Here is a 56,380-nt window from a genome sequence, read left to right as displayed (position 1 = left end):
ACGTGAGTTTGCGCCCGTACGCGGCGCCGAAATAAACCCTTCCGAATTCCAGCATCCCGAAGGGGGAATGGCTGCAGTGGCGAGTGGCGCCGCCGAGAGCCGGCTCGCGGTCGAGCAGCATGACGCGTTTCGCGCCTCGCCTGCGCAGCTCGATGGCTGCTGCCACGCCGGACGGCCCCCCGCCAATGACGAGAACATCGGTGTCGAAAACACTCATCGATCCGCCTCCGGACCGACCGCCAGCGGCGAGGAAAGTCGGCCCTTCGTCATCTCCGCCAGACGCGCATTGCAGTAAAATCCCTGACAGCGGCCCATGCCGGCGCGGGTACGACGGCGAAGGCCGCCAAAATCGCCGGGCGGTACGGCGCTTTCGAACGTTGCCTCGACTTCGCGGCGCGTGACGAGTTCGCAGTGACAGACGATTTCGCCGTGATCGGCGCGTTGCCAGTCGCGTTCGCGGCATTCGGCGAGATTTGGCATCGCGATCGTCGGTACAGTTTCCGGTGGCGGGTAACCCGTGGCAAAGTCGGCGTGAAGCTTCAATGCGTGCCGTGCAAGGCCAAGTGCCGAGCTCAGGCCGGTGGAGCGGATGCCGCCAAGCGTGATCGCGCGTCGGTCGGGTCGAACGAAAACGCGGTAGGCCTTTTCTTCGCTTGCAGGACGAAGCCCCGCATAGACAGCGGTAACCGGAATGCCGGCAAGGGCGGGAACGATCTCCGCTGCCCGATTGACGAGAGCTTCGAGCGTCTCGGTCTCGACAGTGGCACGCACCCTGTCTTCCTGTTCTTCCGCCGTCGGGCCGACAAGCACATTGCCGAACGCGGTCGGGCAGACGACGATGCCCTTGGTGATCTCCGTCGGCACGGGCAGGATGATGCGGGGAACATGACGGTAGGCCGCCTTGTCGAGGACGACGAACTGCCCCTTGCGCGGCTTGATGCGAAATTCGGAGCCGAGTCCGAGACGGTCGTCGACGACATCACCATAAAGTCCGGCCGTATTTATCACCGTGTCGGCAATGATTTGGCCCGCAGATGTCTCCAGTCGCCAGGTGCCATCGAAGCTGCCTGTCATCAGTTCGCAACCGCGCAGGAAGGTCGCTCCGAGCGCGACTGCCTGGGTAAGATAGGCAAGCGGGGCCGACCACGGATCAATGACATGTTCGCCAGGAACCTCCAGCGCGGCTGCGAGGCTTTCCGACAGCGACGGCATCACGCCGCGCGCCTTCACTCCGGTCATCAGCTTGATATCGGTCGTGCCGTTGTCGCGTGCCTGTCTGGCGATTGCCTCCAGCTTGTCAGCCTCGAGCGTGTTCCAGGCGCAGACAAAGGCGCCCGTCGTCACCAGCGGCAGGTTCAGGCTGTCCTTGATTTCGAGATACTCCTGCCGGCCGGCGCGAACCAGTTCCAACTCCAGGCTGCCGGGAGGTGCGTCGAAGCCGGTGTGCAGAATGGCGCTGTTGGCCTTGGACGCTCCCGACAGGATGTCGTGACCCTTTTCCAGTAGCACGACCCTTGCCCCTGCAAGCGCAAACCGACGGGCAACTGCGCAGCCGACGACGCCTGCCCCGATGACGGCGACGTCGAAAGCGCGATCGTTCGGCGGCTGGGTGGGCAAGATGCATTCTCCCGTTCGGTCAATCATTGACTGAACGGTATAAAGTAAATGCCCGAATGTAAAGCGTGTCGGCTCGGCAGGTCAGCAGCCAACCGGATTATACAGCCATCGTTTCAGCGCCGACCGTCGATCAAGGCGTGCACCAATATGACTGAACGGGCAAATATCAGTCATTGACTTGACCGAATGTCGCGTTACAACGGAAGAATATCTGGAAATCGACTGGATTTCTGCGCGAAATCGTCAGTGTAAGGAGGCGTCGTGAGGCCCGCGGATCGCCACGAAAAAATTGTGAAACTCGTCCATAAGGCGGGCGAGGTCAGCGTCGACGACCTCGCACAGACGCTTGGGGCCTCTCGCGAAACGATCCGGCGCGACCTTGCAAACCTCGATGCGATGGGGCGGCTGAAGAAGTTTCATGGCGGGGCGAGGGTGCGCTCCAACACCTCCGTCGAGCCGGCGGTGGAGGGGCCGTTTGCGTTGCGTATGGCGGAAAATCTGCCGGTGAAGCGCAAAATCGCCCATGCAGCGGCGAGCCTGCTTGCGCCGGGCGATGCGGTCTTCATCGACACTGGAACGACGACCCTGATCCTTGCCGAGGCTCTGGTGGATCTTCCGGCCCTCGTCGTCGTGACCAACTCCTGGCGTATCGCTGCCACGCTGTCGGCGAACCCCGATCACAAGATCTTCCTGATCGGAGGCTCCTACGGCGCCGATGCCGGCGAATCCCTTGGCCAGTTTGCAGTCGAGCAGATCCGCAAGTTTCGTGCCCGCCATGCCTTTCTCACCGTCGGCGCGATTGACGCGAATGCGGTCATGGATTTCGACGCGCAGGTAACCGAGGTGGCGCAGGCGATGATCGAGCGGGTCGAGTCCGTCACGGTTTTGGCGGACTCTTCGAAGTTCGACAAGCGCGGGATTTTCGAGGTGGCGCCGTTGAGCAAGATCGACAGGCTTGTCACGGATGCGGTTCCCCCGGCGGCCATCGAAGAGGCGCTAAAAGCCGCCGGTACCGAAATCGTCATCGCCTAGGCGCGCCGTCCCCGTGGGGCGCAGCGCTCCTATCCTGGCGGCCTTCGCCGCCACAATCCACTGCTTAGCTATGGCTTCGCGACAATATGCGGCTTCCGCACCCTGCTGTGGTAGGTTTGTCTCTGTGCATCCAAGGGCTCTTTGGGGCAGATGCAGGCGGCTTTCTTGGCTGGCGTAAAGCCACCTGCCTCCTTCGCGTGTACTTGGTGGATGCGAAAGCTTGAGCTGGTCTTTGCTACCGGTGTTGGTCTTCGCGGTGAATGTGGAAGCAGGAGAAATTTGACCGAACAGTCATTTCGTGTTGACCGATCGATCATGTCGTGCTTATTTGTGCATACGAATGCAAAGTGAGGAGAAGGCGATGAACGAGCAATCCGCAAAGGTTGTCGGAAAACAGGTTGCTGCCAACGAGGAGGCACCGGCGGCCAAGGGGAAAGCGGAGATGAAGCAGGGCCGGTCGCGCTTCCGTCCGCTGTCGGCCGAGCATATGCCGCGAGACTATTCGATCTCGCTCGACGCCTATCGTCGCGGTGGGACGGATGCCTTTATCGGCCGTTCCCCCGATCACTTAGTCAAGCAGCGATTGACGGGCTTCGAGCCGCAATATGTCAACATCATCGACTACATCATCCGCATTACGCACCAGATCTGGGAAGAGAAGGATATCGGCTATATCTACGACACCTATAGCCATGACTGCCTGGTCTGGGATGACCTTGCGCTGCAGGTCGGTCGTGACAAGATTGTCGCCGACACAACCTCGCTGAACAACGCCTTTCCTGACATCCGTATCGTCGCGGAGGACGTGGTCTGGGCGGGCGACGACGCGATCGGTTTTCACACGTCGCATCGTTCGCAGATCATCGGCACCAATACCGGTTTCAGCCGCTACGGTGCGCCGACCGGGCGCCGGGTGCAGTTTCTTTGCATGGCCAATTGCGTCGCGCGCGATAACGAGATCTTCTACGAACATGTCGTCTACGACACCGCAGAAGTCGTCAAGCAGCTTGGCTTCGATGTGGTCGAGACCGCCAGACGCGCTGCCTCGGCCGGCGTGAGTGCCGGCCTTCCGCGCGATTTCCTCGGCGGCGAGCCGAAGCGCACCGTTGGCCAGGGCAAGCCGGAGAAGGTGGCGATCCCGACGGAAATTCGCGACAATCCGGAGGAATTCGTCCGCGCTGCACTCCAGACGATGTGGAACCGGCGAAACCTCGGTGCGCTCGATCAGGTCTATCATCCCGGCATCGTCTCGCAGCAGACCGGCAGCCGCATTTTCCGGGGAACCGGGCAGTTGCGCTCCTTCATGCTGTCGCAGCTCGCGATGTTCCCCGATGTCCTTTACTCGGTCGATGATCTCTATTGGATGGGCAACGCCCAGGAGGGCTTTGTCGCAGCCTTCCGCTGGTCGATGACCGGTACGCATCGCGGCCTTGGTCGTTACGGTGAACCCACGGGCCGCGAGGTCAACATCTGGGGCATCACCCACTGGCTGATCGAGGGCAATCGCGTCACCAAGGAATGGACGACGTTCAACGAATTCGGCGTCCTCATTCAGGTCCTGAGATAAGGGGCTATTTCCAGAAATTTGCATACGTTTGCGAAAGCTACTTGCATACGTATGCAAATTGCCTATGCTGTCTGCAAAATGACGCCGCAGTCAAGCGGCGCGGGAGCAAATGCGGCGCCCTGTCTTGCGGGGCCCGCCAACGAAGAAAGTGGGAACATGAGAAAATCGACACTCTACGCATCCACCGCTGCGCTCATGCTGGCGAGCTTCGTCGCGGCGCCGGCCCTCGCCGAATGCGGCATTGAGAAGGGCTCCGTGCGCCTTCTGTCCAACGACTTCGAAGCCTTGCGTGTGGTCGGCGCCGAAGTGGACAAATGCGCATCGCCGACAGTGAAGGTCACGAAGAACCAGACGACCGAGCACAAAAACCTCCAGGTACCGGCACTCAAGGTCAATCCGGCGCAATATACGGTCGCCGTTATCGCCAACAATTCGATCGTTCCGTTGCTGAACGAGGGCCTGGTGCGGCCGCTGGATGATCTCGTCGCCAAATACGGGCAGGATCTCCAGCCGACCCAGCTCATCAAGCTCGACGGAAAGATCATGGCGATCGCCTTCATGGGCAATTCGCAGCATCTCTTCTTCCGCAAGGATATTCTGGAAAAGGCCGGGGTCACACAGCCGAAGACCTATGAGGATGTTCTGGCCGCGGCCAAGGCCATCAAGGAGAAGGGGCTCATGGCCTATCCGCTGGCCGCCGCCGACAAGGCCGGCTGGGATCTCGCCGCCGAGTTCGTCAACATGTATCTCGGTTATGGCGGCGAACTCTTTGCCGCCGGTACGGCCGAGCCGGCCATTAACAACGAAAAGGGTCTCGCCACCCTCAAGACCATGAAGGCGATGACCGAATATATGAACCCTGACTACATGACCTACAATGCCGACGAGGTCATCAAGGTCTACGTTGCCGGCAAGGCTGCCATCGTCAACGGCTGGGGTTCGCTTGCTGCCAGTGCGATTGACCCGAAAAAGGCGCCTGCAGAGGTTGCTGGCAATACGGTTCTTGCCGCTGCACCCGCCGTTGGCGGCGGCACGACACCTGCAGCTGCGTTGTGGTGGGACGGCTTTACCATCGCCAAGAACATTTCCGACGAGGACGCCGAGGCGTCCTTCCGGGCCATGGTCTACGGCATCCGCCCGCAGGTCGGCCAGGAGAACCCGGATCTCGCGACCTGGCTGACCAAGGGCTATCAGCCCGGCCCGGTTGCCGTCGGTGTGCTCGATACGGCCAATGGAGGTGCAAAGCCCTATCCGATGCTGCCTTACATGGGTCTGTTGCATTCTGCGCTCGGTTCGGAGCTGGCGGAATTCATGCAGGGACGGGAAAGCGCCGAGGAGGCGTTGAAAGATGTCGAGGCATCTTACGTCGCGGCTGCCAAAGAGGGCGGCTTTCTGAACTGAGCACGATGAGAGCGCCGGTGGTGCGGCGCTCTCATCGACCGGTATTCAATGTCTGTGCCTTTGGCGAGACGAACGAACATCCAATCTCAAGCAAGGAGGAGGGGGCATGCCCCACAGGGCTTTCTTTGCCTTCATCATGCCGTCGCTGTTGGCGATGCTGCTCTTCATCGCCTTGCCGATCATTTCGGTCGCGGTGCAGTCGCTCTACGTCCAGCATGAACGGGTCGTGACGGAGGTCGAGACCTGCGTGCCCTTTGGTGGCTGCACCAAGGAAATGCGGGTCGATGCGGAGGCGACGACCAAGTTGCGCCATGATGAGCCGCTCGGTCGTTTCAATGGCTTGGGGACCTATCTTGATCGCAATCACCTCGCTATCAGCGAAGTCGGTGCGATCCTGTCTGACAATGCAGGTTTTACCGACGCCGTCTCGCGCATCTACAACCTGCCATTCTATAGAGCGCTGGCCTTCACGCTGACCTACACCTTCGTGGTCACGCCGCTCGCGATGATGCTCGGCTTCTGCATTGCACTCGGCGTGAACGCTATCCCCCCATTCTACAAGGGTCCGGTCATCTTCTTCTCGCTGCTGCCCATGATCGTAACACCCCTCGTCGGGGCGCTCATCGTCTACTGGATGGCGTCTTCGCAAGGGATCCTCGGGGCGACGCTTCAGTCGATCTTCAACGATCCAACCCTGTCGCTGAAATCATCGGCCGTGCTCACCTGGATCACGCTTCTGGTCTACGGCATCTGGCACAATGCGCCGTTTTCGTTCGTCGTCTTTTACGCGGGACTTCAGACGGTGCCGCATGACACCATCGAGTCCGCCATGATCGACGGCGCCAACCGCTGGGAGAGGATCCGTTTCGTCGTCATCCCGCATCTGATGCCGCTCGCCACCTTCGTCGGGCTGGTGCAGCTCATGGACAATTTCCGCGTCTTCGAGCCCATCGTCGGGTTCAGCGCCGAGGCCAACGCGACCTCGCTCTCCTGGTCGATCTTCAACGACCTGCGCGGCCAGGTCGATCAGCTCTTCGGCTCCGCAGCCGCCACCTCGATGCTGACCATTGCCGGCGTCGTCATCCTGCTGTCGCCGGTGCTGGTACGCACCTGGCGCGAATTCAACCGTCGATGAGGGGCGTCCACGATGATTGAGACAAAACGCAGACTTCCGCTCGCGCTCACGCTCCTGTCGACCGGCTTTGTCCTGTTGTGGGTCTTCATGGCCGCCTTCCCGTTCATCTGGACTGTCTGGGGGTCGTTCAAGGTCGAGCAGGACTTCTTCTCGCGGGAAAGCTGGTGGTTTGCCATCGAGGGTACGCGCACCATCGCGCAGACCGGATCGGCTTTCACCGGTGATGGCTATTACGGCGCCTGGGTCCTTCGCGACTTCTTCTCCTCGGTCGTCAACACGATGATCGTCACGGTTTCGGTGGTCGTCGTCTCGCTGACCTTCGGCACGCTCGGCGGTTACGCGTTGGCGCGCTCCGGTCACCGCTACACCTTCTGGCTGCTCATGCTCGCGCTGGTGTTCCGCGCCATGCCGCACATCACGCTGGTTTCGGGCTACCTGCTGCCGTTCTTCCAGTTGAACATCTGGGGCTACATGCCAACCGCGATCATTGTCCTGGTCGCGATCAATCAGCCCTTCACTTTGTGGATGCTGCATTCGTTCTTCCTTTCGATCCCCAAGGATCTGGACGAAAGCGCGATGGTCGACGGCTGCTCGCGGTTCCAGGCGTTCCGAATGGTGGTCATCCCGGTGATGTGGCCAGGCGTCATCACCACCGGCCTGTTTTCGTTTTTGCTCGCCTACAACGACTTTGCCGTAACCGCGATGCTGCTGACCCAGGAAAACCAGACCATGGTGCCGAAGATCGCGAGCTTCCTCGGCACCATCCAGCAGGAGGGCAACGTCATGTTTGCCGTCGCCGCCGTCGTCTCAGCGACCGCACCGCTATTCGTGCTGGTCATGTTCTTCCAACGCCAGATCGTCAGCGGGCTTACCGCCGGCGCAGTCAAGGGATAATCGTAATGGCTGAAATCCGTCTGAAGAACGTGTCGAAGCGTTGGCACAATTTTATCGGAGTCGACAACTTCAACCTCGACATCGCAGACCAGGAGTTTCTCGTCCTGCTTGGGCCGTCCGGGTGCGGCAAGACGACGACCATGCGCATGATCGCAGGTCTCGAGGACATCAGCGAAGGCGAAATTTGGCTCGGCGACCGCATGGTCAACAGGCTGGAGCCTAAGGACCGCGATATCTCGATGGTCTTTCAGAGCTACGGCCTTTATCCCAACATGACGGTCTACGAAAACATCCGTTTTCCGCTGCGCGTGCGAAAGGTCCCGAAGGAGCTGCATCACGACAAGGTCATGCAGGCCGCGCGAATGGTAGAACTCGTCGATTTTCTCGATCGCCGACCCGCAGCGCTGTCGGGTGGCCAGCGCCAGCGCGTCGCGCTCGGCCGTGCGATCGTGCGCCAGCCCTCCGTCTTCCTGATGGACGAGCCGCTGTCCAACCTCGATGCGAAACTTCGCGTGTCGACCCGCGCCCAGATCAAGAACCTCCAGCACACGCTCAAGGTCACGACGATCTATGTGACCCACGATCAGATCGAGGCGATGACGCTCGCCGATCGCGTCGTGGTCATGAACAAGGGCGTCATTCAGCAGGTCGGAACGCCGACCGAGATCTACGACAATCCGGCCAACACTTTCGTTGCCTCCTTCATCGGTTCGCCTGCCATGAATCTTGTTTCCGGCGACATTGAAAACGGTGTCTTTCGCGGTCCGGGCATAACGATCGGCGGCCTGCAAACCAATGTGAAGGGGCCGGTAACCCTCGGGTTTCGGGCCGAAGACGCAACGCTTATTTCCGAAGGGGGTGAGCTCGGCGCTGAAATCTACTCGATGGAGCTCCTTGGCGAAGCGACCATGGCGAGCTTCAAGATTGGGGATCAGCTCGTCTCCATCAAGTCAGGCAAGGAATACCGCGCTGAAATCGGCAACGTCGTTCACGCATCGATCCCGGCTTCGATCTGTCATCTGTTCGATGCCGGCACCGGTGGCCGGATCGCCCGGACACCGGGCAACTGAAAACGCAAGATCGGCGGCGACTTTGCCTGCCAATAGGCTTTAAGGGAAGGAACACCATGACCGTCACCTATCTCAAGCGCGGCAAGCCCGAGGCGGCGCGATCCGAAGACGATGCGAAGGTCCGGGCGATCGTCGAAACCACGCTGAAGGATATCGAGACACGCGGCGATGCGGCGGTGCGCGAGCTTTCGGAGAAGTTCGACAAGTTCTCGCCACCGTCCTTCAGGCTTAGCCAGTCCGAGATCGACGCCGCGATATCGAAGGTGTCGGCACGCGATATGGCCGACATCGATTTTGCCCAGACTCAGATCCGCCGCTTTGCCGAAGCGCAACGCGCATCGATGACCGATATAGAGATCGAGACCATTCCCGGCGTCGTTCTCGGGCACAAGAATATCCCGGTCCAATCCGTCGGCTGCTATGTGCCGGGCGGCAAGTTTCCGATGGTCGCCTCCGCCCACATGTCGGTGCTGACGGCGTCTGTCGCCGGCGTGCCGCGCATCGTCGCGTCGGCGCCGCCGCAAAAGGGTGAGCCGCATCCGGCGATCGTCGCCGCCATGCACAAGGCGGGTGCCCACGAGATCTATGTGCTCGGCGGCATGCAGGCCGTCGGTGCGATGGCGCTCGGCACCGAAACGATCAAGCCGGTCGACATGCTGGTCGGGCCAGGCAACGCCTTCGTCGCAGAAGCCAAGCGCCAACTTTACGGTCGCGTCGGGATTGATCTGTTTGCCGGTCCGACCGAGACGATGGTGATCGCTGATGAGACGGTTGACGCCGAAATGTGTGCGACAGACCTGATCGGCCAGGCGGAGCACGGCTACAATTCGCCGGCCGTTCTGGTCACCAACTCGCACAGGCTCGCAAATGAAACGCTCGCCGAGATCGATCGTCTGCTGGCGATCATCCCGACCACCGAAACCGCCACGGCCTCCTGGCGCGACTACGGCGAGGTCATTGTCTGCGACACCTATGAGGAAATGCTGGATGTCGCCAATGACATCGCCTCCGAGCATGTCCAGGTCATGACCGACCGCGACGACTGGTTCCTGGACAACATGCACTCCTACGGCGCCCTGTTCCTTGGCCCGCGCACCAATGTGGCCAATGGCGACAAGGTAATCGGCACGAACCATACGCTCCCGACGAAGAAGGCAGGTCGCTACACTGGAGGGCTCTGGGTCGGCAAGTTTCTGAAGACCCATTCCTATCAAAAGGTGTTGACCGACAAGGCTGCGGCCGAGATCGGCGCCTATTGCTCGCGTCTGTGCCTTCTGGAGGGTTTCGTCGGTCATGCAGAGCAGGCCAATGTCCGGGTGCGGCGCTATGGCGGGCTAAACGTTCCCTATGGCGAGGCGGCCGAGTGATGGCCCTTCCGCGCACGCCCTCCTTCCGCCTTGACGGCAAGCGCGCACTGGTCGCGGGCGCCTCCTCGGGCATCGGCTTCGGCTGTGCCGTTGCATTGGCGGAAGCGGGCGCGCATGTGGTGCTTTCGGCGCGCTCTGCAGAAAAGCTTGCAGAAGCGGTGGACGCGATTTGCGCCGAGGGTTTGTCTGCCGAGGCGATGGTCCTCGATGTCGCCGATGTTGCTGCGACAGAGGTTGCGTTGTCTTGCCGGGAACCGTTCCAGATCCTGGTCAATAGCGCCGGCCTCGCCCGACACGCACCCGCCCTCGACACGACCCTTGAGGATTTCGACGCCGTCTTTGCCCTCAACGTGCGCGGCGCCTATTTCCTCACCCGCGCGGTCGCCAATGGCCTGATCAAATCGGGGCAGCCCGGCTCGCTCATCAACCTTTCGTCCCAGATGGCCCATGTGGGCGGGGTCGACCGTGCGGTCTACAGCGCCACGAAACATGCGGTAGAAGGGTTTACCAAGTCGATGGCGATCGAATGGGGACCAAAAGGCATCCGTGTCAACACGATCTGCCCGACCTTCATCCGTACGCCTTTGACCGAGCAGACGTTCTCGCAACCAGAGCGGGTCCAGTGGATAACGGAGAAAATCAAGCTTGGTCGTATCGGTCGCGTGGAAGACATTATGGCCGCCGTCGCCTATCTTGCCGGCGATGCCTCGGCGATGGTGACGGGAACCGCGCTGATGGTTGACGGGGGTTGGACGGCGGACTGATGGCAAACGAGAAGATCACTTCGAACGATGTTGCGCGCCTTGCAGGCGTGAGCCAATCGGCGGTCTCGCGCTACTTTACGCCGGGGACGTCGGTCTCCAAGAAGACGGCGGAGAAGATCCGTGAAGCCGCCGAACAGCTTGGTTACCGGCCGAACGTGCTTGCCCGCTCGCTGATCACCGGGCGCAGTCGCATCATCGGGCTCGTCGTTGCCTATCTCGAAAACTACTTCTATCCGGAAGTGGTAGAGCGTCTTTCGAAGTCGTTGCAGGACCAGGGTTACCATGTGCTGGTCTTCATCTCGTCGATCGCGTCGGAGAATGTCGACCAGATCACGCAAGAGATCCTCGACTACCAGGTGGATGGCATCGTGCTTGCTTCGGCAAACATGTCGTCGGAACTTGCAGCACGCTGCCATGCCTCGGGCGTACCGATCGTTCTCTTCAACCGCCTCCAGGACGACATGCGGCTTTCCGCGGTTACTTCCGACAACCGCGCCGGGGGACGCCAACTCGCCGAACTGCTCGTGTCGCTCGGTCACAGGCGGTGCGGCTACATCGCCGGCTTCGAGGGTGCATCTACCCAACGCGACCGCGAGCAGGGTTTTCGCGATGGGCTGGAGGCCGCAGGCCTGACGCTGTTTGCCCGTGAGGTCGGCAACTTTCGGTATGACGAGGCGCAGGATGCCGCTAGGCGCATGTTCGGCAAGCCGGATCGCCCCGACGCCGTCTTCGTTTGCAACGACCACATGGCTTTTGCGGTCATGGACGTGCTGCGCTTCGAACTCAACCTGCGCATCCCGGATGACGTCTCGGTTGTCGGTTTCGACGACGTGCCGCCCGCACGCTGGCCTTCCTACAATCTGACGACGATTCGCCAGAACGTCGACGACATGGTCGCCGAGACGGTCGCCACGCTCATGCACAGTATCAGGCAAGGAGAGGGGGCCGCGCGTCGCATTATCCTCGACGGTGCCCTCGTTCAGCGGGGATCAACCCGCAAAGCAGCTCCGACAGAAGAGACACGCTAGCCACGACGACGTTCCCATCGGGAGCGGCGAAGCCATAACCGCAATTCATTTTGCATACGTATGAAAGGCACGAAAATGCAGATCTCTCAGACGGAAATGGAAAAAAGGATCGTTCGCTACGGCGATCTAAAACCCTGCAGGACGGCGTTCATCGACGCCCACACGCCGGGCTCGAACCAAAAGGAAAATTTCACGATCATCGGAGGCGGCGTTTCCGAAAGTGCAGACCAGCACGTCCACATCAAGGATACGCCTGGCTTTAACATCGGTGCTGCCGGCCAGCCGCCGAAGTGCCGCAACTCGCTGCACTCGCACCGCACCGCCGAGGTCTTCTTCGTGCTCAAGGGCCGGTGGCGCTTCTTCTGGGGCCGGCATGGCAAGGCCGGCGAGGTTGTTCTCGAAGAGGGTGACATCTTCAACATACCGACCGGCATCTTCCGTGGCTTCGAGAACATCGGCACGGACTATGGAATGATCATGGCAATCCTCGGCGGCGACGATGCCGGGGGCGGCGTGATCTGGGCACCGCAGGTCATCGAGGACGCGAGGGAACACGGTCTCGTTCTCGGCGAAAACGGCAAGCTTTACGACGGCAAGAAGGGCCAGTCGCTGCCTGCGGGCATCAAGCCGATGCCGCTCTTGACGGACGAGGAGCTGAAAGCCTTTCCGGAAACGCCGGTGACCGAGGTCGTGCGCGACTACGTCGCCCGTTACTGGGACCTGATGGCGCTGGCGCAGAAGGCGCCGGCAAAAGTGATCGGCGAAAAAGCGTTGCTTCGTGACAAGCCGGGCTTCGAGGTCGAGCTTCTGACCCGAGGATCCGTTGGCGAAGAAGCCTATGTCAACGAGCGCCATGAAGTCCTGATGGTGATGCGCGGGCACTGGAAGCTCGCTTGGGACGGTGGCGAGGCCGTGCTCGCGCCGGGCGATACCTGCGCCGTACCGCCGGGCCTGAAGCACAGCCTGGTGCCTTCGATGACCGGAGAGGCCAGCCTCTACCGTGTCGTCTCCACCGGCGAAAAGGCCGGTCTCACCTGGCGCAATTGACGCCGCCACGCGCGGCGGCAAAGGCGCCGCCGCCTCCACTTTGATTGAGCGAGGTCGCTGACGCTATGCCGTTGAGACCTGCCGCTTCGGAGGACAAGATTTGAACGACGCACTGCTCGCCCTGTTGCTGAAGGTCGATACACCCACTGTCTGCAACGCCATCGAGGTGGCGCAGGGCAAGCGCGGTTTCGACGCCTTTACCCGTGGCACCGTGATCGCTTCCGCGCCGTCGGCGCCACCATTGGTCGGCTATGCGCGTACGGCAAAGATTGCCGCGGCGGTGCCGTCGACCGAGGATCCTGACGTGATCAGGACGCGGCGCCGCGATTATTATCGCCATATGGCGGGTGGAGGCTCGCCCGCGATCGCCGTGATTGAGGATCTGGATTTCCCCCACTGCGTGGGGGCCTTCTGGGGCGAAATCAACGCGACCGTGCATCGCGGGCTCGGTCTCAAGGGCGTCTTGACCAACGGTGTCATGCGCGATCTTGGTGATGTTCCGGCGGACTTTCCGATGATTGCGGGCTCGGTCGGCCCAAGCCACGCCTTCGTGCATGTCGAGGCGATCGACGTTCCCGTCACGATCTTCGGCATGCCCGTGATGCCGGGCGACCTTGTGCACGCGGATCGTCATGGCGCAGTCGTCGTACCGCCTGAGGTGATCCCCGTGCTGGCCGCTTCGATAGCGAAGCTGCAAACAACCGAGCGGTTGATCCTGGAGCCTGCTCGACAGGAGGGGTTCGATCTTGCCAAATTTGAAGAAGCCTGGGCGTTGTTCGAGGCTGCGCGTACCTGACTGGAGCACGCCATGGCCGATCCCAAGATTACGCCTATGCCTGAGAAGGTCCGGGCACGAGCACGTGCCTGTGGCATCGAGGTGGCTATCGAGCGGGAGGACGCGATCGTCGTAGGCGCGCAGTATCTTGCCGATGCCGCTCGCCGTCTCGACACCATCGCGGCAAACAACGACGACCTGGCGGAGCCCAAGCGGTCATGAGCGGGCATCTGGCCGACCTGTCCATTCAGGAGGCTGCCGCGCGACTTCGCGACGGCAGCCTTTCCTCCCTTGACCTGACGCGGGCCCATCTCGAGCGGATTGCCGAGCGGGATCAAGCCTACCATGCCTTTGTGTATGTCGATATCGATGGCGCGCTGGCAGAGGCCGCGCGCGCAGACGACGCGCTCCGGCGCGGCGATGATTTCGGGCCACTTCACGGTATTCCGGTTGCGGTCAAGGATCTCGTCGACACCGCTCGGATGCCGACGGCCTATGGTTCGGATGTTCATGCGGGCCATAGGCCGAGTGAGGACGCAGACGTGGTCCTTCGCTTGAAGGCCGCCGGAGCGGTGCTGATCGGCAAGCTTGAAACCTATGAGTTCGCCATGGTCGGGCCGGTGTTCGACCGTTCGTTTCCTCCCGCCGCCAACCCCTGGAACGTCAATTGTGCGACCGGAGGTTCGTCCTCGGGTTCTGCAGCGGCGGTGGCGGGTGGGCTGGTGCGAACGACCATCGGATCGGATACGGGCGGGTCCGTGCGTAGCCCCGCATCCTATTGCGGCGCCATCGGACTAAAGCCAAGTTTTGCAAGCATCTCCACACGCGGCGTCTTCCCGCTGTCGCCCAGTCTGGATCACGTGGGCGTCATCAGTGCATCCGTGGCCGAAGCGGCAATCACCCACGACATAATTGCCGACGCGGCCTCTGGAAAAGCAAGGCCGGCCGCTGCCTCCAGGCTCGGACAATCTTTGCTCGGTTTGCGCATCGGTTACGCGCGCGAGTGGTTTGCGCATGACGCGGCAACCCTGCCGGCGGTACTTGAAGCCGTCGATGCGGCCGCTTCCGTGCTCTCGCTTCTCGGAGCCAGGATCGAAGAGGTGGCATTGCCGCAGGCGGCTGATTTCGAGGCCGTAGGCGCCGTGATCATCCATGCCGAGGCATTTAAGGGGCATCGCCAACAGCTCAAGGCTTCGGGCGAGCGCTATAGCCGCAAGGTCTTTCAGAATATCGTCTCGGGCCTTTGCCTGACCCCTGACGATCTCGTTCGCGCACGTGAGGCGGCCCTGCGCCTGCGCTCAACACTCGATCGCACGGTGTTCTCCCAGTTCGATGCGATCCTGACCGCAACGACCCTGACGCCGGCGATACCCTTTGCTGATTTTGCCGGCGAGGCAGCGCGGTGGACACCCATGCGTACGATTGCTTTCAACGTCACCGGCCACCCGGCGCTTTCTGTTCCGTGCGGATTTTCAGGTGGCCTGCCGCTCGGCCTGCAACTCGTCGGGAGAGCGGGGGACGAGGCGACCCTTTGCCAGATTGGCCACGCTTACGAGCTGGCCAGCGATTTTGCCGCTTCCAAGCCGCCACGGCCATGAAGGAGAAAATGGCTGCCCGGCGACGGGCAGCCACGAAAGTCAGGCCGAAATCACTTGCAGTCGGTCGAGGCGAAGCTGTGCGGCGCGACGATGGCCCTCGAGGCTCTCGCTCGCGCTTTGGCGTGCGGCGGGCGGGGCCACGGCCTGCACACCACGCTCATCCAGCCACTGATGTGTGGCGACCTTGACGTAGGCGCCGACCCAGAGCCCGCCGGTGTAGCGCCCCGCGCCCATCGTTGGCAGGGTATGGTTGGTGCCGCAGCACTTGTCGGAGTAGACGACGCTCGCCAGTTCGCCGATGAAGAGCGAACCGTAGTTGCGCAGCTTCTTTGCCATGTCCTGCGGATCGGTCGTGTGAACCTGCAGATGCTCGGCAGCGATATGATCCGAATAGGCGATCATGGCCGCCTCGTCGCTGCAGACGACGATTTCGCCGTAATCGCGCCAGGCCTGCCCGGCAACGCCGGCCGTTGAAAGATCCTGCAATTGACGCTCGACTTCCTTGAGGGTCGCCTCGGCAAGCGCCCGGTCGGTCGTGATTAGGCCGACACGCGTCCGCACGTCGTGTTCCGCCTGTGCGAGCAGATCGGTGGCAATCATCACCGCATCGCCGCTCTTGTCGGCAACGATGAAGATCTCGGACGGTCCCGCAAGCTGGTCGATGCCGACCGGGCCGAAGACCTGACGCTTGGCCTCGTTGACGAAGGCGTTGCCGGGACCGACGATCTTGTTCACCGCCGGAACGGTCTGCGTGCCATAGGCCATGGCGGCGATCGCCTGGGCACCGCCGATGCGGAAGATACGGTCAGCGCCCGAAAGGTGGCAGCCTGCGATCATCGCCTTGTGGGCATTCGGCGGGAGGCAGGCAATCACCTCGTCGCAACCGGCAACCTTGGCCGGCACGATCGTCATGATCGGGGCCGAGAGAAGCGGGTAGCGTCCGCCGGGGACATAGCAACCCACCCGCTCGATCGGGATCACCCGATGGCCAAGGTGCAAACCCGGGCGCAGTTCGATTTCCAAAGGTAAGATGGTGGCAAGCTGGGCCTCGGCGAAATTGCGCACGTTTTCGATGGCGAATTCGGTGTCGGCGCGCGTCTGCGGATCGAGTTCTGTCAGTGCCGCCTGTCGCTCCTGCGGGGTTACCTCAAACACGTCGAGGTCGGCCGAGTCGAATTTCTTGGAATAGTCCTGCACGGCGGCATCGCCGCGTTTACGCACATCCGCGATGATTTGTGCGACCAGTCCTTCCACGGACGCACTGTCGCCGATTGAATCCCGTTCCGGTGCTTTGACATACTGGACGCCCTGCATCGGTGCCTTGATGGTCATGGCCTGTGTCTCCAATGAGCTGTTTTCTGTCTTCGATCATCGGCTTTGGGCGCAGTTTCCCCATCGCCGGAATCGGAGGATTCCGCCGCCAAAAGACGCCACGAGGCGTTCGAATGATCGAGCACAATTGCTATTGCATACGTATTCAAAATCTGCCAGTCTTTTTTCCAGAGCGGCTCCACAATCTCCTTTCTCGCTGTTTTTAATTGCTGAGGAGGCTCATGGAACCGACGTGACGCAGCTTTCGCACGAAGCAAAAAAGGACGGCTCCCCCCGATGACGAATGATCCGCGCGTGCCGCTCCTATTGTTGCCCGGTACGGCCTGCGACGAGAGGGTCTTTGCGCCGCTTGTCGAGAGGCTCAGTGGCTACCCCGTTCTGATCGGCGAGATGAGTGGCGCACGGACCATGCCGGAACTCGCCGAGGCTGTGCTTGGAACTGCGCCGCGGTTTTTTCACTTGGCCGGTTTTTCGCTCGGCGGCATCTGCGCCCTGGAAATGGTGGCCCAGCAGCCTTCGCGCATTGCAACGCTCATGCTCATCGATACGACGGCTCGTACTGACCCTCCGGCCAATGCGGTCGTACGCCACAGGGCCGTGGAACAGGCGCGTAAGCGGGGTATGGAAAGCTATATCCAAGATGCGTGGCCGCGGCTGGTGGCGCCCACGAATGTCGAGAATTCGACATTGCGGGAAACGATCGTCTCGATGGCGCGGAGTTGCGGTGTCGAACGCCTCCACGCCCAAACGGAGGTTGCGATAAACAGGTATGATAGCCGACCGCGACTTGCGGCCATCACGCAGTCTACACTGGTGCTGGCCGGCGCTTGCGAACAGGTTTGTCCGCTCGAGGCACAGCAGGAGGTCGCTGACGGCATCCCTGATGCCGAGCTTCATCTCATAGAGGGTGCCGGCCACTTCGCACCGCTTGAAAATCCCGATGCTGTCGCGGGCCATGTCGCGCGCTGGCTGGCAGCCCATCCGGGTGCCCAATCTTAAACCTCATCAGATCGAATGGAAGGAAACGTCATGAGCGAGGACGACACCAAGGCGGCCAAGGCTGCGGTGCAAAACCAACGCAAGGAGCCGGTGGAGCAGGTGCTGCAGGTGGAGCGTCGCGACTACACAGAGCTTGCCCCGGTCGGCCGCGCACGCGGCCAGTCGCTGGAGGGTTTTGACGAGATCTACACCGACATCGTCGACTACATCGTTCGTTGCACTCACCGGATCTGGGACGAGCGCGATATCGGCCTGATCTATACGCACTACACCCACAACTGCGTGCTCTACGGAACGCTCGGCACGATCTACAATCGTGAGGATGTGGTGCGCGACACGATCCAGCGGCTTGTTTCGCTGCCGGAGCGAAGAGGTATGGCGACGCAGGTGCTCTGGCGCGGTAACGACGTCGACGGCTTCTACACTTCGCACTTGGTCACGGGTTCGGGTCGTCACACGCAATACGGACATTATGGTGCCCCTACCGGGCGGACCTTCGTTTCGCGCACGATTGCCGACTGCATGATCCATCGCAACAAGATCTACCGCGAATGGGTGGTGGCAGATACGATGGCGATCATCAAGCAGCTCGGCCTCGACCCGCACGCTTTTGCCGAAAAGCTGGCGAAGACGTCGTTCGACAAGGGACTGCTGTCGCTCGACATCGGCGAGAACCGCCGTTTGCTCGGCCAGTATCCGCCGGAAGCCGAGGCAGATGTCTCGATCGCCCATAACGATATCGAAGCGCACACGTTGCGCTGGCTTCATGAGATGTTCAACGGTCGAATGTTCGGCCGGATCAAGGATGTCTACGCCCCGACCTGCCAGTATCACGGCCCGCTGATGAAAGAGCTATACGGCGTTGCCGCGGTGACTCACCAGCATCTCGGCCTGATCGGCTCTATCCCGGATGCTTCTTTCACGGCGCAGCATATCTGCTCCAATCTATGCGAAGAAGGCGGCGTCAAAGTTGCCGTTCGATGGCTGATGGAAGGCCACCATCTCGGTTATGGTATCCTGCAGGAACTTGGCGAACCGACCGGCGCCCGCTTGCAGGTCATGGGGATGACACACTACCACTACAAGGACGGCAAGATTGTCGACGAGTGGAACGTGTATGACGAACTATCGCTGATGGTACAGGTCAAGCTTGCAGAGCTCGCCCGGCGTTCGGCTGCTGACGAGTAACACGAGAGTTTGGTTGAGCCGGCGCCAAGTTCATCCATGTTTTCTCAAACGTTCTGATCAAGGTCACCGATGGGAGCGCCGCCGTCGCGCCAGAATGGTCCCGACGTGATCGGCGTGTACTTTGGTTCTCAAGAAACGGGATAACCGCGGCGACCTGCCGGTACCCCATTGCACGAGTTTCGTCGTCGCGGCGCGTGCGCTGCGGCGGCGAGGGGAACGCCGAGGCTCTTGGGTTTTCCCTCGCCTCTGACTTCATATGGCACAAGCGGTGTCCCTGCGTAGGAGGAGACTGCCGGGAATCGGGGCGTCCCGCTTGTGTTTCTCGCTGGCGATTGTTGGCCCGCCAAGGTGGATTGGATCAGGGCTGGCAAGCCGGACAATGCGCCCCGCCGTGACGAGTACCAGTGCTGATCGGTCCGAAGCTCTTCCAGCGCCTGTTCCTTTGAGATCACCGGTTCATAATCGAGTTCTCGGCGGGCCTTGCTGATACTGAGTGAAATTTCCACCGCTGACGTTGCATAAGCTTGCAGCGTCAACGGCGGCACGATCGTTCCCTCGGATAGATCGGCAAGTAGGTCACCGGTCGCAGCGACGGTCCGGACGATGCCCCGCGGTACGGACTTCTCGAGTACGTTCAGTCCCTGAGTTTGCAGGAGCGCCGAAACGAAGGTCCGGAATGCGACAGGCGCTCCCTCGGAGATGAAATAGACTTCACCGCCAAGCCCGTTAGTCAGCGCCCGGTCGACCGCGACACTGAGGTTGGCGACATGGGTTGTCGAGGTCAGGTAATTGCTGCCGCTGATCCACGCGAATGTGCCGGATCGCGCCGCATCGACCAGAGCAGGAAGAGCAGTGGTATCGTCCCGCGCCCAGACGAACCGTGGGCTCAGCACGACAACCGGAGATTCCGGAGCATCGCAGTCCAGGGCGATCCGTTCCGCCGCTGCCTTGCCACGTGAATAACCTCCCGCAACTTGCGCGACAGAGGAAGGGTCTCGTCCACCTTGATCAAGGACTTTCCCGTCGCGAGTATCGATTCTGTGCTGAGATGACCAACCTTTCGGATGCCAGCCGCACGGGCAGCCTCCATCACGGTTCTGTCCCACCTCGTTCACATGCTGCTGGCGCTCGGCGGCGGGGCCGTGGCCGTGTCTGCGGCCGCGTGCACAAGGGCGTCGCAACCAACCATAGCCGCAGCGATGCCGCCATTCAGGATATCGCCGCGATGAGGGATCGCGCCGAGTGTCCGAACGATCTTTTCGGCCGCTGCGGACAAGAGCGGCCACCTCGATCCCTCCCCCGACGAAAGTCACAGTTCATCCTTGACCTATCCACCCGTTACAGAAGGATCGCATAATGTATCGTCAGGAACGGATCATCGACTGGCACTGCATGGATTGTGCGGTATCGCGGGGGGCAGTGCTGTGTTTGCTGGAGATGTTCGACGCACGCGCAAAGGTGGACCAGGCCCTTGAACGCAAGAGACAAAACCATGTAGAAGGCCGCTTCTGATACTGAAGGAGATTTAATATCAAGAAGTTGGTTCAAGTCGTTATCGTCATTTCCGTTGCGGTCATGGTGATGTTTGGTGGGCGCTGGTACATGTATGTTGCGTTTGGCGAAAGCCCTTACGACGAGGTAGGGATCGCGCTGAATGGGTACATGCCGCTCCCTTTGCGGAACTGGGGTTGCCAAAAGATGCAATCGAGGTTCGAAGGCAATCTTCCGCCTTACGGGTGCAGTGGTCCTGACGGACGCAGCTGGCTCTGATTCCGAGCTCACTCGGCGGCTCGCACTGCCGCCCGTCGTCGTCGTCCCTCCCCATCGCCACAAGTGAAGGTGGCAGCATTGGCTGGTTCGGTCTTGTTGTTCCGTAGCTGGTGATCCGGTCCGTCTGTCCGTTCATCGACCGATTCACAGTCTTACCGGCAACGTCAACGAAAGTCGTGCCGACACTTCCCTGGTTTCGGGGAGTGCGACATCGGATTCCGGATCGACTCGATCCAGCCGTTCTTAGTGGCGCGTCCACTCGGTTCCTCGCTGGTTTCAGAAAGCCTCGGCATAGGCTTTGCCCGGGAATGGACAACCGTTGGCTCGACCGGACGGTGAGGGTGATCCTCAATCACCGTGCCGACGGTGTGCGTCCCAGTATTTAAGCTGCAAGGGGCCGTATTCAGGACAAGGGATGCTAATCGATAAAGCCGGGGTACTGCACTTCCTCGCGATTTACGCCTTCGGAATCCAACCGGACCGGAGTGAGCTGTGCCACGTCGGACATGTACCGATGCGCGACAAGCCAGTCGTGCAATATAGCTTCGATCGCGCTGGCTCGACCTGGAGGTGCTGGTGAAAGTTCCGGGTCAGTCATGTAGGCGGCGAGACCATTTTCAATTTCATCTGTCAGGCGAGGGAAATCCGTCGAGTCCGACATTGTTGGCTACTCCTCTGTTCACGAAGGCAACCCGCGTGCCGTCCGCTCCGCCTCGAACACCAAGCATCAGAGGCTGCTTTTCGGAACCTCTTCGTCAAAGCGTGTCTTTTCGCGTGCCGGGTCGTCTTCGAGAATTTCCTCCTCGCCGTCTTCCGGCAATGCGTCGTCAGGGTGGATGTTGGCCTCATCGCGACTCGCTGCGGGCGGCAAGCGTCCGGTTTCACCAGGAAGATCGCCTCCGGCGTCGGGGACCGCTCCGGACCTATCTGGAAGTGGAATCGGTTCGAGATCCATCTCTGGCGGACGGGGCCTCGCGATTGGTTCCGAAATCGGATGTTCGGTTTGGTCGTCTCTCGGATCGCTCATCATCTGGCTCCTTTCCAATTGAAACGTGAACCAGCTGGCGGCCGTAAAGTTCCGAATTCGGCGGGTCGGAGTTGCGTCCACAACAGGGATCGGTCGAGCCCCGCCAGCATCATGACGACCTCGTCGCGACGGAACTTTGTCCGGTCGTAACCATTAGCCGTCAGATGGCCTGACTTGGGCCAGTCTTGACAGAATAGGAGAGCGTCATGGCGAACGAGGAAGAACTGAAAGAGAAATTCTGGAAGGCCCTGAAGTTAGATCGCACCGTGATGTTGGGCCTTTCCGGGGCGGCCGATGGCCATACGCGCCCTATGACGGCACTGATCGAAGAAGATCATGGGCCACTGTGGTTTTTCACCTCCATCGACTCCTCGCTTGTGACGGAACTTGCGGGTCGAGGGCGTGCGATCGCCACTTTCTGCTCGAAGGGGCACGACGTTTTTGCAGCTATTCATGGCACCCTGTCTGTCGACCGCCAGAGGGAAAATGTCGACCGGCTCTGGAACCCTTACATTGCCGCCTGGTACGACGGCGGAAAGGACGATCCAAAACTCGTGCTACTGAGGTTGGACGCAGAACACGCCGAGATCTGGAAGGATGCTTCCAGCATCTGGGCAGCCGTCAAGATATTGTTCGGCGCCGATCCGAAAGCCGAGTACAAAGACAACGTCGCCGACGTGAACTTGAACTAGTTTCAATCGAAGTCGGGTAGGGGGCGTGACGGCTCGACCAAGGGCGCTGGCAAAAGCGACCGCCACATCATCGAACGAATATCGCTCCGGCCCTTCGACAAATTGAACGCCGCTATCGTCGAGCGGCGCGGCCATCCGCAGGGCGGCAGCGACGCCGAGGTCCGCTGGAGCTACCATCGGAATTTTGAGATCGGCGGGAAACATGGTTGTGATGGCACCTTCCCTGGTCTCCTCGAAGAGCGCGTCGAGATTGCTGAAGTAGTAGGCGCCTCGGTTGACGGCCATCGGGATTTCCGTGGAAGCCACGTTTCTTTCGAAATTCCACAGCACCGAGAGATCGCCGATCGCGTCACGGTGGTAGCGGCGTGAGGACACCGCTTTCGGACTTCCACCGTATTGCAAAAGCCATGCGCGATGTTGTCAAAACGAGCAGCCACGCAGGACGTCGCAGCCAGGCCTGTGCCTCGGCTGACGGAGCGCATCAGGCATCTCTTCGATGTGTGATGGTTGTGCAGATCGGCGGCAATGCTGTGCCGGAGGGGGCACAGCATTGGGGGGTGATTATATGAGAAAGCGCTCGCTCTGGATGAACTAGAATTGTCGAGCAGCTCCGATTTTTCCACCAATCGATCGGCTACCGTCGCCTTCGAAGTTGAGAAGGAGGCCCGCGTCCAGTGACCAAAGGTCGGCAGTTTGTATCGACAGGCCGGCCCTCACAGTGCCGAAGGCGCCTGCGCCATCGAGGCCCGAGAAACCTCCCGTCAAGCCGAGCGCCGGCGTCATCGTCGAACCGTTCTCAAGTGTGAAGGATCGGGCGATCTCCGCGCCGAGGCTGATACGCAGCTGTTCCTCGTCAAATCCGCTGATACCAATTGCATCGCCTGCATCATTGCTGATGCTGTAGTCCTCGACCTTCTCGATAAAGTAAACAGCTCTCATCTTCGGCGTCAGGACGGTGTCGTTGCCGAGGTTCCACTGCCCTTCGAGCGAGGTGTCAGCCAGCCAGCGCTGCGTGTCGAATGTCCCGTCCCACAGTGGCATGTCGACGGTGTTGGAGGAACCGCCATAGAGCAGATTGGCATTCCAGAAAACACCCGAGCCGATCTCTAGCGAGGTATAAGGCCCGAAAAGCCAGCCATTGCCCTTCAGTTCGGCGTTCTCGTCGGTTGGGTCGGTCATATGGTCGTAGTGGAAAGACAGCCCGAGCAGGGCCCGCTCGTTGAGCAGGTAATCCGCCCCCAGATTAAGCATGGCAAAATTTCCCCATTTGCCACCGTTGGTGTCCCTGTCGTTGTGGGCGAGGATGGCCCCGTCGATCCAGACGTTGAACGGCGATGCAGCACTGCCACGAATGTGATCCGCGCTGTCGCGTGCCGACTCTATCTGCGCGAGGCTGGAGGAGAAGCTGACGTTCAAGCCGTCCTTTGATGGCGTCACGCGCGCGGTCACGGGATCGGTGCCCGTGCCTATCCTCCGGCGGTCCATCAGTCCGGGGACGTGAATGGTGGAGGCGATCAAGTCTTGCCGCCTCTCTACGAAAGCCTGGACCAGTTGATTGGTGTCTTCAGCCACCTGTTCAACATTGTAGGCCACGTTGTAGGTCACGGTGCCTGTGTCGGAAACACCCTGGGCGTTGGTCAGCCTGAAACCGACGCGGACTTTTCCGGAATAGGCAGGATTGGGGGTGAACTGAAGATACCAGCCGACGAGTGCAGCAGGACCCACCTGCGCCAACTGACCTTGAATGATGCGGGCAGTCCCCGCATTCGAGGGTTCGACGAAGGTGGTGTCGGCCGCCACAAATGGGCCGCCGGTGGCACCACGGTTCAGATAGGTGTCCGTCGGCGAGGTACCAGGTTCGACATCGACAACTTTGTCGGTGACGGTGACGGATCGAGGCCTTACCACCAGAGTGTAGCGCACCGAACCCGCAGCGCCGTCGCCATCCCGCACCTCAATGGAAAAGACGTATTCCTTGTCTTCAGCGTCGAGAGTCAAAGGACCAGTCAGTTCCCCGGTCGTGATGTTGAGCACCATTCCCTTCGGCAGGCTTCCAGAAGCGAGGCTGTAGGTCAGCAAGCCGGTTCCGCCACGTGCACTGATCGGTTGGCTGTAATCCTCGCCGACCATGGCTTGCTTTAGCGCCGCCCCCTCGCTTGGTGTGAACGCAAAATCGACCGGAGGTGCGGTGATCGTCATGGCATAGTTCACCGACGTTCTGACGTTGGTTGCATCGGTTACAGCGACTGTGAAGCTGTACTGCCCAGACGTGGTAGGAGTTCCGGAAATCGCGCCTGTCGTCGGATTGAGAACGAGACCGGCGGGGAGTGGCCCGGACAGGCTGAACGCGAACGGCGCTGTTCCGCCGGTCAGCGACAGAAGCTGGTTGTAGGAAACGCCGATCCTGGCGTCGGGCAGGGCTCCGCTTGCGGGCGTTATGACGACGGGCTCGGCCTGATACGTGTAGCCACCGGGAAGCGCAGCCGTGCCGCCCGGTGTAGTCACTGTAATGTCGGCAGATCCGGCGGCATGGGCGGGCGTTGTTACGGTGATTGAGGTCGCGCTGTTGATGGTGACCCCGGTTGCACCAATCCCGCCGATGGTGACGCCGGTCGCACCTGTCAGGTTGGTGCCGGTCAGCGTAACGGAGGTTCCACCGGCCGTCGGGCCGGAGGCGGGTGAAATGCCGCTCAAGGTCGGAGCAGGCGCTTGGACGGTGATGCTGACGATTGCAGGTGCGGACGTGCCGTCGGCATTGGTGGCTGTATAGGTGAAGCTGTCAGCCCCATAGTAGCCGCTGTCGGGCGAATAGACGATCGACGTACCCGATGCGGTCGCCGTGCCATGGGCGGCTTGTGATGCAACCGCAACGGACGTTGCCACGCCGCCCGTGATGCTCAGAGTGACGGCATTGTTGGCCGAGTTGGCGGCGACCGTTGCCGAGACTCGATTGGCGACCGGCGGCGCCGGTACGACATAGCTGAAACCACCGGCAAGTGTCGCCGTTCCGCCCGGTGTCGAAACGACGACGTCGATGGATCCGGCGGCATGGGCCGGCGTTGTCGCGGTGATCGAGGTCGCGTTGTTGACAGTGACGCCGGTTGCCGGGACGCCACCGAAGATTATGTCAGTCGCGCCGGAGAAGTTGGTGCCGGTCAGCGTGACGGAAGTCCCTCCGGCCGCCGGGCCCGAGGCAGGGGAAATATTGCTCAAGGTCGGCATAGGTGCGCTGACCGTGATGCTGACGGTCGCGGGGGCAGACGTGCCGTCGGTATTGGTGGCCGTGTAGAGGAAGCTGTCGGCGCCGTAGTAGCCGCTGTCGGGCGAGTAGACGATCGACGTGCCTGTTGCAGTTGCCGTGCCATGGGCGGCTTGCGTTGCAACCGCAACGGATGTTGGCGTGCCGCCGGTGATGCTCAGGGTGATCGGATTGTTGGTCGAGTTGGGGGGCACGGCGGCAGAGACCGCGTTGGCGACCGGCGGTGTCGGTGCGGCGTAGGAGAATGCGTTGTTAAGGGTCGCCGTGCCGCCGGGTGTGGTGACGACGACGTCAACGGTGCCAGGAGTATGGGCGGGGGTTGTCGCGGTGATGGAGGTCGCGCTGTTGACGATGACGCCTGTCGCAGCAGTTCCACCGATGGTGACCGCGGTGGCGCCGGTGAAGTTGGTGCCGGTCAGAGTGACGGAAGTTCCACCGGCCGTCGGGCCGGACGCGGGTGAGATGCCGCCCAGGGTCGGAGGTAGCGCCGGGCCCGAGCAGACGATCGATACAGCGCTAAGATACGTCAAGGCTTTGATCTGGATGCTAAGGCCAGCAGTATTTAGTGCCGTGTGGCTGCCGGAGTGGGCTCCCGCCGAGCCGGTGTAGCTTGAATACCTGTAATATACGGTGCTGCTGTTGGCGTTGTTGAGCCTGATCTGCGCCGAGTTGATCTCAGGCACGGTTTTCGGATCCCCGCCATTATCGGTAAACGAGACGGTCAGCGTTTCTCCGGCGTCAAATTCCGAAGCGGCGAATGTCTGAGAGTAGGAGGTGGTGCCACTCTTGCTGTTCAAGGTCATGCAGGCTGAAGACAGGGCATATGCCTGCGAAGCCGTCATTATAACTGCTACGGCCGACAGAGCTGAAAGAGCCGGTGCCTTCGAATGCCATGACTGCCAAATTCTTGAAAATGAAGGGAGTTTCTGCAGGAAGGATTTGGCTTTGGTACCAATCATGTCTCTAAATATTCCGTCGAACCAGTGCTGTGAGCGGCATGCCTGCGGCAATCGCGAACGAGCATAGTTTCGTTCCGGTTTCCCGAACAGGAAGCTGTTGGAACGGTTTGGAACGGTTTGGAACGAAAAATGTGCAGGCAGGGCAACACTCAGCGCGAATGAGCACTGAGATGGTTGCGCGACCCTTTTGACTACAACCTTCGACCCATCCGCGACGCCTGCATCGCCTATGTATTGGGTGCATCCGCGCGATGTTCCGGAGTAATTGCCAGCGCGTGGTCCTCAAACCTTGACAAGACGATCATCGGAAGCGAGTGCAACCCGGCCATCTGCCCATCCTCCATCTGAGGAGCCGATTGAGCGGGCAGCGATGAGGTAGGCGAAGTTGATGTTTGTTCTGCGGGTCTTCTTGTCCGCTCTAGCAGTATTGGTCTTGAGCACTGCCGCCCTGCCAGCGCGCGACGGTGGCGACAGCATCCGGACCCTGGAAGTGCCTGTCGATCAATCCGAGCCGTTGTCGCTCGACGGTTTCGTCGAGGCAGCCCTGGTCCAGAATGAACAAGCGACGCTCGAGGATATGCTGAGACAGCAATCCTTGTTCACACCGATCGTCGGCCACGACATCAATCTTGGTTTCGTTCGCACGACTGCCTGGATGAGATTCGCTCTGGTTTTGTCGCCTGAGGCTCAGCGGCAGCAGACAGTCTTCTTATCGATCACGCCGAACTTCACCGACGAGCTGGAAGCGTATGTCGCGCCGCGGACCTTGGACCTGAAAGCGCGAGATTTTGAGCGCCACCAGATGGGCGATCACGCGCCGCGCTCGCGCGCAAACCTCAGCGCGTCGGCGAACATACTTGGTCTCGAACTCGTTCCGGGACAGCCTACCGTCGTCTACATCAGAGCGCGCAATGTGGATGCCAGCCTCAACGTCTCCACGGTACTGCTTTATCCAAGCGACTACGAATATGGCGCGATCGTCCAGAACCTCATGCGAGGAGCATGGTTCGGAGGTATGGGCATCCTCCTCGTCATCCAGTTCTTCTTCTTCTATTTCGATAGAAAAAAGTTCTACATCATCCTTGCGATGGACATCCTGGCCGTCAGTTCGACGTATTTCGGCAGCCTCGGACTGGCGAGGCTGTTGTTTTTTAGCGAAGGTGGTTTGGGCAACGACTACTTAACCAGCGCCTCGTCATGGTTTGGCCTGACTGCCGGCGCGCTGTCGATTGCCGGCATCTTGGAGCTCAGGCGCCGTTATCCTCTTGTCGCTCTTTACTTCTGGTTTGCGGCAGCCGCTGGGGCCATTGGCGTCATCTGCGTGTTTGCAGGTGTCAATCGCTACTTCGTGATTTTGGCGGGCCCGGTCATTCTGGTGCTCACCACGCTGGCAATGATTGTGGCGCTTCTGGATTTCCTCCGTTCGCGCGACGCACAACACGGCCTCAATCTGGCAGCATTTGGTCTATTATGGGCCGGTTTGATCGCAACCAATGGCCAGCGCTACGGTGTATTTCCCCTGCCGAGCTGGGTCGCGAGTTCCTATGCCGCAACAAGCATAATCCATTTCACTCTGTTGACGGGATCGTTGGCCGTCAGGCTTCGCAATGCGGAGGCTGCAGCAAGGGAGGCGGATCGCCGAGCGCTTGTGGCGGCAACGGTTGCAGAGGAACACGCCAACACCCTGGTTCGAGAAAGGACAAGGGAGCTCGAAGCGGCTAGACGAGTGGCGGAGAACGCCCTGTCTGCGGAGTTGCAGGCACAGGATCGACAGGTGCGCTTCATGGAAGTGATCTCGCATCAATATCGGACGCCTCTCGGCGTTATACGAACCAATCTGGAAAGCATCGGGCTTACCTTGCGGAAGGATGATGATCCCAATCGTCAAAGACTGGATCGGGCGCATCGAGGGGTCGCTCGATTGGTCGAGGTGCTAGAAGTCAATTTGACGCGAAGCAAGCTGCAAGGCGCAGCATATCAGCCAACATTCCTGGACATCAGCGTGGCAGAGTTCGTTGCGGCCATTTCCCGCAGCGCACGCGATCTCCTCCATGGGGCGAGCCTTATCGTCTCCATGACAAAGGAGGCGGAGGATGTACGAATTTCGGCAGACGGGGAGATGATCCGGCTGGCCGTCATCAATCTCCTTGAAAATGCGTTCAAGTACTCTGCGCCCGTCGGTTCGACGACGATTTGGCTGGATGTCTTTTGCGAGGCGGGCGAGGTTCACCTGCGGATCAGTGACCAAGGTATAGGCATAGGCGACGAACCACCAATGCATCTCACCGGCCATACGGTGCGCGGGGCGAATGCCGCTCACATCATCGGAAGCGGCGTGGGCTTATCACTCGTCAAACGGGCCACCGATGCGCATGGAGGCCGTTTCGTCCTCTCGACCAGGCAGGGAGGCGGAACCGAAGCGACGATCGCTCTGCCGTTCCTAACATAGGCAGGCGAGCGGAAGGCTTCCAGAGTAGGAAAACTTAGGCCGGCGATGTCACATCCAGCCAAGGCTTTTGCAGTTTTAATGCCTTGTGCTCTGCATCCAATTGCGGTCGATCGAACAGCAGGCTAGGGATCTGGGGAGCGCTTTGCGGAGCACTCCTGCATTCAAATCGATGAATAAGCTATCCATGGCAGTCAAGAACTCTACGCCCGTAACTGATCCTGTCAGGGTGATCCTGATCGAAGATGATTTCGACATGCGCCAGGGCCTTACGGATTTTCTCCGTCTCAACGCGTTTGCCGTGACGGCGGTTGGAAATGGCAAGGAGTTCGATCAGGCGTTTGGGACCGAAACCTTCGATGTCGCCGTCGTCGATGTAAACTTGCCGGACATCAATGGCTTTGAGCTTGCGCGGGTCATTTCCGAGACGACGAACGTCGGTATCATCATGTTGACTGCGCGCACCATGCGAGATGACAGGCTCAGAGGTTATGCCGAGGGAGCCAATCTGTATTTGACCAAGCCGGTCGATGGTGACGAGCTCGTCTATGCAATCAAGAACCTTGCAGGCCGGATCAAACAGTCGGTTACGTCGCCTGTGCAACGCGAGCATGGCCCAAATTGGGCTTATGACCGTGTTGCGCAGCGCTTGGTGTCGCCGCAAGGAACGGCGGTCACCCTGTCGGGACGAGAGGCAAGGTTGCTCCTAAAGCTGGCTGAGGAGCACGGGAAGGTCGTCTCGCGTACAGCGCTTGCGCATGCCATGGGATATCAAGACACGAGTTTGGAGAGCCGCAGCATTGATGCTGTCTTGCGGCGGTTGCGGTCAAAGGCGCGCGACGCAGGCATGGAACTGCCCATTCACGTGGTTCATGCGTTGGGGTTTCATTTCGCCGGAGGTATCGAACTGTCTACTCCGAGCGGTATTTCTCCGAGATGTTCGAGACCCATGGTCTGACCGGCAACATCGCCTATAGCTGTGATGACACCTTCTCGCTTGTGTCGCTGATCTCCGCGGGCCTCGGCATCGGTTTTGCGCCGGAATGGACGAAGGATCTGCCGAACCGAGGTTTCGAGCTTCGGCCGGTGCGTGGCGTTGATCTCAAGATCGGGCTTGGGTTGCCTGGAACAAGGACGACCCGACTGCGTCGCGGAATGACATCATAGATATCGCCCGGTCGCTGGCGCGGCCAGGCAGGTGAGGAGAAAAACTGGAGCCCTGCGCAGCGCGCCGTCTGCCTTCAATTGCCAAGCCGATAAAAATGAACTTCGCAGAGGCGCGGCGAACGGATCGAACGTGTTTAGACGGGCACACGCAAGAGCTGACGACGCCCTGCATCAGGACGCGCTTCTTCGAAACCTTGTTCGATCCGGGCCGGGGCATGATGGCACAGCACGACCTTGTCAGCGCGGACCGGCCCTCGGCGGCGAAAAGGGGCCGCATTGCCACGATAATCAGCGCGTCCGGACGGATCCCGCCATACTTGTAACTCCCACCGTGTCCTCCACTCGCGATAGCCTCTTCCTGCCACAATCGCTGGAAACGCTATGGAGGAAGGACATGCCGACGTTCGCAGCAACGGGACCATCGGTGCTCAAGCGGGTGGATAGCCTCACCGGACGGCTCGGCCTCGTTGCGAGCGCAATCTTGGCCGCGGCAGCCTGCTTCACCCGCCGGGGTGTTCATATGCCCCGCTTGGCCGCTTTCCTGAGCCCTACGAGATTTTTTCACCTGCCGCCGTGGCTGAGCATATCCGCAGCTCGCGGCACCATTTCACCCGAACGCGAGGAGACTGAGAATGAAACACGCTGTCGTTTCGCATGATGACTGGCTAGCCGCCCGTCTGGACTTGCTGAAGTCGGAAAAGGAGCTCACGCGTCGTCGCGATGAGGTCGCTCGAAAGTGGCTGGAGCTCCCATGGAGGCGCATCGAGACGGAATATGTGTTCGATACGCTCGATGGCCCTCGCACGCTGGCTGATCTCTTCGAGGGACGATCCCAGCTTCTGGTGCAACACTTCATGTTTGCGCCGGGATGGAAGCAAGGCTGCCCGAGCTGTTCTTTCATGGCCGATCATACCGATGGTATGAACATGCACCTGGCCCCGCATGACGTAACCATGATCGCCGTTTCTCGGGCCCCACTTGCCGAGATCGAGCGCTTTCGCCAACGCATGGGGTGGCGGTTCCGCTGGGTGTCTTCGAATGGCAGCCCGTTCAACTTCGATTTTCGGGTCAGTTTCACGCCTGAGGAGGTCGCCAGCGGGCATATCGACTACAATTTCGGGCAATGGAGCGAACTTGGCGAGGAATGGCCGGGCGTCAGCGCCTTTTTCAAGGACGAGGACGGCAGCGTCTTCCACACCTATTCCACTTTCGGCCGCGGCGTAGAGGTAATGATGGGTACCTATGCCCTTCTCGATCTCATGCCGAAAGGTCGCAACGAAGCCGAGGGGATGGAGTGGCTGCGTCATCATGATCGATACTCATGAACGCCCCCCGAGACACAGCATAGCTACAGGTTGGCAATGAGAAAATGGTGGGTTGCCGGATCCCGCTTGGGTTCCGGCAATTTGCTTCGAGCCACGGCCGATCCAATCCTGGTCCTCACAGAGGCAAACTTGTAAATCGTCATAGGCATGCCTCGAACCTCCAGGTGGTCAAAATTCCGCATGCATCTCGCGAAACAGGCGCGGAGCGATGCCGAAGCGGCGTTCGAACGCTTCGCAGAAGCGTGTCGCGGGCGAAAGGCCGACCTCGGCCGCCACCGATTTCAAGGAAAGCCCCCGACAAAGCAGCATGCGCGCGGCATCAAGGCGGGCCGTTTCGACGAAGCGGGCGGGGGACTGGCCGATGACCGCAATGAATCTTCGATGGAACGTCCGCTCGCTGAGCCCGGCGCGCTCCGCCAGCCTTGGAACATCCAGCTGCGAACCGAGGTTAGCCAATATCCACCCAATCAGGTCCGCAAAAGGACTGTCGGCCTTTACCTGAGCGTGAAGTAGCGGGCTGAACTGCGACTGGTAGCCGGGGCGGCGTGCATAAAGCACGAGCCGCTTGGCAACCTCGCCGGCAATGTCGGTCGATACATCCTGCGCGACCATGGCGAGCGCCATGTCAATGCCGGTCGTCACGCCTGCGGAGGTCCATAGCCGGCCGTCGACGACGTAAAGCGCGTCCGGGTCGACGCTGATGGCGGGAAAAGTTGCAGCGAGCGGGCCACAGGCATCCCAGTGGGTGGCGACGCGATGCCCGTCGAGCAGCCCGAGCCTTGCAAGGACGATCACCCCCGAGCAGACAGATCCGAACCGTTGCGCCTTGCCGACAAGTTCCGGGAGCCAGGCCTGCCAGGCGGGGTCTGCCAGAACTGCCAGCAGATGCTCCCTTTCAGCGCCGGCGACAAGAAGCGTATCGATCCCCTCTCGGGCGCACGCCTCCAGGCTTCGGGTAAGCACGGCAATACCGCTACTACTCGTCACCGTTCCACCCGCTGGCGATACCAGGTCGACCGCATAGAAGGGCGGCTTGCCGCTATGGCCAAGGGCGCGGTTGGCGCCGGTGAAAACCGAGATCGGCCCGGACGTGTCGAGCAGCTCGAAGCCGGGATAGACGACGAAGGTGAGGCGGTGCATTGGCAGAAAATACGACATATATGTCATTTCCGCCAGAAAATGCGCGCGATACCCTGAGATAGCAAGCAAGCAGATCGGAGTGCCGATGTTCATGCGCTATCTTCTTCCCGTGGGTCTGGCCCTTCTTGCGATACCGTTTGTCGGCTTCGGCCTTTGGTTGGCGACCCTGCGGGCCACACCCGCAACCTTTGCGCCGCCGGTCATTTCGGAAGCCGAAACGGAGGTCATGCTGTCGGCGCTGAAGCCGCCAAAGCGTGCCCGACCGCTCATTGCCGTCGTCGGAATAAACGACGCAACGGAAACGACGGACTACCTGATGCCCGTGGGAATTCTGCGACGAGCGGACATCGCCGATGTGACGACCCTCTCGAGCGGATCCGGTTCGGTCAAACTCTATCCGGCGCTCACCATAGAGGCCGACGCGACGATCGCGGCCTTCGACGCGCTTCATCCCAAGGGAGCCGAATACGTGATCGTTCCGGCGATGAGCCGTGATGACGACCCGGTGGTGACAGTCTGGCTGCGCAAACAAGCAGAGGGTGGGGCCATCATCATCGCCATTTGCGCCGGCGCGAAGGTTGTCGCGAGCGCCGGACTGCTCGACGGCGGCCGAGCGACGACCCATTGGTACTATCTCGGTGAACTGTTGAAGCGCCATCCGTCGATCCGCTACGTTGCCGACCGGCGCATGGTGTTGGACCGAGGCATCGCGACCACCACGGGCATAACCGCCTCAATGCCAATGATGCTGACCTTGATCGAGGCGATTGCCGGGCGCGGCAAGGCAGAGGCGGTTGCCCGCGCGCTCGGGCAGGATGGGTGGAGTGCCGGGCATGACAGCGGTTCCTTCCGCCTGACGCGCCCTTTCGTTACGACCGTGCTCAGCAATCGTATTGCATTCTGGAGCCGCGATCGTTTCGGCGTGGCGCTCGAGCCGGGGATGGATGAAGTCTCGCTCGCGCTCGTCGCCGACGCCTGGTCGCGCACCTATCGCTCGAGCGTCGAGATTTTCGCGGCCTCGCCCACGTCCGTGACGACGCGCAACGGCGTGCGCGTCCTTCCTGACCGGGTTGTCGCTTCCTGAGCGGGCGAGCGGCTGGTGCCGGACAAGCCGCCGGCCGAGGCTCTGGACAGCGCCTTGCAGGAGATGGCCGCCCGTCATGGGCAGGGAACCGCTGATGTGGTTGCCATGCAGCTCGAATATCCGCAACAGGGCAAAGGGCGATGAAGGCGTTGATCGCAGGCGCCGGCATTGGCGGGCTGACCGCGGCCCTCTTCCTGCACAGAGCGGGGTTCGAAGTTGAGATATTCGAGCGTGCCGACGCTGTACGCGAGCTCGGCGTCGGCATCAATTTGCTGCCGCACGCCGTCGGCCTCCTGGCCGACCTCGGGCTGGCGGACGCGCTTGACGCAGCGGGAATCCGCACGCGCGAATTGATCTATGCGAACCGTTTTGGCCAGATCATCTGGCAGGAATTGCGCGGTATCGAGGCCGGCCATGCCGTGCCGCAGTTGAGCATTCATCGCGGCAGGCTGTTGGGCCTTGTCCACGACGCCGTCATCGACCGGCTGGGGCAGGGGAGCATCCGCACAGGGTGCCGCGTGCACGGCTTCGAACAGGACGGCCAAAGCGTGACCGTCCACTTGTCTGAAGGCGGAAAGGCATCGCTGGCGCGAGGCGACTTACTGATCGGTGCTGACGGCATTCATTCGACCGTGCGCGCAGCGCTATATCCGGAAGAGGGTTTGCCGGTCTGGAACGGTGTCATGCTTTGGCGCGGCGCAACGCGCTGGCCGATATGGCGGGACGGTCGCACAATGGCGATCGCCGGCGGCAACCACGCCAAATTCGTTTTCTATCCGATCGGGGAGGACCCGGACGACCCGGCCATGCGCCTCACCAACTGGGCCGTGATGGCCCGCAGTCATTCGCTGCAAACGGGCCGCACCCTTGGGGACTGGAGCCGTCCGGGAGACCTTGCACAAGTCTTACCCTTCATGCGGGATCGCTTCCGCCTGGAATACGTCGATCCGGCGGAGATCATTCGCGCTACCGGCGCGTTTTATGAATATCCCAACTGCGACCGGGAGCCGCTGCCACGCTGGTCGTTCAGGCGCACCACGTTACTGGGAGACGCCGCCCACCCAATGTATCCGGTGGGCTCGAACGGCGCGAGCCAGGCTATCCTCGATGCCCACTCGCTGGCGGAGCATCTGCGAACCGATACCTCGGTCGAGGTCGCGCTCGGGGCCTACGATGGCGAGCGTCGTCCGCCGACATCGGAAATCGTCCTGTCGAACCGCAAGGGGGGCCCGGAACGCGTTATCGACCTTATCGAGGCACGCGCACCCGACGGTTTCGACGACATCGAGGCGGTCGCATCCCACGAGGAGCGCGAGCAGGTCGTGCGCGGCTACGCGAGCCTTGCCGGGTTTGCCGCGGGCAATCCGCAAGGCGGGGCCGGCGCGGACGACCTCGAAAGGTTATAGGGAGGCCCCATGAACGATCAATCGAAACCACTCTGCGGCGGGGGGGCCTTCAATCTTTGCGACGACTATGCGCGAAGGCTCGCCGGATGACTCTCGAAACCTACGCCGCCTATGCGGCCATCTGCCTCGTCGCGACGATAATGCCGGGGCCGACCAATATGATGATACTCGCCAACGCGATGCGCCATGGCGTCCGTGCCGGTCTCCTGAATGTCGGGGGGACGATCGCTGGCCTCGCCGTCATGATCACGATATCCGGTCTCGGCCTGGCATCCCTCATTGCACTGGCCGGTCAATGGCTCGACTGGGCCAGGCTGGCAGGGGCAGCTTACCTGTGCTGGATCGGCTGGAAGATGATCCGAGATCAGGGTATGTCCCTGGAAAACCGGCAGCCAGCGCCTCCGCGCAGGGGATTTTTTCTGCAGGGTCTATTCGTCTCCCTAAGCAACCCGAAACAGCTCCTGTTCTTCGGCGCACTCCTGCCACAGTTCATCGATCCCACCCTTAATCAAGTGTGGCAGATGGTGATCTTCGGCGGGACTGCGATCGTCTTCTGTCTGCTCTCGGATGGCAGCTATGCCTTCGTCGCCGGGTACATCGGGCGGAGATTGAACCCGATGGCAAGACGGAACATTGGCCGTATTGGAGGGGCCGTGTTGATAGTGGGGGGTGTCTGGCTCGCTTCCGCACGTGGTCGGTAGAGCCCTTTCGCCAGGGCGCGGCGGCGAAGGATGCGGAATGGCGTGATCGTACTGGTGCCGTCACCGGCGATTTCGGGGCTGAGGCACGGTCGCACTCATCAGCCCCGACCGTTCACGGCCAGAAGCTTTGCGCGCGGCACGCAATCCTGCGCGCTCGCCTTACTGCCGCGCGGGCCATGGATCGTAAAGGAGCGTGAGGCGGCGGCGACCTTGTCGGCTCGAACGCGATTCCATCGGCCGAGCTTCGAGGCTTCACTTGCCCGTCATCAGAGGACCAAAAAAGTATGGCCCCGTCGGGGGCGCGACGAGGCCAGAGGCTCTTATCGAGGAGGCTTCACTGGGGGACATCTGTGAAGCCTTGCGCCTGACCCGATCGGGGAAACGGGATCAAGACAATGCAGGAACGCGCGCATTGGGAAATCGTTCCGGCCTTGCAAGAAAAGATGGCGCGAAAGGTCGCTTGAGGGCCAGAAGATTTGATCGGAAGTCAGCAAGAATGGATCCGGCGATGTGGCGCGTGTTGCGGATTGGTTCCGATAGGCGCGGGGTGTCAGAACACTAGTAAAAAAGCGGCTCGTTCAGTTTACCGAGCAACACAAGGACATCTGCCTGCAGATCCAGGCAGGTTTGCTGATAGTTGGCTATCAGCGCTTCCCGACGAGGCAGCTCCCGTTGGAGGTCGGCGAGCGTTGATGAGGCTCGAGCGTATTCCTCGAAAAGACCGTACAGCCGGTGATCTCTGGCGTCGCGCAACTGTTTGCGATGGCGTGGCAAAGACAGAGCCAGCCGTGCTCGACCCAATTGCATCAATCCCATGGTGTACCCTCGGTCCTGCGCGGCGAAAAAGAGGCCCCAACTGGAGATGGGGCCAAGGAGTTTGATGCATGCGTGGGCCCGGAGGGATGGAAACACGCTAGGCCCGCGGTACGAACGCCTGACTTAGGGAGAGGTTCCGCCGCCGGTTGTTTTTCGTCTCGTTCACATAAAGCGACGTGGGCTGATCTTCGGTTATGGGGCCTTCCAACCCTTCCATTTCGCCATTCCAGTTCCTCTGAAGTGTCACGATCATGTCCACCGTTTTCGGCTGTCGCTCGGCAGAATACCTCCCCTGTGCTTGCATGAAATTCCTTCGCCGACGTGCCCATGATGGGCCATCCAGGCAGAATGGCTGGTTTCTGCCTTCGAGCGAACTTGGAACATTCCTCGGGCATCTGCCGTTGAAGTTGGCCAAGCCGGAGGAGCTTTATGGCACACTACAAGAAGAATATTGGCAGCACCCGTCGACGCGTTGCCGCCGGACAGGCCTACGAACTCAACTACTTCAAGCGCAAGCACGGGCTCACAATGGAGCAGGCCCGCGATATCATCAAGGAAGCGGGCAACTCGCGAGAGAAAGCAAACGCGTTGGCTGAGGAGCGCAAAAAGGTTTAACGCCTGCGTTCCGCCAGAATTTGAGGGCTACGACGTTGCGCTTGGTACATTTCCCTGTTCGGGTGGTCGACGTCGCCGGGGTCTGAGCGGCTGTGGCCGCATAGCCTCGGACAATGTCAGCCGCAAATTGAGCACAACCGCTCAAGCTCATGCTCGTGGAGGCTTTGAGCCGCGGCGGAGCCGGCACACACGGAAGCCTTCTTCATGAAGGCGGACGAAGGCGCCGCACTTGGAAAGTGTGCGTTGCCAGCCCGCGTCGTAGATCTGGGTGTGGATGCTGCGACATCAGTTGTTCCTGTCGACGCAAGTGGCTTCAGGCGCCGAGAGAACCGGCTACTTCGACCGCTGCCGTCTTGCGTTGCGCTCTTCATGTGCGCCCTGCAGCATGGCGCTTGATCGCCGAGCGGCCTTTTCGCATCGGGCGTGCAGCGCATCGAGTTCCTTGTCAGTCAACTTTTCGATGCCGACGAATTCATTCTCGGCATCTGTGAACAGAATGATCTCATCGAGCTTTGCCTGGAGTGCGGCGCCATCGCGATTTTGCGTATTTTGAATGAGAAACACCATCAGAAACGTGACAATGGTCGTGCCCGTATTGATCACCAGCTGCCAAGTCCCTGAAAAACCAAAAACGGGGCCTGAAAAAGCCCACGCGAGAACCGTGATGACGCAGACGATAAAGGCAAAGGGGCTGCCTGTCGCATGTGCGGTTGCCGTGGCGAATTTTGCGAAGAATCGATCCATGAGCCAACCTCCGTGGCGAGCATTCCTTTCCTGCTTGCCCGGGATGCACATTCAAACAAAACACTCAGGTGCTTGTTACCCCGCGTCGTAGCGTTTTGAGCGTACGGTCGCCAACGTCGGGTGATTTGACTTGCCCTCGCGCTTCAAACGACAATGGTTCCAGCCAATATTTGTGCCCTCGATCATCCAGGCGCCGGTTGTCTCGGCCGCAGCGTACTGCATCCAGATCTTGGAGCCCTGATTGGGCCCCGGATTTCCGCAGTTGGCCGCTTCAGGCGACAAGCTGAGAGCCGTCGAATTAAGATTGGTTCAAACGCTCTGGTCCGTCTTCGAGGATCGGAAGTGACCCCTCAATCGCTGCGCCAATGAAGGCTTTGCGTGAAAGATCGAGCGCTTCGCCGCGCTCCAATGCGCCATAGCAACGGTTCCGTGCGCGCTCATAGAACCACCCGCCCTGGGGCAGCTCGCTTAAATATTGCAGTGCTTCTTCTGGTCCGTTGATGCAGCGCTCGCCGTGCGTGCCGATCCTGACGGGGTGATCCCAAAAAATGGCATCCATATCCGTTGCCTCCGGTTCGGCAGAAAACCTCCGGGGTGACGCATTGTTCCATGCATCGGATTTGTAACCATCACCATGTCGCCCAGTGCCCTCTCATTTCCTTGTCGCAACACCCGTCTGGGCGCTTGTTTGCGCTGACTGCCACGCCGAAAAAGCCACCTTTTCGGCGGCGCCTTCTCCAATCACCAGCACGCTATCGAAGAAATCAATCCCGCCCTCCGATTGGATCGAGGACGTATCGTGCATAATGGCGATGACCGTTGCATCCGGGCAATTGTCCTTGATCGATTGAAAGAACGCTTGCACTGCCTGCCCATCAAGGGCGCTTGTCGCCTCGTCCAGAAAAAGCAAGCCTGGCTTCAGCAGCAGGATTTTCGCAAGAACGAGCTTTTGCTTTTCACCCCCGGACAGGAGCTTGTCCCACTGCTGACCATCCCGACCTTCATCTCGGAGCTCTCCTTGAAACTCTTCGAGCCCCGCTTCTTTCAATGCGCTTGAGACCGCAGCGTCCTGATGCGCGGCGGCTTCATCGGGGAGACAGACGAGATCTTTGAGGCAAACGCCTTGAAGTTTGACGTCCTGGGCGGCGTAAAGGGTTTGCAAACCGTCGGGCAACGCAATCTTACCCCTTCCGTGCGGCCAAAGACCGTTAATCGCCTTGAGAAGCGAGGTCTTGCCGCTTCCCGATTCGCCCATCACCAACGTCCACTCGCCCGGAGCGAAGTTGAGCGCATTGGCACTCAAAAAGGGCTCGTCCTCGCCAGTATGCATGAGCTCGACCGCATGGATCGTCAGGCCCTTTGCTCCGTTCTCGGACGAGTATTCAAACGCTGCAGGACCACTTTGCGCATAGTAGTCTTGCGGGCGCTGGACCGTTTCTATTGCTTCGGCGAGTTCCGTTATGCGGTGCGCGTCGGCCCGGAGCGTGGCGATGTCGGGCATCGCGTGAATGAACCATGAGCACTCATTGATCAGGGCCGTCGCAAGTTCGGCGCCGGTCACGTAGTCCTGCAGGCTGATGGTCTTGTCGACATAGGGAAGCAGACCGGGCGCGTAGGCGACGATGCGTGAGCCGAGGAAATTATGCACCAGTTCAAAGCCCATATAGCCCGCCGTAATTCGATTGAGGCTCGCCCAGGTCCGGTCGATATCCTGGTACCGGCGCACGTTGAGCGCCTTTTGCGCCGGCTCCCCCTTGATGACCGCAACATGAAAACTGCGGTGCAGCAACTGGTTGAGTTCGCTGCGATAGCTGCCTTCCGCCGATTGAATCCGTATGGACAGCCCCTGCAAAATACCGCCCAGCTTGGCTGCAATGAACGTGTTGAGGGGAACGTAGATCGCGATCGCTAGCAGCGTCAGGCAGGCGCTACCGTAGCTGCCGAGAAAATCGAGCCCTCTCACCGGGCTCGACGTCTCGATCAATTTGCCGCCAACGAAGGCGAGCGATAGGACAACACCGGCGATGCCGACGCCGAGGCCGATCGCACCGCCCGTCATACCTTTGATCGCCTCCTGTACCCGCTGATCGATGTTGTCAGGTGCTGATGACGTGTCCGCCTCGCTCCCGCCACCAAACCCGTTCTGCTGCAGGTGGAAGTGCGTGTGATTGGAATCGAGGAGCGCCCGGTTAAAACGCTCGTCCAGCCACTGGCGCCATTTACGGTGAAGGCTGGTCGAAAGGAAGTGGCGGACCGCGGTAAACCCTGCGTCCCTCGTGATCGCGATCGCAGCGAGCGTCGCTGCGGTCTTTAGAAGTGACAATGGCGTCGTGGGGACGGTGGGGTGGTGGAAATTCGCGATCTGATTGACCAGTTCGCCTGATGTCAGCGCAAACCAGACGCTTGCCTGGGCCGACAATCCGGTAAGCAGCAGGATGAGAAAGGTCAGGATCCAGGCTTCTTTCCACCGATTAGAGAGCCAGTAGGCGAACAACAGGCCCCAGAAGCTGCGCATGGAGGATACGGGGCTGCTCGGGCGCCGCCGCTTCTCGCCGAAAGGCCGTTTAACCAGTTTTGCTGCCCGTTGCGCCCTGCTGCGCACTTCGCTCAAGCTCATCTTTCTGAAGTGGAGCATGGATCCGGCTTGTCAAATACAGATGACGTTGCGGCATCGAACGAGTGCCACCTTTGACACCGTGGGCGAGGGCGAACCTGCCGTCCGTGTCTTGGACCGTCTCCTCACCTCCGATCACGCGGATCCGAGGCACCGTACGGGCGGCCCGAACTGAAAGACAGGCTGGATTTGATGTTTCGGAAGCATCATCGCCAATCTGGCTCTGCCCAGGTGCATTAATCCCTGCTGCTTCCCCTCTTCGACGGGGTGGCTTCTGGAAATGTCGGACGAGGAACCACGCTGTCCAAATGATTTGCCCTTTCCAGGCAGACTACTTGGACAGGCTGGCGACAGGCGTTGGAAGAACGACGGCGGCAGTTTGGTTGCTGTCGTTCACGATCGCGCTGCCTATGACGAGGTAACCGCCAATGACCACGAATGCGAAGAGCATGACGCCGATCGGAAGGCCGGTAGAGAAAGTCCGCTGCGGTTTGCCGTAACTATAGCGTTCGTACATTCCAGGATCCTTCCTGCCTCGTGGACAACGGCACCCGAGCCAACCGAAGGGACGTTTAAGCCGCTCTGGTGTCGTTGTCCGCCCGGGACGGCATAATGCCAGGGAGTTTACCCCAGGCTAAGGTTGGAGGTAGCGCGGTGAAACCGGATCACCAGCCAACTAGGACCTTTGCGGGAACCCATCGGACTGAAGCCCTATGGCGGAACTTTCGGGCGCGCTCCAGGTTTTCTACACCTCTTGTCTGAACCGTACCGGAGCGGTACGAGAAAACGTTGGCGAACCGCAACTGCAGGCGGACGCTTCCTATGGCGTCGCCTGCGCTTCCAACCATAAATTCTTGACCGTAAGCGCATCGGCTTACGATGGATCTTGCTCGCGGCCGCTCACGGGCCAAGAGGTCCTCAGGCGAGTTTTCCGAATTTCCGACTTGGAACAATCCTTCCTTTTGTGGGTTCAAAACCCACGCTGGCGCAAATTCGCCTATCAAGGAGGATCGGCATGCTCAAATGGGCAATCATATTTTTCATCGTTTCGGTCGTTGCCGGTTTGCTCGGGTTTTCCGGCATTTCGGCAGCCACGGCCGGTATTGCCAAGGTTTTGTTTTTCGTTGCCCTGGCGATCTTCCTCCTGTTCCTTGTCCTTGCATTCATGGCCGGAAGCATCGCGTTCTAGGAACGTCAGGCTCGCATTTCCGGCTGCGGCGCTCCGGCCATCCGGTGCAATCACGATACCATTTGTCGGAGCCGCCAATGGGGAGCCGAACGCATCCACTTGCAGGCAGGTTGCCGGAACCGTTGCGCGTTGCAGCCCAGATTGAAAGGGGCGCCCGGGTTCGCCTGGCTGTGTGACGTGGACAGACGACGCCCCGTCCGTCCCGTTGGTTTGATGTAAAGCCGGATCTGTTGCCCACGCTAAGGCCCCCGTGGTCAAATCAGGGAGCTGCGGCGCTCGTGCATGTATCGATCGAGGTCGGTTCGTGTGGGGCCGATGCGAACGAAAATTTCGCGCGCATCCAACGGCGTCAGACCATAGGCAGCAATGAACTCGGCGAGGTCGTAGTGTCCACCATAGACGGCCTCTGAAGGATCTATGATCTTGGCGCGCCTTCTCTTGGTATAGGCCGAAAGCGATACGCCGCTGCTCGACATGGGTTGGTTGTGCTTCATCCTTCTCTCCCTAATCGACGATGTGTCTTCCGTTCGGGTGGATCACCGCTCGTTCTTTTGCGGAAAACCGTCAAAGCGCTCCACAGTGCTTTTTGTTCCCTTCCGGAACCTTTGAAGCCCTGTGGTGTTGGGTGCGCCTCCCAGAAAGGCGAAGGAGGTTGCCATGCCGGAGAAGACCTTGGATATGTTGTTCCATGAAACTCTGAAAGACATCTACTATGCTGAGAGGCAGATCCTGAAAGCGCTTCCGAAGATGGCGCGCGCGGCACAGTCACCCGATACCAAGGCGGCATTCGAAAAGCACCGCGATGAAACCGAAGGCCATGTGGAGCGCCTTCAGCAGGTCTTCGAGATCATCGGCAAGCGTGCGCAGGGTAAAACCTGCGAAGCAATTCAAGGCATTATTGCAGAAGGCGAGGAGGTTATTGAGGAGTTCAAGGGAAGCGCGGCCCTCGATGCCGGTCTCATATCTGCGGCTCAGGCGGTCGAGCACTACGAGATCGCGCGCTATGGTACATTGAAGACCTGGGCCAAGCAGCTTGGGCACGATAAAGCAGTCGTACTGCTTGATCAGACGCTTCAGGAGGAAGGCGCCACCGACAAGGCGCTTAGCAAGCTGGCTCTTTCCGCCGCCAACATCAAGGCCGCCGCTTAAACTACGCGAAAGGCGGAGGGCGGACACGCCCTTCGCCTCGCTAAACCCTCCACGACGCAGATAATCGCCCCGCTACTGGTCGGCGCGCTCGCTTTTTTGAGGGACAGCAGCAACCGTCGGCTGAAAATTTTGCCTCCTCAGACGCAGGCGGGAGACTTCAGCTAACGAGGCGAGCTCACTCGATCTTTCCCATGAGCGCGGTTCCGAGGCAGCCAAGAGCAAACGATGCGCCGAAGGCATAAATCTGCAGCAGAAGAGCAATCGGCTCGATCGCGCCATCATGGCCGAGCGCGTGCGGGTATCTGAAGGCGATCACCAGCGTGGTGACGGCTCCCAGTGCGAAGCCAGTCGATAAATGCCAAATGATAAACCGCAACAGCTTGGGCATTTTTCCAACCTCCGCTAGGACGGAAGTGAGGGTTAACGCCGTCGCAGCCCGGCTGAAACAACGCGATGATCAGCTGGGCAGAGGTTCGGCGTGCGGATCGCGCGGTGAACTTGTTTGCTCTTTCAAAAGCCGATCGAAACGCTCACCGGCATCGCGAGTTTTCGTTCCCAACCGGGATCCCCGATGATTGTTCCCGCCCGCCGCTGCAAGCGGCAGCATCGCGTTGATGGCCACAGTGAGCTTCTCAATATGAGCATTCCATTTCGAGAGCTTCCGACGCGAGGCCGAGCACACGCCGTCTACCGCCGTCCGTTCCTGGCTAGCCATTTGAGGAAACGAACGAGCTGTATTTCGTCGGCGCGAAGTCCAGATATCGGCTTTGCGTTGTTCCGCAGCTGGGGAGCTTTTTGGTGGGCGTCTGCCAAGGCAAGAATTTCCGGATGTACGTAACTCTTGCGGCAAACGGCCGGAGTGTTGTGAAGAGCTTCGGCAGCCGCCTGGCACATCGCCTTCACGGTTGGACGTCGGCCTTCGACGAGAGCCCGACGGGCAACGGCATATGCAGCAACGCTCCCCGCCCAGGTTCTGAACGTCTTGGCTGAAACCGGCGCTCCGCAGATCTCTGCGAGATACCGATTGAAGCGGCCAGATTCGATCGGATCCGGCCTTCCGTCTGGCCCGACGCAAACGAAGAGTTGGCGGCCTGGAAGCTCCGCTATCTCCTCAAGAATCCGCTGCAGTCGAGGGTTTCTCAATCGTCTTCGGATGCGCTGTCCACCCTTGCCCTTGAAGTTCAGTTCAATGCAGTTCTCAGCAATCTTGAGATGTCGCTTGAGCAACGTGGCGGCGCCATAGCTGCCATTCTCCTGGACGTAACTTGAGTTACCGATACGAAGCGGAGCCTGGTCAAGCAGTGACGCAAGGGCTGCAAGAACCGTGGCAGGATCGCCAACCGGGCCTTCCATCTGCTTGCGGATTGTTCGCCGCATCCGGGGTAGCACTTTGGCAAAGGCGGGAAGCTGGCTGTATTTGTCGCGGCTTCGCATGTCCTGCCAGATATCGTGGTATCGGTACTGCTTGCGACCGCGCGCATCATAGCCCGTTGCCTGGAGGTGTCCGTTTTGCCTGGTACAAATCCAGACATCTTCGTAGGCGGGCGGTAGTCCAAGCTTCTGGATGCGGGCAAGAATGCTCCTGTCTTTCAGGAGTTCACCGTTTGGCCGTCGGTAAATAAAGCCTTTGGCGGTGCGCGACCGACTATAGCCCGGTTCCTTATCCGAGACATACACAAGCTCGGCTGCCTCGTCGCACCCACTCTGTCGCGTGTCCAATCAGATCCGCCCCATCAGAAGCAGAACCAGCAGAACGACGACCACAACGCCCAGCAGTCCGGATGGCCCGTATCCCCAGCCCGACGAATAGGGCCAAGCGGGGAAAGCGCCGACGAGCAGCAGGATTAGAATAATCAACAGCACGGTTCCAAGCATCTTGCGATCTCCTTCCGAAGGCCGATCTGGTAGTCTCACAGGTTAGGCCGACCCAGGCGGCGGCGCGAAAACCCAACTCCAGGTAAACGTGCCATGATGAATTCCATCATGATCAAGCCACCTGATGTGGGCGTCAAACGCGTGCTTTGACGATTGGTTCCTTCGGTCTCTGTCAGCATCGACGGCAGTCAGCCACCTTCTATCTCGGGCGCAAGGTGAGCTGTTTCACCGTTCCCTCGGGCATCGCGCCGGGCCCTTAGGCCGTCAATAGCTTGGCTTCTTGGCATCGAAGGCGTATCTTCAAGCAAGGACACCATAGGCGACGGACACGGCCGAAGAAGCGCTGTTCCGACGAACAGGGTCAAGGCGATGGCATCGGGCAAAAAAGCTGACGATGAAAAACGGGAGTTGCTGGCTGACAGCGCAGCACCTTGCCCAGGCGATGGCGACATGATGCAATTGGACCATGTGCCGGATCGATTGCTGATACTTGCCAACCGGTTGCAAAGGGCGCTCGACCATCGGGAGATGTCGCGAGCGACGACCGGCACCCTACGTCGGAAGCACTGAGATGGTCACCGAGCGGATCGAGGATAGCAAATGACGCCGGACCTGCAGCGATTGCGGGTGCTCGTGGCCGAGGATGAGTTTTTTGTTGCAAATGACATTGCGCTTTGGCTCGAGCAGGCTGGCGCGACGATTATCGGCCCGACACCCACGGTAAAGGAAACGTTGAATAGTCTCGCACAGGCGGTCGATGTTCAGGTTGCTGTTCTCGATATCAACCTAAACGGCGAGTTGATTTTCCCCGTTGCCGACGAACTTGCGCGCCGATCGGTCCCGGTGATTTTTTTCAGTGGCTATGACGACGTGAACGTCCCCGAACGCTTCCGCGCGGTTGCGCGTGTCAGCAAGTGTTCCGCCTCGTCGGACCTCGTGAGCGCGGTTTTTGAGCAGCATCTTCTTAGCCTGTCGAACCTGGCGCCACTTTACACCGGGCTGACTGATCAATCCGTGAGCGAACTGATACCGGCGCTGCGTTTCAGAGCGCGGCTTCTTATGGTCGGCGCTCCGGCAAAAGCCGCCGATCGTCTTGTGGAGCGGACGCTAGAGCGAGCCATTGCTCTGGCGGGCACAAGGGACAGGTCTCAAAGTCTCGACGCGTGGCTGCACGAACTGATCGCGGAAATTCACACTGAGAACCCATACGGGCCGCACTAGTCATCTCAGGACACCGGGACGCGAGAGGGCGGCGATCGGTGTGAATGGGCGGCTCACGGACCTCGTCCGGATTCGGTGTTCTCCTCTCATCCGGCATATCTTCAGGTTCGGGTTCTTCTACGGGCGGTGGCGTCTCATTCGGCCCTGGCATTGGCGGTTGCCGCTCGCCTGGATCGTGTGGTTTGGGGGTCATGTCCTTGCTCCTCGTCTACAGGGAGAACAAGGGTAGCTGCGCTTGGTTCCGAAAAGTTTGGCGGTATGGATGGATCGCAGTTCCGGAACAATTGATCGCGAAGGGGGTTCGGCGCACAAAAAGATCACAAGGATCAGATCAATGAGTGAGGCGAAAACCACCGATGATCACAATGAAATTCAACAATGGGCCGAGACGAGGAAAGGTCGCCCCGCAAGAGTAAAAGGGGCGCTCGATGGCATCCTGAGGATTGATTTCGGTGAGCCGGAGAACGGACTTGAGCCAATCTCGTGGAAGGAGTTCTTCCTCATTTTTGATCACAACAAGTTGCTCTTCCTTCACCAGGACACGACTGGAGACGGCAAGCTCAGTCGCTTCAACAAGTTCGTCGATCGAAATTGACTGCGAAGCGTGGTTATCGCCGTCACCCCCGGCGGTAGGCCGCTGCGCCGGGCGCTGTCCGTCGGTGCTCTGAGCGATGAGCATTCTTGTGCTCTCGCGCCAGGCCCTATTGTGGATTGGGGGCGCGCTCAGCGGGCGCCATACCCTGCGGGCTCTCGGTGCTTGGACGCACTTCGGCATCCGGCTGTTGCTGTTGGGAGGACGCCGGTTGTCCGGTCTGCTCACCACCGCGGTGCCCCCATTCGACGAACCCCCAGACAAGCAGCGCCAGAAAGAGGCTTGCGGCAAGCACCAGGAAAACCCGAGCGCCCATTCCGGCTTGGCGGGTTTCACGCGCGGAGAAAGTGGTTCGGTCAGCGCCGTGTGTTGCTGTTTTCGGTTCGCCGCGTTCATCCAACTGTTCAGCCATCACATCTCTCCGCTATAGAGCCGCTGCCCAATTCAGGGCTGGCCGATAGGTACCTGTTTCTCACGCCACTCCGGCGCATTGCAGTTCGAACCGGTAACTCCCCTGAAAGTTCCGAACGGCGTCACCGTCGGAGCCTCGCCGGTCATCTGGACTGTACGGTATCTGCCGGGTCACGCCTTGCCATTGGTGCATTGCACGACCAACCGCTGCAACGTGTTGGGCGCGTTCCGAAGCTGCGGTCTTTGCCAGAGCATCGAGACGGAACAAACACGGCATTGGTCGGTTTATCCTTCTGCACAGGCAGGAGGGTCAAGGACATGGACGACAAGGAAGAACGCATTCGCCAGCGCGCCTATGCGATTTGGGAAAGCGAAGGCCGCCCCCAGGGTCACGATCGACGCCATTGGGAAAAGGCAGAAGGCGAATTGGCAGATGGCGATCAACGTCCTCCAAACGAGCCCACAGACGAGAGACGAGAAGAGAGCGAGGTGGGAACGGTCGTCGCGCCTTCGACCGCCCCGCGGGTAAAGGCGGGTCAGCCAAGCAATGAACCATGATTTTCGAGAAGCAGTCCCATGCCAATAGCTGGCATCATGACGAAGGACGTACATGTCGCGAGGCCGGACGACACCGTTTCGATCGGCTTGCAGGACGTCACGAACCCCGGCGGACCACATAGCGAGAGGCCTTAATCATGGCCGATATCCGCGAAAAGCGCGCTTTTTGGCGCTCTCCGGTTTCACTTTCTGTCGCCGAGCAGCGTGTCTGGGCGACAGAGGTGGCCCTGCACGCTCATGCGGGCCAACTGGACAAGGCGGGAGAACCCTATATTCGTCATTGCCAGCGGGTTGCAGAGGCGGTCGAAGGCGACAAGGCCAAAACAGTGGCATTTCTTCATGACATCGTCGAAAAGGCTCCGGACTGGACGCTCGAGAGATTGCTGGTTTCCGGTTTTTCCCCTGACGTTGTGGCGGCTGTCGAAAGCTTGACCCATCGCCCTGAAGAAACCAAAGACGCGTTGGCGATCCGTGCGGCGGCCAATGCGCTTGGAGCCGTCGTCAAGCGAGCCGACCTTCAGGACAATCTCACCCAGGTCGAAAGGCAAGGTGGGGATGTCGCGCAATACAGACGTCGATTGCTTTTGCTCGAAGTCGCCGCCAACAGGGATAAGCGCCTAAGGCGAGATGAGGGAGCGGGCGACTTGCGTCGAGAAGGTCGGTTCGGCCCCAAGCTGGCGCAACGTGACGCGTGTGCCATGACCAGGCGCGACAACGCCGATCGCGTTGCGAAGAAAGGGCTTATCTTTCTTGTTGGCTTGGCTGCGGCTCTCGCAATTGCGTTTGCCTTGGCTTGAACGGTCGTTGTCCGTGTCGCTCAATCCAGCGGAACACCGTTCATGCGGAGGGCAAGTTCGTCGCGGGCGCGGCTCAGTCTGCTTTTGATGGTGCCGACCGCGCAATCACAGATGTCGGCTGCCTCCTTATAGCTCAAACCGTAGCCGGCGACGAGCACCAGAACTTCCCTGTGATCGGGCGCCAACCTGTCAAGCGCGGTGCGCAACTCGCCGTTCAACACGCACCAATCCTGCGGAGCAGGTATCGCAATGGGAAGATCTGCGCAGTTTATGGCGCCGGGTGCTTCGCGTTTGCGCAGCTTGTATTGCGTGCGAAACGCGTTGTGCATGATTGTGAATAGCCACGATTTGAGGTTGGTCCCCGGTTCGAAGCCGTCGATACCACGCAGCGCGCGAAACAGCGTTTCCTGCAGCAAGTCGTCGGCCTCAAATCTCGAACCGCCAAAGGTTCGCGCAAAAGCCCTTAAGGCCGGGATGAGGTCCACCACCTGTGTCTCCAGGGGGCGTGTCTTATCGTCAAGGGTCGGAAATGAAGGCATCTGGGCTGCCTTTCGAGGTTGCCGGACTGCTCTGTTGGTCAATGCTTGGCCGGCATTTAAGTTCCTGGACTTTCCGGGAGGGGGCTCCCAAACAAACCCGCCGAGGCTTGTCTTCTAACCCCCTCGTCGTGGCTTCCTCAGCTTGAAGGCGTCGCACCCGATCAAGCCGGTAAAACCGGACGGTGTGTCTGGCCTACGGCCGCGTTAGCACGTCAGTAACGAGTTGACTGCTCAGCGGGAATTTGCGCGAGAGACGCGGCGAAAAGCAGGGTACCAGCACCATTAGCCGTGAAATGCGCGGCCGGCCGAGGGAGTGCTGCACGTAAAGCGATCTCCCCTGATCGGTTCGCTTGCGCGTATGTGCAAAGGGCCGGTCGGGCGCGGCACATTATAGGAAGGGTCTTCCTCCGGTAACGGCAATCGTTGCGCCGGATACATAACTCGACATCGGATCGGCAAGCATCACGTAGGCCGTTGCCAATTCCACGGGCTGCCCGGGACGGCCGATCGGGGTTTGCTTGCCAAACGAGCGCACTGATTCTGGCGGTAGTGTCGAGGGTATCAACGGCGTCCAGATCGGACCAGGCGCGACTGCATTCACGCGAATACCGCGGTGTCGACGATTTTTCGGCAATGAGCGCTTTTTGAGATGTCGCCATCGACCAGAACGGCGCGCCGCCCGGCGGCTTCAACCAATGCCTTGGTAGAAACCGCGTCTTCGTGTTCATCGAGATAGGAGATCAGGACATCGGCTCCCCTCGCGCGCATAGGCGAGCGCAACAGTGCGTCCGATGCCACTGTCGGCACCGGTGATGATTGCCCGCTTGTTTGCCAGCCGGCCTGACCCCCGGTAGCTGTCCTCGCCGTGATCAGGACGCGGATCCATCGCATCGGTCTGCCCTGGCGGCTCCTGCTCGACCTTTCTACCCACCAAATTCGCCAATTTGCCTCCGGACTTCGCAATCCCAATGGTCTGTCCTTCCAGCCCGATAGCGGACAGCTTTGGGTCGTCGTCAACGAGCGCGACGAGATCGGACCAGACCTCGTTCCCGACTACATGACGTCGGTCATGGAGGACGCCTTCTATGGCTGGCCATACAGCTGGTACGGTCAGCATGTCGATGAGCGGGTGGAGCCGCAGAACCCTGAGCTGGTGGCGGTTGCCGTCAAGCCGGACTATGCGCTTGGCCCCCATACTGCATCGCTCGGCCTCACTTTCAACACCGGGGATCTGTTCGGCGCCGAGATGAAGAACGGCGCCTTCGTCGGCCAGCACGGTTCCTGGAACCGGATACCGCTAAGCGGCTACAAGGTCATCTTCGTACCGTTTACCGATGGGAAACCGTCCGGCCCGCCGCGCGATATTCTGACGGGATTTCTGACCGGCGACGGCAAGGCGCTCGGCCGGCCGGTTGGCGTTGCCATGGCGCGCGATGGCGCGTTGCTCGTCGCCGACGACGTCGGCAACAGGGTGTGGCGGGTTGCGCCAGCGCACGATTAGACGTTGGCGCGATCCGCCGGGATTACCGGCCGGCCCTTAAGCGGTTTCGGTCGATCGAATGCATCGACTTGCAACTGGCCAGCCGGATATGCGCTAACCATGGACCCGTTCGAGAAAGTCACGGATAAGTGCCGCTGCCTGATCAAGATGGGTTTCCAGCAACCAATGCCCGCCACCCAGAAGGTGAAGTTCCGCATCCGGCAGATCGCGAAGATAGGCCCGCGCGGATTTCTCCGGCATGTAGTGGTCCTTGGGTCCCCAAACGATGAGCGCAGGGGGCTGATGGTCCGCGAGATATCTTCGGTGTTGCGGGAACCATGACCGGTTCTCCTTCAAACCCGCGATTAGATTGACGGCGATTTCCTTCCGCTTTGGCGTCATGAGCGACCAATGCAGTTTCCATAGGTCTGGTGGAATGGTCTCTGCGAGATCGGGCTCCAGGTCGTTCAGGAACTCTTCTCGAAATGTCTCCTCGCGTACCGTTTCGGCCAACGCGCTCTTCATTTCCGGCAAAGGAAGCGTCCAGGTCGTTTCGATGTCTGCATATTTGGGTCCCAAGGCATCTTCATAGGGAATGTCGCCGTTCTGGATGATGAGCCCGACCACGGACGCAGGCCTTTCTATGGCGAGCCGAATTCCGATCGGTGAACCGAAGTCATGCAGGTAAAGAACGAAACGATCGATCTTGAGGGCATCTATGAAGCTGCTCAGAAATGCCGCGTAGCCGTCGAAGCTGTAGTCGAAATCATCCGGCGTATCGCTGTAACCCGCGCCAGGAAAATCCGGAGCGATCAGATGCCAACGGTCGCAAAGCCGTGGCATCAGATTGCGAAACTCATAGGACGAGCACGGATATCCGTGTGGGAGCAGGACGACTGGAGCACCTTGCCGTCCGGCGTCGCGATAGAAGACTTCGATGCCGGCGATCGTGATGCGCCGATGTCGAACCAGCGTGTTCATAGCAAATCCTCCGCGCGATGAGACGCTTGTAAACGGACGAGATCGGCCGATCAGTCATGCGCCAAGCCGTTCGCCATCGGTGATAACCGGTACTATCGCCGGTTGTTCCACCCAGATGGGTAGCCGGCAAAGGCGCCGGCTCTCGAAAGAAGGCTCCTCGGGGACTGCTCTACGTCGTGAAACGAACGACCGATCTTCCTCGGTGTTGCTTTCTCGTCCTTGCTCATTCGCTCGATATACGGTGAAGGTCTTTGATCGTGGCTCAGGCTCAGATGGAATCGATATCATGACGCAGGACGTCGAATTTTCGCGGCTTCTGGAGGGCGACGCGGGGGCCGTGCAGGCGTGGTTGGCTGAATGGCTGACCGAGCATGTCAGCGGCTGGTGTGGCGCCTATGGCCTGGATTGGGCAGCAAGCGGCGTCAATGCGCATATAGAGCGCCATCAATTGGTAGAGCGCGAATGGGCGGAAATCACAGCTGCTGCAGTGGACCAGGATTGTTTTGTCCGCGTGGCCAAGATCAGGCAGACGCCCGTCGGGGTCGTTTATGCCGAAAAGCGTATGGACCGCTATCTCGCGCTTAAGACCGGTGTTTTATCCTGGATCTACATCGAACCGGCATTTCGCAGACGCGGCATCGCCCGAGGCCTCCTCAACGAAGCGCACAAATGGTTTGTCAAAGAGCAGGTGCCGGTCTCGGAGGTTTTCGTAACCGGTAGCAACAGAGCTGCAATCGCCGCCTATCAAGGCGGCGGCTATCGCATCCTCGATCACCGCCTCCTTGCGGTGATGCGCGAAGACGAACGTTCCGTCGGGCGCTAGGCGCGCGCGAGGAGTTCAGATTTCCCGGGCACTTTGCTCAAGCCGTTCAAGCAAGCGACCTTATAGCGCACAGGACCGCCAACAACAGCCACGCCTACCGCGTCCTGTCGCTCGCCAGATCGTCCGGCTTAAGCTCATAGACGGCCCCGACTGCAGAGCGGGGCTGGCAGTTACCCACACACGGGATCGCTCGCGGCGACGGCTTTGCGCCCGCCTCCTGCCTCGGTACCGACCTTCCCCTTCCGCGGACTTCAACCGCGAAGAACGGTATCGTCTCTTGGGCAGAGTGAAAGCGGCAACTTTTCTTGTTTCGCGCAACGAAAGAGAACGCCATTCCTATAATCTATAAAAAATATGTATTTAATAATTTTCTATCGTAAATGGCGATGAAAGCTCCGAACCATGTCCTATCTGCTTAGCCTTCTCGACAAGAGCCCCGTCGATCCGGGGAGGACGCCAACGGAGGCCCTTCACGCGACCGCACAGCTCGCCGCGAAGGCGGAGGAATGGCGCTATCATCGCTTCTGGGTCGCAGAACACCACAACATTCAGGGGCTAGCGAGTTCGGCGCCGGAAACCCTGATCGCCTATCTGCTGGCGAAAACGTCGAAGATCCGCATCGGATCCGGCGGCGTCATGCTGCAGCACTACAGCGCCTACAAGGTGGCCGAGAGCTTCAATCTTCTCGCCAGCCTCGCGCCATCGCGCGTCGACCTCGGCGTCGGCAAGGCGCCGGGCGGATTTCCGCTTTCGACCAGGGCGCTGCAGGCGGGGATAGATCCCGCGCTCCGACCGAATTTCGCCGAGCAGCTGGCGGATCTCAATCGTTATCTGTTGCCGCAGGAGGCACAACGCTCCGACCTGCTTGCCACACCGCTGCCGCCTGTCGCGCCGGAACGCTTCCTGCTTGGAGCAAGCGTCGAGAGCGCCGTCCTTGCCGCCGAAAAGGGCTGGAAGCTGGTTTTCGCCGGCCATCTCAACGGCGATCCCGACAATCTGCAAAAGACGTTCGATGCCTATGAGCGGGCGACTGGCGGTGAGCGACCGCTGCTCGCGCTCGCGGCCTTCGCCGCCGACAGCGAGGAACGGGCGCGCCAGCGCGTCGCCGACCTGAAGATTTTCAAGGTGTTCTTCGGCAATGGCCAGAGCGTCAATGTCGGCAGCGAGGAGCAGGCGGCCGACTATGCCCGCCAGGCCGGCTTTAGCGATTACCGCATCGAGGAAAAGACACCGAGCGTGCTCACCGGCACGCCGCGGCAGGTGCGCCAGGAACTCGACGCGCTGCACCGCCGCTACGGGGTCGAGGAATTCGTCATTGAAACGCCCGCGGTCGGCGCCGCCGAGCGCCTCGCCTCGATCGAGCTTATCGCACGCGAGCGGCTGTCGCTCGCCGCCTGATCACTCCGGGAAGGATTTGTCATGAGCAAGAAGAACGTCACTTTCGGCATCATGCTGCAGGGACCGGGCGGACACATGAACGCCTGGAAACATCCAAGCGGACCCGCTGACGCCAGTGTCAATTTCGACTTCTTCGTCGAGACGGCGCGCAAGGCGGAAGCCGCTGGCATCGCCTTCGCCTTCGTCGCCGATGGCCTCTACATCAACGAGCAGTCGATCCCGCATTTCCTCAACCGCTTCGAGCCGCTGACGATCCTGTCGGCGCTTGCCGCCTCGACCTCGAAGATCGGCCTCGTTGGCACGGTCTCGACCTCCTACAGTGACCCGTTCACGGTCGCCCGCCAGTTCGCCTCGCTCGATCTGATCAGCGGCGGCCGCGCCGGCTGGAACGCGGTAACCTCGCCGCTCGAAGGGTCGGGACGAAACTACGGGCGCGAGCATCCGGAACACGAGCTTCGCTACGAGATCGCCGACGAATATCTCGATGCCATCAAGGGGCTCTGGGACAGCTGGGACGACGACGCCTTCGTGCGCGACCGGGCAACCGGCGTCTATGCCGACAAGACGAAGTTGCGCCGGCTCAACCACAAGGGACGGTTCTTCCGGATTGAAGGGCCGCTCAACATCGAGCGTTCGCGGCAGGGGCAACCGGTCGTCTTCCAGGCGGGCGCCTCCGATTCCGGCGTCCGGCTTGCCGGCAAGCACGCCGACGCGGTGTTCACCAATGGCGGACCGATCGAAGACGCCAAGGTCTTCTACAAGCAGGTCAAACAGAGTGCGGTGGCGCAGGGGCGCCGTTCCGCCGAGATCGGCATCTTTCCCGGCATCGGCCCGATCGTCGGGGCGACGGCAGAGGAAGCCGAGGCGAAGTACAGGGCCATCCGCGATCTGGTGACGATCGAGGAAGCGCTGCTCTATCTCGGCCGCTTCTTCGACCATCACGATTTCAGCGCCTACGAGTTGGACGCGCCGTTCCCTGACATCGGCGATATCGGCAAGAACAGTTTTCGCGCGACAACCGACCGCATCAAGAAGACGGCGCGCGAGACCGGCGCCAGCCTGCGCGAGATCGCGCTCGACGTTGCAACGCCGAAAACCGCCTTCATCGGCACGGCCGAACATATCGCCGACGAGATCATCCGCTGGATCGAGGAGGATGCCGCCGACGGATTCATCCTCGGCTTCCCGGTGATTGCCGAAGGGCTCGCCGATTTCGCCGCGCATGTGCTGCCGATCCTCGAAGGCAAGGGCTCCTTCAAGCGCGACCTTGAAGGAGAGACGCTGCGCGATCACCTGGGGCTCCCCTACCGCGAGAGCCGTTATGCGACGCCGGCGGTGGAAAGCGAGCGGGGAAGGGCCGTCGGGGCCTGATTGGCTTTGGCGGAGGTACCCCCCATGAACCTCATCCTCACCGACACACAAAGATCCGCCACGGTCGAGCGTGGCCTTGCCACCTTCCTCGACGAGATCGTCGCCATCCGCCGCGACCTGCACCAGCATCCCGAGCTTGCCTTTCAGGAGAAGCGTACGAGTGGCCTTGTCGCCGACCTGCTGGCCTCCTGGGGCTATGACATCAGTCGGGGCATCGCCGGGACCGGGATCGTTGCCACGCTCCGACGCGGGCAGGGCGAAAAGGCGATCGGCCTTCGCGCGGACATGGACGCGCTGCCGATTGAGGAAGCGACCGGGCTTGCCTATGCCAGCCGCCACAAGGACGTGATGCATGCCTGCGGCCATGACGGCCATACGGCGATCCTGCTCGCCGCCGCCAGGTTTCTGGCTTCGGAGGGGCGTTTCGACGGCACGCTGCGACTGATCTTCCAGCCGGCCGAAGAGATTGGCGCCGGGGCGCGCAAGATGCTGTCGGAGGGGCTGTTCGAGCGCTTCCCAGTCGATGCGATCTTTGGCCTGCACAACTGGCCGGGTGTGCCCGCCGGCCGTTTCGGCTTCGTCGAGGGCCCGGCCATGGCGTCCGTCGACCAGGCCAATATCACGGTCGTCGGCAAGGGCGGCCATGGCGCCGAGCCGCACCTGACCGTCGACCCAGTGCTGGCGACAGCATCGCTGATTACCGCGCTTCAGAGCCTCGTTTCGCGCAATGTCGACCCGCAGCATATGGCTGTCGTCACCGTCGGCTCCATCCACGGCGGCCAGGCGTCGAACGTCATCCCCGAAAGCGTCTCGTTGAAACTGACCCTGCGGGCCTTCAATGACGACGTCCGCCGCCTGCTTGGCGAGCGTGTCCAGGCGCTGGCGCGGGCGCAGGCGGAGAGTTTCGGAGCGAGGGCGGACGTCGACTACCGGCTTGGCTTCCCGGCGCTGGTTAACCACGCGGGCGCCGACGGCGTATCGGTGACTTCCGTTTCATTTGGCGGCACGGCGGGCCTGGTCGGTGGTTCGACGGCGGGTCAGTACGGCACGTTGGTGCTCAACGCCGACGGCAGCTACACCTATACGCTCAACAACGCGACTGCCGGTGTGCAGAGCCTTGCCGCTGGCCAGATGGTGACGGATACGTTCACCTACGAGATCACCGATGGAGACGGTGACAAATCGTCGACGACGGTGACGATTACGGTCACCGGCACCAACGACGCACCACTCGTCACCTCGGGTGTGCAGAGCGGTGCGGTGACGGAGATCGCCGACAAGGCGACGGGTGAGAACACGGCTACGCACACGCAGGGCGGTGTGGTTGGCTTTAGCGATGTCGATACGCTCGACACGCATACGGCGAGCTTCAAGGCGAACGGCAACGGCTATCTCGGCACCTTCTCGCTCGACCCGC

At 60.5% G+C, this 56,380-nt stretch carries 55 protein-coding genes and 4 pseudogenes (1 of these 59 cut by a window edge); 37 read left to right on the top strand and 22 right to left on the bottom strand.

Annotated features, from left to right (window positions below):
• Both M2267_RS28270 and M2267_RS28265 read right to left on the bottom strand, forming a co-directional pair.
• A protein-coding gene (locus M2267_RS28270; protein ID WP_429119210.1) for an NAD(P)/FAD-dependent oxidoreductase crosses the window boundary here: on the bottom strand, nt 1-217 show its 5' end (the start). It extends 1,010 nt beyond the left edge of the window; the window shows 217 of its 1,227 coding nt (coding positions 1-217); it begins with the start codon at nt 215-217; the stop codon falls past the left edge of the window.
• The gene (locus M2267_RS28265) at nt 214-1,617 is read right to left on the bottom strand and encodes an NAD(P)/FAD-dependent oxidoreductase (RefSeq protein ID WP_429119208.1); all 1,404 of its coding nucleotides are present in this window, start codon (nt 1,615-1,617) and stop codon (nt 214-216) included. The genes M2267_RS28270 and M2267_RS28265 overlap by 4 nt, the downstream gene beginning before the upstream one ends.
• Nucleotides 1,618-1,878: 261 nt before the next feature.
• On the opposite strand from M2267_RS28265, the gene M2267_RS28260 reads away from it, so the two are divergent.
• The 13 genes from M2267_RS28260 (at nt 1,879) to M2267_RS28200 (ending at nt 15,295) form a co-directional block, all read left to right on the top strand.
• Nucleotides 1,879-2,649, top strand: coding sequence for a DeoR/GlpR family DNA-binding transcription regulator (locus M2267_RS28260; RefSeq protein WP_429119207.1), 771 nt, complete (start codon nt 1,879-1,881; stop codon nt 2,647-2,649).
• Between the two features lie 361 nt (nt 2,650-3,010).
• The gene (locus M2267_RS28255) at nt 3,011-4,216 is read left to right on the top strand and encodes an ester cyclase (protein ID WP_429119206.1); all 1,206 of its coding nucleotides are present in this window, start codon (nt 3,011-3,013) and stop codon (nt 4,214-4,216) included.
• 156 nt (nt 4,217-4,372) lie between these two features.
• The gene (locus M2267_RS28250) at nt 4,373-5,617 is read left to right on the top strand and encodes an ABC transporter substrate-binding protein (RefSeq protein WP_429119205.1); all 1,245 of its coding nucleotides are present in this window, start codon (nt 4,373-4,375) and stop codon (nt 5,615-5,617) included.
• Nucleotides 5,618-5,723: 106 nt separating this feature from the next.
• Nucleotides 5,724-6,752 carry a carbohydrate ABC transporter permease gene (locus M2267_RS28245; protein ID WP_429119204.1) on the top strand — a complete coding sequence of 343 codons (1,029 nt, stop codon included), beginning with the start codon at nt 5,724-5,726 and terminating at the stop codon, nt 6,750-6,752.
• A 12-nt stretch (nt 6,753-6,764) separates the two neighbouring features.
• A complete protein-coding gene (locus tag M2267_RS28240; protein ID WP_060582048.1) occupies nt 6,765-7,646 on the top strand; it encodes a carbohydrate ABC transporter permease in 882 nt (293 codons plus the stop codon).
• Nucleotides 7,647-7,651: 5 nt separating this feature from the next.
• Nucleotides 7,652-8,716 carry an ABC transporter ATP-binding protein gene (locus M2267_RS28235; protein WP_429119203.1) on the top strand — a complete coding sequence of 355 codons (1,065 nt, stop codon included), beginning with the start codon at nt 7,652-7,654 and terminating at the stop codon, nt 8,714-8,716.
• Between the two features lie 56 nt (nt 8,717-8,772).
• Entirely contained in the window at nt 8,773-10,083 is a 1,311-nt protein-coding gene (gene hisD / locus M2267_RS28230; RefSeq protein WP_429119202.1) for a histidinol dehydrogenase, read from the top strand.
• Nucleotides 10,083-10,847 carry an SDR family NAD(P)-dependent oxidoreductase gene (locus tag M2267_RS28225; RefSeq protein WP_429119201.1) on the top strand — a complete coding sequence of 255 codons (765 nt, stop codon included), beginning with the start codon at nt 10,083-10,085 and terminating at the stop codon, nt 10,845-10,847. Before hisD (M2267_RS28230) ends, M2267_RS28225 begins: the two co-directional genes overlap by 1 nt.
• Nucleotides 10,847-11,875 (top strand): LacI family DNA-binding transcriptional regulator, encoded by a 1,029-nt coding sequence (locus M2267_RS28220; RefSeq protein ID WP_429119200.1) that lies wholly within the window; start codon nt 10,847-10,849, stop codon nt 11,873-11,875. Before M2267_RS28225 ends, M2267_RS28220 begins: the two co-directional genes overlap by 1 nt.
• 75 nt (nt 11,876-11,950) lie before the next feature.
• The gene (locus M2267_RS28215) at nt 11,951-12,922 is read left to right on the top strand and encodes a cupin domain-containing protein (protein WP_429119198.1); all 972 of its coding nucleotides are present in this window, start codon (nt 11,951-11,953) and stop codon (nt 12,920-12,922) included.
• A 100-nt stretch (nt 12,923-13,022) separates the two neighbouring features.
• Nucleotides 13,023-13,718 (top strand): RraA family protein, encoded by a 696-nt coding sequence (locus M2267_RS28210; protein ID WP_429119196.1) that lies wholly within the window; start codon nt 13,023-13,025, stop codon nt 13,716-13,718.
• Between the two features lie 12 nt (nt 13,719-13,730).
• Nucleotides 13,731-13,919: a hypothetical protein gene (locus M2267_RS28205; protein WP_429119195.1), complete on the top strand. Its 189-nt coding sequence runs from the start codon at nt 13,731-13,733 to the stop codon at nt 13,917-13,919.
• Nucleotides 13,916-15,295 (top strand): amidase, encoded by a 1,380-nt coding sequence (locus M2267_RS28200; RefSeq protein WP_429119194.1) that lies wholly within the window; start codon nt 13,916-13,918, stop codon nt 15,293-15,295. The genes M2267_RS28205 and M2267_RS28200 overlap by 4 nt, the downstream gene beginning before the upstream one ends.
• Nucleotides 15,296-15,334: 39 nt before the next feature.
• On the opposite strand, the gene hisD (M2267_RS28195) is transcribed toward M2267_RS28200, so the two are convergent.
• Nucleotides 15,335-16,627, bottom strand: coding sequence for a histidinol dehydrogenase (gene hisD / locus M2267_RS28195; protein WP_429119192.1), 1,293 nt, complete (start codon nt 16,625-16,627; stop codon nt 15,335-15,337).
• 276 nt (nt 16,628-16,903) lie between these two features.
• Between hisD (M2267_RS28195) and M2267_RS28190 the strand changes: the two genes are divergently transcribed.
• Both M2267_RS28190 and M2267_RS28185 read left to right on the top strand, forming a co-directional pair.
• Entirely contained in the window at nt 16,904-17,626 is a 723-nt protein-coding gene (locus tag M2267_RS28190; RefSeq protein WP_429119191.1) for an alpha/beta fold hydrolase, read from the top strand.
• A 30-nt stretch (nt 17,627-17,656) separates the two neighbouring features.
• Entirely contained in the window at nt 17,657-18,814 is a 1,158-nt protein-coding gene (locus M2267_RS28185; protein ID WP_429119190.1) for an ester cyclase, read from the top strand.
• A 128-nt stretch (nt 18,815-18,942) separates the two neighbouring features.
• On the opposite strand, the gene M2267_RS28180 is transcribed toward M2267_RS28185, so the two are convergent.
• The gene (locus M2267_RS28180) at nt 18,943-20,100 is read right to left on the bottom strand and encodes a hypothetical protein (protein ID WP_429119189.1); all 1,158 of its coding nucleotides are present in this window, start codon (nt 20,098-20,100) and stop codon (nt 18,943-18,945) included.
• Nucleotides 20,101-20,170: 70 nt separating this feature from the next.
• Here M2267_RS28180 and M2267_RS28175 point away from each other — a divergent pair, with 70 nt between their 5' ends.
• Nucleotides 20,171-20,326 (top strand): hypothetical protein, encoded by a 156-nt coding sequence (locus M2267_RS28175; RefSeq protein ID WP_429119187.1) that lies wholly within the window; start codon nt 20,171-20,173, stop codon nt 20,324-20,326.
• A gap of 676 nt (nt 20,327-21,002) precedes the next feature.
• Here the strand turns inward: M2267_RS28175 and M2267_RS28170 are convergent.
• Together M2267_RS28170 and M2267_RS28165 are read right to left on the bottom strand one after the other, a co-directional pair.
• On the bottom strand, nt 21,003-21,245 hold the full coding sequence (locus M2267_RS28170; protein WP_429119185.1) for a hypothetical protein: 243 nt from the start codon (nt 21,243-21,245) through the stop codon (nt 21,003-21,005).
• A gap of 66 nt (nt 21,246-21,311) precedes the next feature.
• A complete protein-coding gene (locus M2267_RS28165) occupies nt 21,312-21,611 on the bottom strand; it encodes a hypothetical protein (RefSeq protein ID WP_429119184.1) in 300 nt (99 codons plus the stop codon).
• A 206-nt stretch (nt 21,612-21,817) separates the two neighbouring features.
• Between M2267_RS28165 and M2267_RS28160 the strand changes: the two genes are divergently transcribed.
• Nucleotides 21,818-22,303 (top strand): pyridoxamine 5'-phosphate oxidase family protein, encoded by a 486-nt coding sequence (locus M2267_RS28160; protein WP_429119183.1) that lies wholly within the window; start codon nt 21,818-21,820, stop codon nt 22,301-22,303.
• A 102-nt stretch (nt 22,304-22,405) separates the two neighbouring features.
• On the top strand, nt 22,406-22,672 hold the full coding sequence (locus M2267_RS28155) for a hypothetical protein (protein WP_429119182.1): 267 nt from the start codon (nt 22,406-22,408) through the stop codon (nt 22,670-22,672).
• 222 nt (nt 22,673-22,894) lie between these two features.
• On the opposite strand, the gene M2267_RS28150 is transcribed toward M2267_RS28155, so the two are convergent.
• Nucleotides 22,895-26,521, bottom strand: coding sequence for an IPT/TIG domain-containing protein (locus M2267_RS28150; RefSeq protein WP_429119180.1), 3,627 nt, complete (start codon nt 26,519-26,521; stop codon nt 22,895-22,897).
• 388 nt (nt 26,522-26,909) lie between these two features.
• Here M2267_RS28150 and M2267_RS28145 point away from each other — a divergent pair, with 388 nt between their 5' ends.
• The 4 genes and pseudogenes from M2267_RS28145 (at nt 26,910) to M2267_RS28130 (ending at nt 31,459) form a co-directional block, all read left to right on the top strand.
• Entirely contained in the window at nt 26,910-28,970 is a 2,061-nt protein-coding gene (locus M2267_RS28145; RefSeq protein WP_429119179.1) for a sensor histidine kinase, read from the top strand.
• Between the two features lie 169 nt (nt 28,971-29,139).
• A complete protein-coding gene (locus tag M2267_RS28140; RefSeq protein ID WP_429119178.1) occupies nt 29,140-29,925 on the top strand; it encodes a response regulator transcription factor in 786 nt (261 codons plus the stop codon).
• Nucleotides 29,880-30,169, top strand: a pseudogene (locus tag M2267_RS28135) (LysR substrate-binding domain-containing protein); the annotation flags it as partial. The gene M2267_RS28140 and the pseudogene M2267_RS28135, both read left to right, overlap by 46 nt.
• A 597-nt stretch (nt 30,170-30,766) precedes the next feature.
• Entirely contained in the window at nt 30,767-31,459 is a 693-nt protein-coding gene (locus M2267_RS28130) for a DUF899 domain-containing protein (RefSeq protein WP_429119176.1), read from the top strand.
• Nucleotides 31,460-31,627: 168 nt separating this feature from the next.
• Here the strand turns inward: M2267_RS28130 and M2267_RS28125 are convergent, their stop codons facing one another.
• Complete coding sequence (locus M2267_RS28125) at nt 31,628-32,617, bottom strand: GlxA family transcriptional regulator (RefSeq protein WP_429119174.1); 990 nt, start codon at nt 32,615-32,617, stop codon at nt 31,628-31,630.
• Nucleotides 32,618-32,684: 67 nt separating this feature from the next.
• On the opposite strand from M2267_RS28125, the pseudogene M2267_RS28120 reads away from it, so the two are divergent.
• The 3 genes and pseudogenes from M2267_RS28120 (at nt 32,685) to M2267_RS28110 (ending at nt 35,790) form a co-directional block, all read left to right on the top strand.
• Nucleotides 32,685-33,827 (top strand): annotated as a pseudogene (locus M2267_RS28120) (DJ-1/PfpI family protein).
• Entirely contained in the window at nt 33,824-35,089 is a 1,266-nt protein-coding gene (locus M2267_RS28115; protein WP_429119172.1) for a flavin-dependent oxidoreductase, read from the top strand. Before M2267_RS28120 ends, M2267_RS28115 begins: the two are co-directional and overlap by 4 nt.
• Before the next feature lie 86 nt (nt 35,090-35,175).
• Complete coding sequence (locus tag M2267_RS28110; RefSeq protein WP_429119170.1) at nt 35,176-35,790, top strand: LysE family translocator; 615 nt, start codon at nt 35,176-35,178, stop codon at nt 35,788-35,790.
• 558 nt (nt 35,791-36,348) lie between these two features.
• Here the strand turns inward: M2267_RS28110 and M2267_RS28105 are convergent.
• Entirely contained in the window at nt 36,349-36,606 is a 258-nt protein-coding gene (locus M2267_RS28105; protein ID WP_192448913.1) for a hypothetical protein, read from the bottom strand.
• A 429-nt stretch (nt 36,607-37,035) separates the two neighbouring features.
• On the opposite strand from M2267_RS28105, the gene M2267_RS28100 reads away from it, so the two are divergent.
• Nucleotides 37,036-37,221 (top strand): DUF3606 domain-containing protein, encoded by a 186-nt coding sequence (locus tag M2267_RS28100; protein WP_429119168.1) that lies wholly within the window; start codon nt 37,036-37,038, stop codon nt 37,219-37,221.
• A gap of 333 nt (nt 37,222-37,554) precedes the next feature.
• On the opposite strand, the gene M2267_RS28095 is transcribed toward M2267_RS28100, so the two are convergent.
• From M2267_RS28095 to M2267_RS28080, 4 genes are all read right to left on the bottom strand, one after another.
• The gene (locus M2267_RS28095; protein ID WP_429119166.1) at nt 37,555-37,965 is read right to left on the bottom strand and encodes a low affinity iron permease family protein; all 411 of its coding nucleotides are present in this window, start codon (nt 37,963-37,965) and stop codon (nt 37,555-37,557) included.
• Nucleotides 37,966-38,263: 298 nt separating this feature from the next.
• Entirely contained in the window at nt 38,264-38,524 is a 261-nt protein-coding gene (locus M2267_RS28090) for a DUF982 domain-containing protein (RefSeq protein ID WP_429119164.1), read from the bottom strand.
• Nucleotides 38,525-38,617: 93 nt separating this feature from the next.
• A complete protein-coding gene (locus M2267_RS28085) occupies nt 38,618-40,567 on the bottom strand; it encodes an ABC transporter ATP-binding protein/permease (RefSeq protein ID WP_429119287.1) in 1,950 nt (649 codons plus the stop codon).
• Between the two features lie 343 nt (nt 40,568-40,910).
• A complete protein-coding gene (locus tag M2267_RS28080; RefSeq protein WP_429119162.1) occupies nt 40,911-41,096 on the bottom strand; it encodes a hypothetical protein in 186 nt (61 codons plus the stop codon).
• A 498-nt stretch (nt 41,097-41,594) separates the two neighbouring features.
• Between M2267_RS28080 and M2267_RS28075 the strand changes: the two genes are divergently transcribed.
• Nucleotides 41,595-41,768, top strand: coding sequence for a DUF1328 domain-containing protein (locus tag M2267_RS28075; RefSeq protein WP_192449280.1), 174 nt, complete (start codon nt 41,595-41,597; stop codon nt 41,766-41,768).
• A 254-nt stretch (nt 41,769-42,022) separates the two neighbouring features.
• Here the strand turns inward: M2267_RS28075 and M2267_RS28070 are convergent, their stop codons facing one another.
• Complete coding sequence (locus M2267_RS28070) at nt 42,023-42,262, bottom strand: hypothetical protein (protein ID WP_192448919.1); 240 nt, start codon at nt 42,260-42,262, stop codon at nt 42,023-42,025.
• A gap of 163 nt (nt 42,263-42,425) precedes the next feature.
• Here M2267_RS28070 and M2267_RS28065 point away from each other — a divergent pair, with 163 nt between their 5' ends.
• Nucleotides 42,426-42,917, top strand: a complete 492-nt coding sequence (locus M2267_RS28065; RefSeq protein WP_429119161.1) for a ferritin-like domain-containing protein — start codon at nt 42,426-42,428, stop codon at nt 42,915-42,917.
• 175 nt (nt 42,918-43,092) lie between these two features.
• Here M2267_RS28065 and M2267_RS28060 read toward each other — a convergent pair whose 3' ends face one another.
• The 3 genes from M2267_RS28060 to M2267_RS28050 all read right to left on the bottom strand — a co-directional run bounded on the left by M2267_RS28060 (nt 43,093) and on the right by M2267_RS28050 (nt 44,792).
• Nucleotides 43,093-43,305 carry a hypothetical protein gene (locus M2267_RS28060; RefSeq protein ID WP_429119159.1) on the bottom strand — a complete coding sequence of 71 codons (213 nt, stop codon included), beginning with the start codon at nt 43,303-43,305 and terminating at the stop codon, nt 43,093-43,095.
• A gap of 299 nt (nt 43,306-43,604) precedes the next feature.
• The gene (locus tag M2267_RS28055; protein WP_429119157.1) at nt 43,605-44,636 is read right to left on the bottom strand and encodes a DNA topoisomerase IB; all 1,032 of its coding nucleotides are present in this window, start codon (nt 44,634-44,636) and stop codon (nt 43,605-43,607) included.
• Nucleotides 44,637-44,792 carry a DUF3309 family protein gene (locus tag M2267_RS28050; protein WP_192448923.1) on the bottom strand — a complete coding sequence of 52 codons (156 nt, stop codon included), beginning with the start codon at nt 44,790-44,792 and terminating at the stop codon, nt 44,637-44,639.
• Nucleotides 44,793-45,161: 369 nt separating this feature from the next.
• On the opposite strand from M2267_RS28050, the gene M2267_RS28045 reads away from it, so the two are divergent.
• A complete protein-coding gene (locus M2267_RS28045; protein WP_429119155.1) occupies nt 45,162-45,362 on the top strand; it encodes a hypothetical protein in 201 nt (66 codons plus the stop codon).
• Between the two features lie 30 nt (nt 45,363-45,392).
• Complete coding sequence (locus M2267_RS28040) at nt 45,393-46,013, top strand: response regulator (RefSeq protein ID WP_429119153.1); 621 nt, start codon at nt 45,393-45,395, stop codon at nt 46,011-46,013.
• Nucleotides 46,014-46,344: 331 nt separating this feature from the next.
• Here M2267_RS28040 and M2267_RS28035 read toward each other — a convergent pair whose 3' ends face one another.
• Nucleotides 46,345-46,692 carry a hypothetical protein gene (locus tag M2267_RS28035; protein ID WP_429119151.1) on the bottom strand — a complete coding sequence of 116 codons (348 nt, stop codon included), beginning with the start codon at nt 46,690-46,692 and terminating at the stop codon, nt 46,345-46,347.
• Between the two features lie 22 nt (nt 46,693-46,714).
• Complete coding sequence (locus M2267_RS28030; RefSeq protein WP_429119149.1) at nt 46,715-47,017, bottom strand: hypothetical protein; 303 nt, start codon at nt 47,015-47,017, stop codon at nt 46,715-46,717.
• 317 nt (nt 47,018-47,334) lie between these two features.
• Between M2267_RS28030 and M2267_RS28025 the strand changes: the two genes are divergently transcribed.
• Together M2267_RS28025 and M2267_RS28020 are read left to right on the top strand one after the other, a co-directional pair.
• Complete coding sequence (locus M2267_RS28025) at nt 47,335-47,574, top strand: DUF2934 domain-containing protein (protein ID WP_429119147.1); 240 nt, start codon at nt 47,335-47,337, stop codon at nt 47,572-47,574.
• Between the two features lie 137 nt (nt 47,575-47,711).
• Nucleotides 47,712-48,371, top strand: a complete 660-nt coding sequence (locus M2267_RS28020; RefSeq protein WP_429119145.1) for a hypothetical protein — start codon at nt 47,712-47,714, stop codon at nt 48,369-48,371.
• A 20-nt stretch (nt 48,372-48,391) separates the two neighbouring features.
• Here M2267_RS28020 and M2267_RS28015 read toward each other — a convergent pair whose 3' ends face one another.
• Both M2267_RS28015 and M2267_RS28010 read right to left on the bottom strand, forming a co-directional pair.
• Nucleotides 48,392-48,910, bottom strand: coding sequence for a sigma-70 family RNA polymerase sigma factor (locus tag M2267_RS28015; protein WP_402324119.1), 519 nt, complete (start codon nt 48,908-48,910; stop codon nt 48,392-48,394).
• Between the two features lie 388 nt (nt 48,911-49,298).
• Nucleotides 49,299-49,796: pseudogene (locus M2267_RS28010) on the bottom strand (SDR family oxidoreductase).
• Between the two features lie 48 nt (nt 49,797-49,844).
• Between M2267_RS28010 and M2267_RS28005 the strand changes: the two are divergent.
• A pseudogene (locus M2267_RS28005) lies at nt 49,845-50,411 on the top strand (PQQ-dependent sugar dehydrogenase); the annotation flags it as partial.
• Between the two features lie 93 nt (nt 50,412-50,504).
• Here the strand turns inward: M2267_RS28005 and M2267_RS28000 are convergent.
• Nucleotides 50,505-51,371, bottom strand: a complete 867-nt coding sequence (locus M2267_RS28000) for an alpha/beta fold hydrolase (protein WP_429119143.1) — start codon at nt 51,369-51,371, stop codon at nt 50,505-50,507.
• A gap of 286 nt (nt 51,372-51,657) precedes the next feature.
• On the opposite strand from M2267_RS28000, the gene M2267_RS27995 reads away from it, so the two are divergent.
• The 4 genes from M2267_RS27995 to M2267_RS27980 form a co-directional block, all read left to right on the top strand.
• A complete protein-coding gene (locus tag M2267_RS27995; protein WP_429119141.1) occupies nt 51,658-52,194 on the top strand; it encodes a GNAT family N-acetyltransferase in 537 nt (178 codons plus the stop codon).
• A gap of 402 nt (nt 52,195-52,596) precedes the next feature.
• Nucleotides 52,597-53,592 carry an MsnO8 family LLM class oxidoreductase gene (locus M2267_RS27990; protein ID WP_429119139.1) on the top strand — a complete coding sequence of 332 codons (996 nt, stop codon included), beginning with the start codon at nt 52,597-52,599 and terminating at the stop codon, nt 53,590-53,592.
• Between the two features lie 21 nt (nt 53,593-53,613).
• Nucleotides 53,614-54,963, top strand: coding sequence for an LLM class flavin-dependent oxidoreductase (locus tag M2267_RS27985; protein WP_429119137.1), 1,350 nt, complete (start codon nt 53,614-53,616; stop codon nt 54,961-54,963).
• Between the two features lie 24 nt (nt 54,964-54,987).
• Nucleotides 54,988-56,380, top strand: a 1,393-nt coding sequence (locus M2267_RS27980) for an amidohydrolase (protein WP_429119135.1), incomplete at its 3' end; no start/stop codon positions are given.

This window comes from Ensifer sp. KUDG1, from assembly GCF_050434285.1.
GTDB lineage: Bacteria > Pseudomonadota > Alphaproteobacteria > Rhizobiales > Rhizobiaceae > Ensifer.
The sequence above is the reverse complement of the archived record's forward strand: the minus strand, read 5'-3'. Positions and strand labels throughout refer to the sequence as shown.

Coding starts and splice junctions, on each gene's coding strand:
- M2267_RS28255 (WP_429119206.1), top strand. CDS start 3,011: ATGAACGAGCAATCCGCAAAGGTTGTCGGAAAACAGGTTGCTGCCAAC.
- M2267_RS28250 (WP_429119205.1), top strand. CDS start 4,373: ATGAGAAAATCGACACTCTACGCATCCACCGCTGCGCTCATGCTGGCG.
- M2267_RS28245 (WP_429119204.1), top strand. CDS start 5,724: ATGCCCCACAGGGCTTTCTTTGCCTTCATCATGCCGTCGCTGTTGGCG.
- M2267_RS28240 (WP_060582048.1), top strand. CDS start 6,765: ATGATTGAGACAAAACGCAGACTTCCGCTCGCGCTCACGCTCCTGTCG.
- M2267_RS28235 (WP_429119203.1), top strand. CDS start 7,652: ATGGCTGAAATCCGTCTGAAGAACGTGTCGAAGCGTTGGCACAATTTT.
- hisD (WP_429119202.1), top strand. CDS start 8,773: ATGACCGTCACCTATCTCAAGCGCGGCAAGCCCGAGGCGGCGCGATCC.
- M2267_RS28225 (WP_429119201.1), top strand. CDS start 10,083: ATGGCCCTTCCGCGCACGCCCTCCTTCCGCCTTGACGGCAAGCGCGCA.
- M2267_RS28220 (WP_429119200.1), top strand. CDS start 10,847: ATGGCAAACGAGAAGATCACTTCGAACGATGTTGCGCGCCTTGCAGGC.
- M2267_RS28215 (WP_429119198.1), top strand. CDS start 11,951: ATGCAGATCTCTCAGACGGAAATGGAAAAAAGGATCGTTCGCTACGGC.
- M2267_RS28205 (WP_429119195.1), top strand. CDS start 13,731: ATGGCCGATCCCAAGATTACGCCTATGCCTGAGAAGGTCCGGGCACGA.
- M2267_RS28200 (WP_429119194.1), top strand. CDS start 13,916: ATGAGCGGGCATCTGGCCGACCTGTCCATTCAGGAGGCTGCCGCGCGA.
- hisD (WP_429119192.1), bottom strand. CDS start 16,627: ATGACCATCAAGGCACCGATGCAGGGCGTCCAGTATGTCAAAGCACCG.
- M2267_RS28190 (WP_429119191.1), top strand. CDS start 16,904: ATGACGAATGATCCGCGCGTGCCGCTCCTATTGTTGCCCGGTACGGCC.
- M2267_RS28185 (WP_429119190.1), top strand. CDS start 17,657: ATGAGCGAGGACGACACCAAGGCGGCCAAGGCTGCGGTGCAAAACCAA.
- M2267_RS28175 (WP_429119187.1), top strand. CDS start 20,171: ATGTATCGTCAGGAACGGATCATCGACTGGCACTGCATGGATTGTGCG.
- M2267_RS28170 (WP_429119185.1), bottom strand. CDS start 21,245: ATGTCGGACTCGACGGATTTCCCTCGCCTGACAGATGAAATTGAAAAT.
- M2267_RS28165 (WP_429119184.1), bottom strand. CDS start 21,611: ATGAGCGATCCGAGAGACGACCAAACCGAACATCCGATTTCGGAACCA.
- M2267_RS28160 (WP_429119183.1), top strand. CDS start 21,818: ATGGCGAACGAGGAAGAACTGAAAGAGAAATTCTGGAAGGCCCTGAAG.
- M2267_RS28150 (WP_429119180.1), bottom strand. CDS start 26,521: ATGATTGGTACCAAAGCCAAATCCTTCCTGCAGAAACTCCCTTCATTT.
- M2267_RS28145 (WP_429119179.1), top strand. CDS start 26,910: ATGTTTGTTCTGCGGGTCTTCTTGTCCGCTCTAGCAGTATTGGTCTTG.
- M2267_RS28140 (WP_429119178.1), top strand. CDS start 29,140: ATGAATAAGCTATCCATGGCAGTCAAGAACTCTACGCCCGTAACTGAT.
- M2267_RS28130 (WP_429119176.1), top strand. CDS start 30,767: ATGAAACACGCTGTCGTTTCGCATGATGACTGGCTAGCCGCCCGTCTG.
- M2267_RS28125 (WP_429119174.1), bottom strand. CDS start 32,617: ATGTCGTATTTTCTGCCAATGCACCGCCTCACCTTCGTCGTCTATCCC.
- M2267_RS28115 (WP_429119172.1), top strand. CDS start 33,824: ATGAAGGCGTTGATCGCAGGCGCCGGCATTGGCGGGCTGACCGCGGCC.
- M2267_RS28110 (WP_429119170.1), top strand. CDS start 35,176: ATGACTCTCGAAACCTACGCCGCCTATGCGGCCATCTGCCTCGTCGCG.
- M2267_RS28105 (WP_192448913.1), bottom strand. CDS start 36,606: ATGGGATTGATGCAATTGGGTCGAGCACGGCTGGCTCTGTCTTTGCCA.
- M2267_RS28100 (WP_429119168.1), top strand. CDS start 37,036: ATGGCACACTACAAGAAGAATATTGGCAGCACCCGTCGACGCGTTGCC.
- M2267_RS28095 (WP_429119166.1), bottom strand. CDS start 37,965: ATGGATCGATTCTTCGCAAAATTCGCCACGGCAACCGCACATGCGACA.
- M2267_RS28090 (WP_429119164.1), bottom strand. CDS start 38,524: ATGGATGCCATTTTTTGGGATCACCCCGTCAGGATCGGCACGCACGGC.
- M2267_RS28080 (WP_429119162.1), bottom strand. CDS start 41,096: ATGTACGAACGCTATAGTTACGGCAAACCGCAGCGGACTTTCTCTACC.
- M2267_RS28075 (WP_192449280.1), top strand. CDS start 41,595: ATGCTCAAATGGGCAATCATATTTTTCATCGTTTCGGTCGTTGCCGGT.
- M2267_RS28070 (WP_192448919.1), bottom strand. CDS start 42,262: ATGAAGCACAACCAACCCATGTCGAGCAGCGGCGTATCGCTTTCGGCC.
- M2267_RS28065 (WP_429119161.1), top strand. CDS start 42,426: ATGCCGGAGAAGACCTTGGATATGTTGTTCCATGAAACTCTGAAAGAC.
- M2267_RS28060 (WP_429119159.1), bottom strand. CDS start 43,305: ATGCCCAAGCTGTTGCGGTTTATCATTTGGCATTTATCGACTGGCTTC.
- M2267_RS28050 (WP_192448923.1), bottom strand. CDS start 44,792: ATGCTTGGAACCGTGCTGTTGATTATTCTAATCCTGCTGCTCGTCGGC.
- M2267_RS28045 (WP_429119155.1), top strand. CDS start 45,162: ATGGCATCGGGCAAAAAAGCTGACGATGAAAAACGGGAGTTGCTGGCT.
- M2267_RS28040 (WP_429119153.1), top strand. CDS start 45,393: ATGACGCCGGACCTGCAGCGATTGCGGGTGCTCGTGGCCGAGGATGAG.
- M2267_RS28035 (WP_429119151.1), bottom strand. CDS start 46,692: ATGCTCATCGCTCAGAGCACCGACGGACAGCGCCCGGCGCAGCGGCCT.
- M2267_RS28030 (WP_429119149.1), bottom strand. CDS start 47,017: ATGGCTGAACAGTTGGATGAACGCGGCGAACCGAAAACAGCAACACAC.
- M2267_RS28025 (WP_429119147.1), top strand. CDS start 47,335: ATGGACGACAAGGAAGAACGCATTCGCCAGCGCGCCTATGCGATTTGG.
- M2267_RS28020 (WP_429119145.1), top strand. CDS start 47,712: ATGGCCGATATCCGCGAAAAGCGCGCTTTTTGGCGCTCTCCGGTTTCA.
- M2267_RS28015 (WP_402324119.1), bottom strand. CDS start 48,910: ATGCCTTCATTTCCGACCCTTGACGATAAGACACGCCCCCTGGAGACA.
- M2267_RS28000 (WP_429119143.1), bottom strand. CDS start 51,371: ATGAACACGCTGGTTCGACATCGGCGCATCACGATCGCCGGCATCGAA.
- M2267_RS27995 (WP_429119141.1), top strand. CDS start 51,658: ATGACGCAGGACGTCGAATTTTCGCGGCTTCTGGAGGGCGACGCGGGG.
- M2267_RS27990 (WP_429119139.1), top strand. CDS start 52,597: ATGTCCTATCTGCTTAGCCTTCTCGACAAGAGCCCCGTCGATCCGGGG.
- M2267_RS27985 (WP_429119137.1), top strand. CDS start 53,614: ATGAGCAAGAAGAACGTCACTTTCGGCATCATGCTGCAGGGACCGGGC.